Source organism: Pseudomonas sp. GNP013 (assembly GCF_054343995.1).
Genome location: NZ_JBTGUT010000001.1, coordinates 5,032,084 through 5,087,299, shown reverse-complemented (window position 1 = coordinate 5,087,299; position 55,216 = coordinate 5,032,084). Strand labels below are relative to the sequence as shown.

The following is a 55,216-nucleotide window of genomic DNA, read 5'->3' as shown; positions in this document are numbered from 1 at the left end:
TGGACAAGGGCCTGATTCTGGTGGCGGACACGATTCGCCAGTTCGACTTTCTGTTCGAAGACTTCCCGCAGGATTGGATCGACCGCATGGCCAGCACCTGGCCAGGGCCGAACACCTGGCTGGTGCCTCATCAGGATTTATTGCCGGAATGGGTGACCGGTGTGCACGACACGGTGGCGCTGCGGGTCACCGATCACCCGCTGGTGCGGGACCTGTGCTCGCTGGTGGGCCCGTTGATTTCCACCTCGGCCAACCCCCAGGGCCGCCCGGCCGCCCGCTCGCGGATTCGCGTGGAGCAGTATTTTCGTGGGCAGGTGGATCGGGTGTTGGGGGGCGCGTTGGGTGGGCGCAAGAACCCGAGCCTGATTCGCAACCTGGTCACGGGTGAGGTGGTGCGGCCTTCCTGAGACCGCGTCGCGCCTATCGTGGGCAAGCCCGCTCCCACACTTGATCGCATTCCAACTCGGTCAACAGGTGGGAGCGGGCTGGCCCGCGATGAGGCCCTCAAGGCAACAAAATAGTCGACCCTGTAGTCCGCCGCCCCGACAGCTCTGTCTGCGCCTTCGCCGCCTCCGCCAGCGAATAGCGCTGGTTGATATCAATGCGCACCTTGCCGCTCTTGATCATCGAAAACAGGTCATCGGCCATCACCTGCAAGTCCTTCGCGTTGCCGGCATAAGTCGCCAGCGTCGGCCGGGTGACATACAGCGAGCCCTTCGCCGACAGAATCCCCAGGTTCACCCCGTCCACGGCACCCGACGCATTGCCGAAGCTCACCACCAGACCCCGTGGCGCCACGCTGTCCAGAGACGTCAGCCAGGTGTCCTTGCCCACGCCGTCGTACACCACCGGCACCTTTTTGCCGTCGGTCAATTCCAGCACACGCTGTGCGACGTTTTCCTTGCTGTAATCGATGGTTGCCCAGGCGCCGAGGGATTTGGCCAGCGCGGCCTTTTCCGGCGAGCTGACCGTGCCGATCAGCTTCGCGCCCAGCGCCTTGGCCCACTGACAGGCCAGGGAGCCCACGCCACCGGCGGCTGCGTGGAACAGAATGGTGTCGCCTGCCTGCACCTCATAGGTCTGGCGCAACAGGTATTGCACGGTGAGGCCCTTGAGCATCGCGCCGGCCGCCTGTTCGAAGCTGATGTCGTCCGGCAGGTGCACCAGGTTGGCGGCCGGCAGCACATGCAGTTCGCTGTAGGCGCCGAGCGGCCCGCTGCCGTAGGCCACGCGGTCGCCCACCTTGAATTGGCTGACTTCGCTGCCCACCGCGTCGACCACGCCCGCACCTTCTGCACCCAGGCCCGATGGCAAGGCCGGCGGTGCGTAGAGGCCGCTGCGGAAATAGGTGTCGATGAAGTTCAGGCCGATGGCCTCATTGCGCACCCGTACCTGTTGTGGGCCGGGCTCTGCGGGCGTGTAGTCCACGTACTCGAGCACGTCGGGGCCGCCATGGGCGCTGAACTGGATACGTTTGGCCATCTGCACATCTCCTCAGGTTCGAATTCGCGTAGCCTCCTATCGGACTCCTAAGCTTGACCTTCGTCAACTGCGGCGGCGGCAGGTGCAGTGTTATCCTGTGCGCCCATTTGCCGCCGACGCCCCATGGCTTCGCGCTGCTTTGCCCGATTCAAGGTGACCTCATGACTACCCGCACCGAGGCTGTCAAAGCCTACCTGCTCGATCTGCAAGACCGCATCTGCAGCGCTCTGGAAGCTTTCGAGACGGACACTCGCTTTATCGAAGACGCCTGGACCCGGCCTGCCGGCGGCGGCGGGCGCACCCGTGTGATCGAGAACGGTACGGTGATCGAAAAAGGCGGCGTCAACTTTTCCCACGTATTCGGCAGCGGTTTGCCGCCCTCCGCCAGTGCCCACCGCCCGGAGCTTGCCGGGCGCGGCTTCGAGGCGCTGGGGGTGTCGCTGGTGATCCACCCGCACAACCCGCATGTGCCGACGTCCCACGCCAACGTGCGCTTTTTCATTGCTGAAAAAGAAGGCGAAGAGCCGGTGTGGTGGTTCGGTGGCGGCTTCGACCTCACGCCCTACTACGGCGTTGAGGAAGACTGCATCCACTGGCACCGCGTGGCCGAAGAAGCCTGCGCGCGGTTCGGCCCGGACGTGTACCCGCGCTACAAGGCCTGGTGCGACACCTACTTCCACATCAAGCATCGCAACGAGCCGCGCGGCATCGGCGGGCTGTTCTTCGATGACTTGAACGAGTGGGATTTCGACACCTGCTTTGCGTTCATGCAGGCCATCGGCAATGCCTACATCGACGCCTACCTGCCGATTCTGCAGCGCCGCAAGGCCATGGCGTACACCGAGCAGCAGCGCCAATTCCAGGAATTCCGCCGGGGCCGTTATGTCGAGTTCAACCTGGTCTACGACCGTGGCACCCTGTTCGGCCTGCAATCGGGCGGGCGTACGGAGTCGATCCTGATGTCGCTGCCGCCGCAAGTGCGCTGGAGCTACGACTGGAAGGCCGAGGCCGGCAGTGAAGAAGCGCGCCTCACCGACTACTTCCTGCAGGACCGCGACTGGCTGGGTATTGCGCCGCCCAAGGCAGCACAGTGATGGACCGTTATGTGGTGTTCGGCAATCCCATCGGCCACAGCAAGTCGCCGTTGATTCACCGTATGTTCGCCGAGCAGACCGGCGAGCAGTTGGACTACAGCACCCTGCTTGCGCCACTGGAGGATTTCGCCGGCTGTGCCCGTGAGTTTTTCCTGCAGGGGCGGGGCGCCAATGTCACCGTGCCGTTCAAGGAAGAGGCGTTCCGCCTGGCCAGCAGCCTGACCGAGCGGGCGCGGCGCGCCGGTGCGGTCAACACCCTGAGCCAACTGGGCGATGGCACCTTGCTGGGCGACAACACCGATGGCGCCGGCCTGGTGCGCGACCTCGTGGTCAACGCCGGGCTGACGCTGGAAGGCAAACGCATCCTGTTGCTGGGCGCCGGTGGCGCGGTGCGTGGTGCGCTGGAGCCATTGCTGGCCGAGCGACCCGCGTCGCTGATCATCGCCAACCGCACCGTGGAGAAAGCCGAATCACTGGCCGAGTTGTTCGACGACTTGGGCCCGGTGTCGGCCAGCGGTTTCGATTGGCTGCGTGAGCCGGTGGACGTGATCATCAACGCCACCTCGGCCAGCCTGTCAGGCGATGTACCGCCGATTGCGGGCAGCCTGATCGACCCGGGCAGGACATTCTGCTACGACATGATGTATGCCCAGCAGCCTACTGCGTTCTGTCGCTGGGCCAGCGAACACGACGCGGCGATCGCGATGGATGGCCTGGGCATGCTGGTTGAGCAAGCGGCCGAAGCATTCTTCCTGTGGCGCGGTGTGCGCCCGGATTCGGCGCCGGTGCTGGCTGAACTGCGCCGACAGTTGGCCTGACACCCATCCTATTATGGGAGGGGCTCAGTCTTCGAAATGGATGGGGCAACGGTCGGCGCCTTCCAGCTTTCTCAGCTCCTCTACCACCTGGGGCCGAGCCCGGCGCAAGGTCAGGCTGCGTCCCAACCCCTGCAACCGCCGTGCTTCCTGGTGCAGCATCTCCACCCCCGAATAGTCGATGAAATTGATCTGTTGCGCCTCGATCACCACCCGTTTCCCCGCGAGTCGTTGCAGGCGCACCTGCAGGTAATGGCTGGCGCCAAAAAAGATCGAGCCGCCCACCCGCAGCACATCATCTTCACCGTCGCGCCAGTGCTGGACGCTGGGTTGTGACGTGCGCTTGAGGTAGAAAAACAGCGAGGCCAGCACCCCCGCATAAATTGCCGTCTGCAACTCCAGCAGCAAAGTCGCCAACAGCGTCAGGCTCATCACCACGAATTCCGCGCGACTGACCCGGAACAACGCGCCAATAGCGCGACGGTCCACCAGGCCCCAGCAAATCAGCAGAATGCTCGCCGCCATGCTCGGGATCGGGATCCGGGCGATCAACGCCGCGCCAAACAACGCGAACAACGCCACCCACAGCGCCGAAAATACCCCGGCCAGTGGTGAGCAGGCGCCCGCCTCAAGGTTGAGGCCCGAGCGCGTGAAGGAACCGGCCGACAAATAGCCGGAAAAAAATCCGCCGACCATATTGGATAAACCCTGCGCACGAACTTCCTGGTTGGCATCGAGCAATTGCTGCGAGCGCGCCGACAAGGCGCGCGCAATCGACAGGCTGGTCACCAGCCCCAGCATGCCCACCGCCACGGCGCCGGGCAGCAGGCGCAGAATCACGTCCAGGTCCATCGGCAACGGGCTGAACGGCGGCAGCTTGCCGACAAACCCACTCACCCGCGCTACGTGCCCGAACATCGCCGGCCACAGCCACGCGGCCAGGCTGCTCAGGGTCAGGGCGATCAACAGCGTCGGCCAGCGCGGCACCCGGTACTTGAGCAACGCGCCCAGCAGCAAGGTGCCGAGGCCCAGGATGAGCGAGGCGTGGTCCCACTCGCCGCGATGTTCGATCAGTGCCAGCAGGCTGTTGAGGGCGGTGGTCTGGCTCGGCAGTTCAAGCCCCAGCAGGTTGGGCAACTGCCCCAATGCGATGACCACGGCGGCGCCGAGGGTGAAGCCGAGTACCACGGAGTGCGAGACGAAATTCACCAGCGCACCGAAGCGCAGCAGGCCGAGCAGCCACTGGAACACGCCAGCCAGGAACGTCAGCAGCAGGATCAGGCTGATGTAGTCCCGCGAGCCCGGCACGGCCAATGGGCTGACGCTGGCGTAGAGGACGATGGAAATCGCCGCCGTAGGCCCGCAGATCAGGTGCCAGGACGAACCCCACAGGCAGGCGATCAGCACCGGGATGATGGCTGCGTACAGGCCGTATTCGGGGGGCAGGCCGGCGATCAGCGCGTAGGCAATCGACTGTGGCAGGGCAAGTACGGCGCCGCTGAGACCGACCAGTGCGTCCCGTCCGACGCTCGCGCGGGTTTGATTCGCCAGCCAGGCGAGGAAGGGAAAGAGTGTGTAGCGAGTGGGCCGGGGCATCTGTAACTCGGCTTGAAAGATTTGACTCAAGATTATCAGCACCCACACGCCCCTGTGGGAGCTGGCTTGTGTGGGAGCTGGCCCATTCCCACAAAGGGCAGCGGTGGGGCTTTAGAGCTGGGCTTTGACTGCCGCCAATGCGTCCTTGCCATCCACGGTCTTCACCCCATCAAGCCACTTGTCGAGCACCGCAGGGTTGGCCTTGATCCACGTCTTCGCGGCCTCGGCGTTGCTGACCTTGTCGTTGGCCACCTGCGCCATGATGCTGTTCTCCATGTCCTGGGTAAAACTCAGGTTGGTCAGCAGTTTCCCCACGTTCGGGCAGGCCTGCGCATAACCCTTGCGGGTCAGGGTGTAGACGCTGCCGGTATCGCCAAAGTACTGCTCGCCGCCCTTGAGGTAATGCATCTTCAACTGCACGTTCATCGGGTGCGGCGTCCAGCCAAGGAAGGTGACGAAGCGCTGCTTCTTCACCGCCCGCGACACTTCGGCGAGCATCGCCTGTTCGCTCGACTCGATCAGTTTCCACTGGCCCAGGTTGAAGTCGTTCTTCTTGATGATCTCCTGCAGCGAGATATTGGCCGGCGCGCCGGAGCCGATGCCGTAAATCTTCTTGTCGAACTTGTCGGCGAATGTGTTCAGGTCGGCAAAATCATGCACCCCCGCATCCCACACATAATCCGGCACGGCCAGTGTGAACTCGGTGCCGTCGAGGTTCTTCGCCAGTTGCACCACATCGCCATTGGCCACGAACTTGTCGTAAAAGCCTTGCTGCGCCGGCATCCAGTTGCCGAGGAACACATCCACTTTGCCGTCCTTGAGCCCGCCAAAAGTAATCGGCACCGCCAGGGTGTCGACCTTGGGTGTGTAGCCCATGCCCGTCAGCAAGAAACCGGTAATGGCGTTGGTTGCGGCAATGTCGCTCCAGCCCGGGTCAGCCATTTTTACCGTTTCGCAACGTGTGTCTGCGTACGCATTGGCGCTGGCCAGCGCCAGAATGCTCAGTATCACCGTCAACTTTTGCATGACCTTCCCTCTGTCTGTTTATTGGTTCTGGCAGGGTTGTGGATAACGTGCCTTGCGCTCCAGATCGTCGAGGTCGATGTGGTTGCGCATGTATTGCTGGCTGGCGTCCACCAGCGGCTGGTGGTCCCAGCTCTTGAGCGTGCCCTGGGTCAGTGCCTCGAACACCAGGCGACGACGGCGTTGGCTGGCGAGCACCTGCTGGTGGATCGCCGGGATGTCCCATTTGGCCCGCGCCTCTGTCAAAAACGCCTCGAACAGCGGCCGGTGTTCCGGTGACTGGCTGAGGTCTTCCCGCTCGTGCGGGTCGTTGTGCACATCGAACAGCAGACACGGATCGTCTTCGCTGTAGATGAATTTCCAGGCGCCCCGGCGAATCATCATCAAGGGGCTGATGGTGCCTTCGGCCATGTATTCGCCAAACACTTCGTCGTGCCCGCCCTGCCCTTGCAAGTGCGACACCAGCGAGCGGCCGTCCAGCGGCAGGCGCGGGTCGAGTGCGCCGCCGGCCAGTTCCACCAGGGTGGGCAGCAGGTCGGCGGTGGACACGGCCGACGTGACGCGGCCGGCGGCGAACTGCCCTGGCGCACTCACCAGCAACGGCACGCGGGCAGCCATTTCAAACCAGTGCATTTTGTACCAGAGGCCGCGCTCGCCGAGCATGTCGCCGTGATCGCCCGAAAAGATGATGATCGTGTCGTCGGCCAGGCCGGTGTCTTCCAGGGTTTGCAGGAGCTTGCCGACGTTGCTGTCAATGTAGCTGCAGGCGCCGAAGTAGGCGCGGCGCGCATCGCGGATCTTGTCGACCGGCAGCGGCTTGTCCCACAGGTCATACACCTTGAGCAGCCGTTGGGAATGCGGGTCGAGGTCGCTCTGCGCAGGCGTCACGGGCAACGGGATGTCGCTGTCGTCGTAGAGGTCCCAGAACGGTTTGGGAATGGTGTACGGGTCGTGAGGGTGGGTCATCGACACGGTGAGGCAGAACGGCCGGTCGCCGTCCTCGCGAATGTGGTCGAACAGGTACTGCTGGGCCTTGAACACCACCTCCTCGTCGAAATCCAGCTGGTTGGTGCGCACGCACGGGCCGGCCTGCAGCACCGATGACATGTTGTGAAACCAGCTGGGGCGCACATCCGGTTCGTCCCAGTTCACTGCCCAGCCGTAATCGGCGGGGTAGATATCGCTGGTCAGGCGTTCTTCAAAACCGTGTAACTGGTCGGGGCCGCAAAAGTGCATCTTGCCCGACAGCGCGGTGCGGTAGCCCAGGCGGCGCAGGTAGTGGGCGTAGGTCGGCACATCGGCGGGAAAGTCCGCCGCGTTGTCGTAGGCGCCGATCTTGCTCGGCAGCTGGCCGCTGACCAGCGTGAAGCGCGACGGTGCGCACAGCGGGCTGTTGCAATAGGCGGCGTCGAACACCACGCCCTGGGCGGCAAGACGGCTCAGGTTGGGCAGCTTGATTGGGGAAGGTCCGTAGAACGGCAGCATCGGCGCGGCCATTTGATCGGCCATGATGAAAAGAATGTTCTTGCGCTTCATGATCTATCGGCATTCCATAGGCGGTGTTTATGCCAGTGAGCATGCAGCCCAGGAAAAGTGGGGTAAAGCCCATGAAAAGCAATGTCTAGGATAAGCACAGCTTATGTATGAAGCCCTCGGCGACCTGTCCCTCGACCTGCTGCGCGCCTTCGAAGCCGCTGCGCGCCACCGCAGCTTTACGGCGGCGGCGATGGAGCTGGGCGCCACCCAACCGGCGATCAGCCAGCAGATCAAACGCCTCGAAGAACAGCTGGCGATCCGCCTGTTTGATCGCATCTACCGCGGCATTGAACTGACTGACGCCGGCGCGCTGTTGTTCGAGCATGTGCAGGGCGGCTTGCAGGGCATCAATCAGGGCCTCAGCGCGATCACCCAGCAGGACCAGCACGAAGTGCTGCAGGTGGCCACCGACTTTGCCTTCGCCGCCTACTGGCTGATGCCGCGCCTGCACCGTTTTCATGAGGCCTACCCGCAGGTGGACGTGAGCCTGGTGACCAGCGAACGCAACCACGCCAGCCTGCGCAGCGACATCGACGTGGCGGTGCTGTTTGGCGACGGCCGCTTCAAGCAGGGCGACAGCCTGTGGCTATTCAACGAGGAAGTATTCCCGGTGTGCAGCCCCCAGTGGCTCAAGGATCAGGCCCGGCCACTGAGCGTGCAGACCTTGCCCGAGTACCCGCTGCTGCACCTGCGTCAGGAGACCAACAGCCAATGGTTCAATTGGGCTGGCGTGTTCCGCGAGCTGGGGATCGCCGTAGCGCCCACGCCCGGCCAGTTGCGTTTCGACAACTACACCCTGCTGATCCAGGCGGCGATTGCCGGCCAGGGCGTGGCCATCGGCTGGCGGCACCTGGTGGATAACCTGCTCGAGCAGAACTGGCTGTGCCGGCCGATCAGCGACACGGTGATCTCGCGCTTCGGCTACTACGTGGTGCAGCCACAACGTAAACGACGCGGGCAACTGGTCGAGCGATTTGTCGACTGGTTGCTGGCGGAGCAGGCCAGCAGCGCGCAATCGCTGACCGGACTGGCCCTGCCCTCGATTGCCGTCTAGCATTTGGCGCACATCCGCTGCGGAGGCCGCCATGCAACGCATCAAGGGCTATCACGCCCATATCTACTTCGACGCCGACACCCTCGATCAGGCCCGCACGTTGTGTGAAGACGCCGCCGCACTGTTCCCGCTGCGCATGGGGCGCATGCACCAACGGCCGGTGGGCCCGCACCCGGACTGGAGCTGTCAGCTGGCGTTCGACGTCGAATACATCGGTGTGGTGCTGCCCTGGCTGGTGATCCATCGCAATGGCCTGGTGGTGTTCCTGCATCCGGACACCGGTGACGACCTCAAGGACCACACCGACTACGCGATCTGGATGGGGGCGATGCGGGAGCTGAACCTGAGCGCATTTAAATAAATAGCCGTTGATTCCCTATATATGGGACAGATATTTATATATTGAGATTCGCGCCGCCTTGGGTTTATATTCGCCCATCCGCTCAGAACACTCAGGTGAAGCGATGCAGGCGCAATTGATCGCGCTCGATTGGGGGACCAGCTCCCTTCGTGCTTACAAACTCGGCCCCGCAGGCGTGGTGCTGGAACAGCGCGCGCTGGCGTCGGGCATCATGCATTTGCCCACCGAGGCCCGCGCTATCGCCGGTGTGCGCTGCACCGATGGCTTCGAGCTGGCCTTTGACGCGGCCTGTGGCGACTGGCTCGACGCTGCGCCCCATCTGCCGGTGATCGCCTGCGGCATGGTCGGCAGCGCCCAGGGCTGGAGCGAAGCGGCCTATCGCGCTACACCCGTCGACGTCTCCAGCCTGGGCCAGGCCTTGCACCGGGTGCGCAGCCTGCGCGGTGTGGAGGTGCACATCGTGCCCGGTGTGATCGAGCCGGACGGCTTGCCCAATGTGATGCGCGGCGAAGAAACCCAGGTGCTGGGCGTGCTGCAAAGCCTGCCGGCGGGCGCTGACGTATTGATCGGCCTGCCCGGCAGCCATTGCAAATGGGTCAAGGTGGTCGATGGCCGCATCACCCATTTCGACACTTTCATGACCGGTGAGCTGTTCGCGATATTGAGCAAACACAGCATTCTGGGGCGTACCCAACAGCCCTGTGAGCAGTTCCAGGCCCAAGCCTTTGACCGAGGCGTACACGTGGCGCTGTCGGCCGATGGCCAGCGCGGTTTGCTGTCCACCCTGTTCAGCGCCCGTACCCTGGGCCTCACCGCCGAACTCTCGGCCGAGCAACAAGCGGATTATCTTTCCGGCCTGATGATCGGCCATGAACTCGCCGGCCTGCCAGGCAGCGCAAAACACCAGCCGATCATCCTGGTCGGCGCCGCTGCTCTTTGCACCCGCTATCAACGCGCCCTCGCCCTTTGCGGCTTCGCCCATGTCAGCCTGGCGCAGGAAGCCACCGAGCGCGGCCTGTGGCAATTGGCCGTGGCGGCCGGGCTCACTCAACCAGCAACGGAGGCCTGACATGCTCAAGCACGCACTGGCACAAAACGGTTTGATCGCGATCCTGCGCGGCGTACGCCCGGACGAAGCCCTGGCCATCGGACTGGTGTTGTACGACGCCGGTTTTCGCGTGATCGAAGTGCCGCTCAATTCGCCCGACCCCTACACCAGCATCCGCACCCTGCGCGACACCTTGCCCGCCGATTGCCTGATCGGTGCCGGCACGGTGTTGACGCCGGAACAGGTCGAGCAGGTCAAGGCGGCCGGCGGCCAGGTGATCGTCATGCCCCACAGCGATGCCAAGGTACTGCGTGCGGCAAAAGCGGCCGGCCTGTACCTGTCGCCGGGTGTGGCGACGCCCACCGAAGCGTTCGCGGCATTGGCCGAAGGCGCCGATGTGCTGAAGCTGTTTCCGTCCGAGCAAATGGGCCCGGCGGTGATCAAGGCGTGGCTCGCGGTATTGCCGGCGGGCACCCTGCTGCTGCCGGTGGGCGGCATCACCCCGGACAACATGCAGGTGTTCAGCGACGCCGGCGCCAAGGGTTTCGGGTTGGGTTCCGGGTTGTTCAAACCGGGTATGACAGTGGATCAGGTCGCGAGCCGCGCCCAGGCGTATGTCGCCGCCTGGAAAGCCCTGAGCTGATATCAAGTTCCGCGCCCGCAGGCGCCGCATCGATAAGAGAGATAACAGATGAAAATCACCAAACTGACGACCTTTATCGTCCCGCCGCGCTGGTGCTTCCTCAAGGTCGAGACCGACCAGGGTGTGACCGGCTGGGGTGAGCCGGTGGTCGAGGGCCGCGCCCACACGGTGGCGGCTGCCGTTGAAGAACTGTCCGACTACCTGATCGGCAAAGACCCACGCAATATCGAAGACATCTGGACCGTGCTCTATCGCGGCGGCTTCTACCGTGGCGGTGCCGTGCACATGAGTGCCCTGGCCGGTATCGACCAGGCGCTGTGGGACATCAAGGGCAAGGCCCTCGGCGTGTCTGTGAGCGACCTGCTCGGCGGGCAGGTGCGCGACAAGATTCGCGTGTATTCGTGGATCGGCGGCGACCGTCCGGCTGACACCGCGCGTGCCGCCAAAGAGGCCGTGGCCCGTGGCTTTACCGCCGTGAAAATGAACGGCACCGAAGAACTGCAGTTCGTCGACAGCTTCGACAAAGTCGACCTGGCCCTGGCCAACGTGGCGGCCGTGCGTGATGCAGTCGGCCCCAACGTGGGCATCGGCGTCGACTTCCATGGCCGCGTGCACAAGCCGATGGCCAAGGTGCTGATGAAGGAGCTGGACCCGTACAAGCTGATGTTTATCGAAGAGCCGGTGCTCAGCGAAAACTATGAAGCGCTGAAAGAGCTGGCGCCGCTGACCAGCACGCCGATTGCCCTGGGCGAGCGCCTGTTCTCGCGCTGGGACTTCAAGCGCGTGCTCAGCGAGGGCTACGTCGACATCATCCAGCCGGATGCCTCCCACGCGGGCGGCATCACCGAGACGCGCAAGATCGCCAACATGGCCGAAGCCTACGACGTGGCGCTGGCTCTGCACTGTCCGCTGGGCCCGATTGCCCTGGCGGCCTGCCTGCAACTGGACGCGGTCTGCTACAACGCGTTTATCCAGGAACAAAGCCTGGGCATTCACTACAACGAGAGCAACGACCTGCTCGACTACGTGCGCGACCCGGGCGTGTTCGACTATGACCAGGGCTTTGTGAAGATCCCCAACGGCCCGGGCCTGGGCATCGAGATCAACGAGGAATACGTGATCGAACGCGCGGCCATCGGCCATCGCTGGCGCAACCCGATCTGGCGCCATGCCGACGGCAGCTTTGCCGAGTGGTAAGCACGCTCTGACTGAAAGAATGCGGTTAAACAGGTGGGAGGGGGCCTGCTCCCGATAGCTGGGTGTCAGTCGACATTTTCAGTGGCTGATTCACCGCTATCGGGAGCCAGCCCCCTCCCACCCAGTCCTCAATAAACATAAAAAGAGGCACTCCCCATGCAACCTGAATCCCACACCGGACAGGCTTCTCTCGTCACGCCTAGCCGAAAGCGCTACTTCATCGGCCTGCTGCTGTTCATCACCGTGGTGATCAACTACCTGGACCGCAGCAACCTGTCGATTGCCGCGCCAGCTTTGACCAGCGACCTGGGGATCGACCCGGTGCATGTCGGGCTGATCTTCTCCGCGTTCGGCTGGACCTACGCGGCCATGCAGATTCCCGGCGGCTGGCTGGTCGACCGGGTGCCACCGCGCATCCTCTACACCGCCGCCTTGCTGTTGTGGTCGATTGCCACGGTGATGCTGGGCTTTGCCGCCAGCTTTATCGCGCTGTTTGTGTTGCGCATGGCGGTCGGCGCACTGGAGGCCCCGGCCTATCCGATCAACAGCCGTGTGGTGACCACCTGGTTTCCCGAGCGCGAACGTGCCACGGCGATTGGCTTTTATACCTCGGGGCAGTTCGTCGGGCTGGCGTTTCTGACGCCGGTGCTGGCCTGGCTGCAACACCGGTTCGGCTGGCACATGGTGTTTGTCGCCACGGGCGGCGTGGGCATCCTGTGGGCGCTGATCTGGTACGCGGTGTACCGCGAGCCGAAGGATTTCAAAGGCGCCAATGCGGCGGAAATTCAACTGATCCGCGACGGCGGCGGCCTGGTGGACATGCAGGCGCAGACCAAAAAGGCGCCGTTCAGTTGGGTCGACCTGGGCATTGTGCTGAGCAAGCGCAAACTCTGGGGCATCTACCTGGGCCAGTTCTGCCTGAACTCCACGCTGTGGTTTTTCCTGACGTGGTTCCCCACTTACCTGGTGAAATACCGTGGCATGGATTTCATCAAGTCCGGCCTGCTGGCCTCGCTGCCCTTTCTCGCGGCGTTTGTCGGTGTGCTGTGTTCCGGGATCTTTTCCGACTGGCTGATCCGCCGGGGAGCGTCGGTGGGCTTTGCACGCAAGTTGCCGATCATCAGCGGGCTACTGATTTCCACTGCGATAATCGGCGCCAACTACGTGGACTCGACGGCGTGGGTGATTGCCTTCCTGGCGCTGGCGTTCTTCGGCAATGGCCTGGCATCGATCACCTGGTCGCTGGTGTCGACCCTGGCCCCCGCGCGTTTGCTGGGATTGACGGGCGGGGTGTTCAACTTCATCGGTAACCTGTCGGCGATTGCCACGCCAATCGTGATCGGCTTTCTGGCCAGCGGCGACTCGTTTGCGCCGGCAATAACCTACATCGCCGTGCTGGCGCTGCTTGGCGCGTTGTCCTACGTGCTGCTGGTGGGCAAGGTCGAGCGGATCGAGTTGTAAACCCTGACCCGCCTGTGGTGGCGGGCGGGCTTCTGTGGCTAGCAGGCTTTTTGTGTTGTGGCGAGCGGGCTTGCTTGTGGCGAGCGGGCTTGCCCCGCGTTGGGGTGCGAAGCGCCCCCAATCAGGCAAAACGCGGTGTACCTGATACGACTCAGCGTCTGGTTTTGGGGCTGCTGCGCAGCCCAACGCAGGACAAGCCTGCTCGCCACAAGCAAGCCCGCTCGCCACAAAAAACCTGCTTAGTTAAGTACGTTGGCAAGGATCTCGTAGACGATGCCGGTGCCCACTGCAATCAACACCACGTCCGGGCCGGAGCGGCGCCATTCGTAACCGTCGTAGCGCGGCAGGCGCTCCAGTTCGCGGGGGCCGAGGCGCTCGCCGTAGTAGCCGGGGGGCAATGGTCGGCCGCGTTCCAGGCGCACGTCCGGTGGCGGTGGCGCGCCGCGTGCGAACTGGTCGTGGTGGTCGTGGATGATCTGGCGCACCGGGCCGAAATCCCGGGGTGGGCCGCCTCGGCGGTCGTCCTGCGGGCCACGTTGCTCATGGGGCCCCGGCGGGCCGTCACGACCCGGGCCTTCGCCGCGCGGGTCGGGCGGCGCGGCGTGCACCAAGGCGCTGGCGCCGAGTACCAGCACGCCGAGACCTGCAATCACGGATTTGGGCATTTTCATCGGGGATTCCTCAGGGCACACACAAAAAAGGGATTTCGAACGAGGTTCGAAATCCCTGGGTCTTGCTGTTTAGGCCGTGCCCGCGCCGGTTGATTCCTCTGTATCAGGAACTTTACCTAGCGCTGACGGGACGCTTACTTACGCGCGTTACGCACGCCTTCGGCCAGCGCCGCGCAATGGCTCAATACCCCATCGATAGCGTGCTCGTGGCTGCTGGCGTTGGCGATGTGGTCGATCAATGCCGAGCCCACCACGACACCGTCCGCCAGGCGAGCGATGGCAGCGGCCTGTTCCGGCGTGCGGATACCAAAACCGATGCTGATCGGCAGGTCGGTATGGCGGCGCAGGCGCGTCACGGCTTCTTCGACGTGTTCCAGGGTGGCGGCGCCGGCACCGGTCACACCGGCCACCGACACGTAGTACACAAAGCCGGAACTGCCGTTGAGCACGGTAGGCAGACGCACATCGTCGGTGGTCGGCGTGGTCAGGCGGATAAAGTCGATGCCGGCGGCCTGGGCCGGGTCGCACAGCTCAGCGTTATGCTCGGGCGGCATGTCGACCACGATCAGGCCATCGACTCCGGCGTCCTTGGCGTCGCTGATGAACGTCGGCACGCCGTATTTGTGGATCGGGTTGAAGTAACCCATCAACACCAGCGGCGTGTCGTTATTGTCCTTGCGGAACTCGCGCACCATCTGCAGGGTTTTCGCCAGGTTCTGTTTGGCTTCCAGCGCGCGGATGTTCGCCAGCTGGATCGCCGGGCCGTCGGCCATCGGGTCGGTGAAGGGCATGCCCAGCTCGATCACATCGGCGCCGGCCGCAGGCAGGCCTTTGAGGATCGCCAGCGAAGCGTCATACCCCGGGTCGCCGGCGGTGACGAAGGTCACCAGGGCGGCGCGGTTTTGTTCTTTCAACTGCGCAAAGCGGGTTTGCAGGCGGCTCATCAGTGTGTCTCCTGCTTGGCATGCTCTGGTTGAGCATGTCCCATGTGGTGCATCACGGTCTGCATGTCCTTGTCGCCACGGCCCGACAGGTTGATGACCATCAGGTGATCCTTGGGCAGGTTCGGTGCGCGCTTGAACACTTCGGCCAGGGCATGGGCGCTTTCCAGCGCAGGAATAATCCCTTCCAGGCGGCAGCATTTGTGGAACGCCTCGAGGGCTTCGTCGTCGGTCACCGAGGTGTACTGGACGCGGCCGATGTCATGCAACCACGCGTGTTCCGGGCCGATGCCGGGGTAGTCCAGGCCTGCGGAAATCGAGTGGGCGTCGATGATCTGACCATCGTCGTCCTGCAGCAGGAAGGTGCGGTTACCGTGCAGTACGCCTGGTACGCCGCCGTTGAGGCTGGCGGCGTGTTTGCCGGTCTCGATGCCGTGGCCGGCCGCTTCGACGCCGATGATGTCCACGCTCTTGTCATCCAGGAACGGGTGGAACAGGCCCATCGCGTTCGAACCGCCGCCGATGCACGCCACCAGGCTGTCCGGCAGGCGGCCTTCCTGGGCTTGCATCTGGTCGCGGGTTTCCTTGCCGATCACGGCCTGGAAGTCACGCACCATGGCAGGGTAAGGGTGCGGGCCGGCCACGGTGCCGATCAGGTAAAAGGTGTCGTCGACATTGGTCACCCAGTCGCGCAGCGCTTCGTTCATCGCGTCCTTCAGCGTGCCGGTGCCGGCCACCACGGGGATGACTTCAGCGCCCAGCAATTTCATGCGGAACACGTTGGCCTGTTGGCGCTCGATGTCGGTGGTGCCCATATAGATCACGCATTGCAGGCCGAAGCGCGCCGCCACGGTGGCGGTGGCCACGCCGTGCATGCCGGCGCCGGTCTCGGCGATGATGCGTTTTTTGCCCATGCGCCGCGCCAGCAGAATCTGGCCGATGCAGTTGTTGATCTTGTGCGCGCCGGTGTGGTTGAGCTCTTCGCGCTTGAGGTAGATCTTGGCGCCGCCGCAGAATTCGGTCAGGCGTTCGGCGAAGTACAGCGGGCTCGGGCGTCCGACGTAGTCGCGCTGGAAGTAGGCCAGTTCCTTATTGAAAGCCGGATCGATCTTGGCCGCTTCGTATTCGCGGGCCAGGTCGAGGATCAACGGCATCAGGGTTTCTGCAACGTAGCGGCCGCCAAAGCCGCCAAACAGGCCGTTAAGGTCCGGGCCGTTGCGCAGGTCGGTCTGGGACTCAATCATGGGACGCTCCAGGGAATAGGGGGTGAGAGATGCAATGAGGTCCACTCTACCCCTCACGCTCCAGGCTGAAAACCGATAAGATCGCCGCAACCTGTCAGGAAAACTCACAGATGAGCCGAGACCTCCCACCGCTCAATGCCTTGCGCGCGTTTGAAGCCGCAGCGCGGCTAAACAGCGTCAGCCAGGCAGCCGAGCAGCTGCATGTGACCCACGGTGCGGTGAGTCGCCAGCTCAAAGTGCTCGAAGAACACCTGGGCGTCAGCCTGTTCGTCAAGGAAGGTCGTGGCCTTAAACTCACAGATGCAGGCGTACGGCTGCGTGATGTGAGTGCCGAGGCCTTCGAACGGCTCAGGGATGTGTGCAACGAATTGACCCGCCACAGCGCCGACGCACCCTTCGTGCTGGGTTGTTCGGGCAGCTTGCTCGCGCGCTGGCTGATCCCGCGCCTGGGCCGCTTGAATGCCGATCTGCCAGACCTGCGTCTGCACCTCTCGGCGGGTGATGGCGATCTCGATCCGCGTCGACCGGGTCTCGACGCCCTGCTGGTGTTTGCCGAACCACCATGGCCGGCCGACATGCAGGTGTTCGAGCTGGCCAGCGAACGCATCGGGCCGGTCATGAGCCCGCGTTTCGCCGGTTACGAAAGACTGCGCCAGGCCCCGGCTTCTGCCTTGTGTGGCGAACCGCTGTTGCACACCACCTCGCGCCCGCAAGCCTGGCCCAGTTGGGCGCAGCCACACGGCATCGAGCCCGGCACGTTGAAACTCGGCCAGGGGTTTGAGCATTTGTATTATTTGCTGGAAGCAGCAGTGGCGGGACTTGGGGTGGCGATTGCACCGCAGCCGCTGGTGGCAGAGGACCTGCGTGCGGGTCGGCTGGTGGCGCCATGGGGTTTCAGTGAAACCCCGGCGCACCTGGCGTTGTGGCTGCCCAAGCGCGCCGCAGACGGGCGCGCAGGGCAATTGGCGCAGTGGCTCAAGGCTGAGCTGGCGCGCCAGACCACGTATTAGTCACCGCGTTTGCACAGCAGGTAGGCTGCCAGCAGGCCCAGTGCACCGACGGCAACACCGGCAGTAGTCCATGGGTGCTCTTGTGCGTAGTCACGGGTAGCAACGCCGGTTTCGCGCAGTTTGACCTTGCTTTCTTCGTAGGCATCGGTGATCAGGTGGCGAGAGTGCTTGAGGGCGTTCTCGGCATTGCTTTTCAAGGCCTTCAGTGTTTTGCGCGACTCATCGGACGCGTCATCCTTGAGGCTCTCAAGGGATTTGAGCAGGCTCGAAATCTCGGCTTCCATGCTTTCCAGCGACGCTTTGCGTAAAGAAGTGTTGGCCATGTGAACTCTCCTGAAAGTGATTGAGTGGCGTGTGTAGATACCGACTGCGCCCGTTTCAGAAAGTGCAGTAATTCTGAACTTTCTCCTGCGAATGGTCGCCTGAAGCAGTAAGAACATTCACTGCTAGTCTTGATTGACGACCTTTAGGAGAAACGCCATGAGTAATCACACCTACAAGAAAGTCGAACTGGTGGGTTCGTCCACCACCAGCATTGAAGATGCGATCAACAACGCATTGGCTGAAGCCAGCAAAAGCCTGACGCACTTGGAGTGGTTCGAGGTGACTGAAACCCGTGGTCATATCGAGAACGGCAAGGTTGCCCATTATCAGGTCACCCTCAAGGTGGGATTCCGTATTGCCAGTAGTTAATCGGGTGAGTTGAACTTTGCTCGCTGGCCGATTGCCATAACCTGCGCTACACACATTGGGTGCCGACGCCATAGGCGTCGGCACGCTCAATTTGATCAGCGCAAGGAAGTAACGGATGAAAAAGTTTCTGTTGGCAGTAGGTTTGTTGAGCATTGCAGGCACAGCTCTGGCGGCGGGCAAGCCTTGTGATGAGCTGAAAAGCGAACTCGCAGCGAAGCTTGACGCTAAAGGCGTTCAGCATTACTCGCTGGATGTCGTCGAGAAAGGCGCAGCGGCCGATGCCAAAGTGATTGGCAGCTGTGAAGGCGGCACCAAGGAAATCGTCTACAAGCGCGGTTAATCCCGTGCTCCAGACATAAAAAACCGACGCAGGTGCGTCGGTTTTTTTATGCCTGAGGTTCAGCCCTTCATCACTTGCGCCAGCAGCTCGAAGGAATGAATCCGATCGGCATGCTCGTACAGGTCGCTGGTGAAGATCAGCTCGTCGGCGCCGGTCTGCTCGATCAGCACCTCCAGCCTGGCGCGGATTTTCGCCGGGCCGCCGACCATGGCCAGGCCGAGGAAGCTGCCGACCGCGTCTTTTTCGTGGGGCAGCCACAGGCCATCCATGGTGTTTACCGGTGCGCGCTGCACCAGGCTCTGCCCGCGCATCAACGCGAGGATGCGTTGATACATCGAGGTGGCCAGGTACTCGGCCTGTTCGTCGGTGTCAGCAGCCACCAGCGGAATGCCGAGCATCACGTAGGGCTTGTCCAGCACGGCTGAAGGCTGGAAGTGATTGCGGTAGACGCGCACCGCCTCGTGCATCAGGCGCGGTGCGAAATGGGAGGCGAAGGCGTAGGGCAAACCGCGCTCACCGGCCAGTTGTGCGCTGAACAGGCTTGAACCAAGCAGCCATACCGGCACATGGGTGCCGGTGCCGGGCACGGCGATCACGCGCTGATCGGGGGTGCGTGGGCCGAGGTAGGCCATCAGTTCGGCCACGTCCTGCGGGAAGTCATCCGCACTGCCGGAGCGCTCACGGCGCAGGGCGCGGGCGGTCATCTGGTCGGAGCCGGGCGCGCGGCCCAGGCCCAGATCGATGCGGCCAGGGTAGAGGCTTTCGAGGGTGCCGAACTGTTCGGCGATCACCAGCGGTGCGTGGTTGGGCAGCATCACGCCGCCGGAGCCGACGCGGATGGTCGAGGTGCCCCCGGCCAGGTAGCCGAGCAATACCGAGGTGGCCGAGCTGGCGATGCCGTCCATGTTGTGGTGCTCGGCCACCCAGAAACGGTTGTAGCCGAATTTTTCCACGTGCTGGGCCAAGTCCAGCGAATTGCGCAGCGACTGCGCCGGGCTGCCATCGGCGCGCACGGGTACCAGGTCGAGGGTCGAAAACTTTACGTCGGACAGCGATTTCATAAGCCTGCTTCTCCAATAGGGGCGCAGGCTTTCAAGACGAACCAAACCTGCCGCTTCATGTGCATGCTCTGTGAAATGAGGGCATATACCCGAGATTCAATAGCAGGCTAGGAAATTTCCTACTAATTCGCTAGGTTTTTCCGACAAGATGAACTTTGCCGCGCCGTCTAACCTCAGAATCCTTGACGACGTAAAACCACCGTTCGAGGAGACCGCTATGAGTATCGTTAAAAAAGCATCCGCGCATTGGGAAGGTGATCTGAAGACTGGCCTGGGTTCCATCTCCACGGAAACCGGCGTACTTCGCGAAGCGCCCTACGGCTTCAAGGCCCGTTTCGAAGGCGGCAAGGGCACCAACCCTGAAGAACTGATCGGTGCCGCCCACGCCGGCTGTTTCTCCATGGCGTTTTCCATGATTCTTGGCGACGCCGGCCTCAAGGCTGACAGCATCGACACCCAGGCAGAAGTGACCCTGGATCAGGTTGAAGGCGGCTTCGCCATTACTGCGGTGCACTTGGTGCTGAAGGCCAAAATCCCCGGCGCCAGCCAGGCGCAGTTTGATGAGCTGAGCAAGAAGGCCAAGGAAGGGTGCCCGGTGTCGAAGCTGTTGAACGCCACCATTACCCTGGACGGCACGCTCGTTAACTGATGCAGCCGCTTCAATGTGGGAGGGGCAAGCCCTCCCTCATTTTTTCCACACGTTCAGTTGTGCGTTAAATCAGAACTCCCGTTTCGCAAATGTGGTCCTATAGCCATATGCAGCCTAGGCGCACACCCGTGCGCATGCATTCAGGGAGCTACACACATGAAACGTTTTGCCTTGGCAATCATCTGCGGTGCGTTGGCCACGTCGGCTGTGGCCGCACCAAAAGATTGTGAAGAGCTTAGAAAAGAGATCGAAGTGAATATCCAGGCCAAGGCGATTCCGTCCTACACCCTGGAAATCATCACTGCCGAAGAAGCCAGGAATCACGACAGCGCCATGATTGTCGGTTCGTGCGAAAACGGCACCAAGCGCATCCTCTATCAGAAAAACAACGACTGATCAGAGGCAGTTCACGCTGCGCTCTTCGGCCAGCAACTGACGTGCCGGGTCATACAGGCGGATGTTTGGCGTGAACGCCAGCGAGCGCCCTTCCAGCACGTAGCGCTGGCCGGCCTGGAAGTGGTCGTACTGCAGCGTTATGAAACACGTGCGGTACATCATCTGGCTGAGGCCGCCCAATCCGCCACCGGCGGGCACTTCAAAATCAAAGCGCACCATCAGCTCGTGAGGGCCGGGGGGCATTTGGAAAAAGCGACCGTCATTGAGTTTCTCCCCGTCCAGACGCTCCGCCATCACCAGTTTGGCGCCGGGCGTGGGCGTGGTGAAATCGACCCAGGCCTGCTGCGGGTCGACGGCCGGCAAGGGCGTCAACGCGCAGGCGCTGAGCAACAGGGCGGCGGCGGGAATCAGAAGCTGGCGCATGGCAGGAACTCAACGCGGGACGAAGTTTGAGTATAAACACGTCATCGCGTGGAAAAATCACCTTCAAGCGCGATAGTCTGGCGGCCCCACTTCCAGGAGCAGCCACCGCATGGTCAGGCGTTTATTTCCCGCAGTGCTGCTCGTATTGCTCGGTGGTTGCTCCAGCGTTGGTTATTACAGCCAATTGGCCGACGGCCAGTGGCAATTGCTGCGCGCACGGGAGCCGGTGGCCGCCGTGATTGCCGACCCGTCCCGACCCCAGGTCTTGCGTGACCACCTCGCTCAATCCCAGAAAGCGCGCACATTTGCCAGCGAGCACCTGCACCTGCCGGACAATCAGAGTTACCGGCTGTACGCCGACATCCACCGACCGTATGTGGTGTGGAATGTCTTCGCCACGCAGGAATTTTCCCTGTCACCGCAGAACCATTGCTTCCCTATCGCCGGGTGCGTGGCCTATCGCGGCTACTACAACCAGGGCGCGGCGCGCGGCGAGGCGGCGTTGTTGCGGCAACAGGGCCTGGATGTCGCCATCGGTGGCGTCGAGGCCTATTCCACCCTGGGCTGGTTCAATGACCCGATCATGAGTTCGATGATGAGCTGGGGCGACGAGCGCCTGGCCACGTTGATCTTCCATGAACTGGCGCACCAGCGTTTCTATGTGAAGGACGACACCGAATTCAACGAGTCATTTGCCACCTTCGTCGAGCAGGAAGGCACCCGCCAATGGCGTGCCGCCAGAGGGCTGGCGCCGCTCAGCCAGGCGGCGTCGCAGCAGCGTGACCAGTTTATCCGGTTGGTTCTCGACACCCGCACGCGCCTGGAAACGCTCTACACACAGCCCCTGGCCGTCGATGCGATGCGCCGGGCCAAGGCGGCGGAGTTCGAGCGTTTGCGCAGCCAGTATCGGCAGATGCGCGACAGCCAATGGGCAGGCGACAAGCGTTATGACGCGTGGATCGACCAGCCGCTGAACAACGCGCGGTTGCTGCCCTTCGGCCTGTATGACCAGTGGGTGCCGGCGTTTGCCGGGTTGTTCAGGCAGCAAGGTGGGGACTGGGTGAAGTTTTATGCGGCGGTCGAGAGGCTGGGTGGGTTGCCGGTGGCGCAGCGCAAGGCGGCGTTCAGGCAGTTGGAGGGTGTTGCCAGTGCTGGCCTCATCGGGAGCAAGCCCCCTGCCACATTTTGACCTGTGAGCGCCGGGCTAATGTGAGAGGGGGCTTGCTCCCGATAGCGGCTCAAAAGCGCTGCAAAAACCCCTGATGCATCTCATCCAGCGTCTCGAAATGCCAGGTCGGCGCCTCGGCATTCAGCTCTTCAAAACTGCCGAACCCATACCCCACCGCTGCCGAATCCAGCCCGTTGCGGCGCGCGCCAATCAGGTCATGTTTGCGATCACCGATCATCAGGGTTGCCGCCGGGTCCAGGCTTTCTTCGCGCATCAGGTGCGCAATCAGCTCGACCTTGTCGGTGCGCGTGCCGTCCAGCTCGCTGCCGTAGATCACCTTGAAGTGCCTGGCAAAGTCGAAGTGTCGCGCAATTTCCCGGGCAAATTCCCACGGTTTGGAGGTGGCCACGTAAAGCTGGCGTCCCTGCTGGTTCAGCGCTTCCAGCAACGGCATCACGCCGTCAAATACGCGATTTTCATACAGCCCGGTGACCTTGAAGCGCTCGCGGTAGAAATTCACCGCCTGCCAGGCCTTGGCTTCGTCGAAGCCGTAGAACTGCATGAACGCCTGCAGCAACGGCGGGCCGATGAAGTGTTCAAGCCGGGTCAGGTCCGGCTCATCAATCCCCAGTTTGCCAAGGGCATATTGAATCGAGCGCGTGATGCCTTCGCGCGGGTCGGTGAGGGTGCCGTCGAGATCGAACAGTACGGTGGAGTAACGCAGGCTCACTGGTCGAACCCCTCTGCCAGGTGCAGGTCCTTGAGCTTCACGTAGTTGGCGGCGCTGTAGGTGAAAAACGCGCGCTCCTTGTCCGTCAACACGCGGACCTGTTTGACCGGGCTGCCCACGTACAAAAAGCCACTGTCGAGGGTCTTGCCCGGCGGCACCAGGCTGCCGGCGCCGATGATCACGTCGTCCTCCACCACGGCGCCATCCATCACGATGCTGCCCATGCCGATCAACACCCGGTTGCCGACGCGGCAGCCATGCAGCATGACTTTGTGGGCGACGGTCACATCGTCGCCGATCAGCAACGGGAAGCCGTCCGGGTTGAACGGCCCGGCGTGGGTGATGTGCAGCACACAGCCGTCCTGCACGCTGGTGCGCGCGCCGATGCGGATGCGGTGCATGTCGCCGCGAATCACGGTCAGCGGCCAGACCGAGCTGTCGGTGCCGATTTCGACATCGCCGATCACCACCGCCGAAATATCGACAAAAGCCCCGGCGCCGAGGGTTGGCGTGTGGTTCTGATAGGTGCGAAGGGTCACGATAGCCTCTCTCTTGTGTGCTGATAGCTGCGGTGGGTGTTGATTGTAATTAAGATGGCCCCATCTTTGTCTTATCCGTTTTCTTCAGCCAAGGTGCCCACCGTGAGCGCGAACAACCCGCTTCTGCAGTCCTACGACCTGCCGCCGTTCTCAGCGATCCGTGCCGAGCACGTGCAACCGGCCATCGAACAGATCCTCGCCGACAACCGCGTTGCCATCGAAGGCATCCTGCAAAGCCAGGGTAAAAACCCTACCTGGGCAGGCCTGGTCCTGGCGATGGACGAACTGAATGACCGCCTGGGCGCCGCCTGGAGCCCGGTCAGCCACCTGAACGCCGTGTGCAACAGCGCCGAGCTGCGCGAAGCATACGAAAGCTGCCTGCCGGCGTTGAGCGCTTATTCCACCGAGATGGGCCAGAACCGCGCGCTGTTCCAGGCGTTTGAAGCCCTGGCCAACAGCCCGGAAGCCGCCGGTTTCGACGTGGCACAAAAAACCATTCTGGAGCATTCCCTGCGCGATTTCCGCCTGTCGGGTATCGACCTGCCGCCAGAACAGCAGAAGCGCTACGCCGAGGTGCAAAGCAAGCTCTCGGAGCTGGGCAGCAAGTTTTCCAACCAACTGTTGGACGCCACCCAGGCCTGGACCAAGCACGTTACCGATGAAGCCACCCTCGCCGGCCTGACCGACTCGGCCAAGGCGCAAATGGCCGCCGCTGCCCAGGCCAAAGGCCTCGACGGCTGGTTGATCACCCTGGAATTTCCCAGTTATTACGCGGTAATGACTTACGCCCACGACCGCGCCCTGCGCGAAGAAGTCTACGCCGCGTACTGCACGCGGGCGTCGGACCAGGGCCCGAATGCCGGTCAGAACGATAACGGCCCGGTGATGGAACAGATCCTCGATCTGCGTCAGGAACTGGCCCAGCTGTTGGGTTTTGCGTCGTTCGCCGAGCTGAGCCTGGCCACCAAGATGGCCGAGTCCAGCGACCAGGTGCTGAGCTTCCTGCGGGACCTGGCCAAGCGCAGTAAACCGTTTGCCGCCCTGGATCTGCAACAGCTCAAGGCTTACGCCGCCGAACAGGGCTGCGCCGACCTGCAAAGCTGGGACAGCGGTTTCTACGGCGAAAAACTGCGCGAGCAACGCTACAGCGTGTCCCAGGAAGCCCTGCGCGCCTACTTCCCGATCGACAAGGTGCTGAGCGGCCTGTTTGCCATTGTGCAGCGCCTGTATGGCATCGAGATCGCCGAGCAGAAAGGCTTCGACACCTGGCACCCGGACGTGCGCCTGTTCGAAATCAAGGAAAACGGCCAGCACGTCGGGCGTTTCTTCTTCGACCTGTACGCCCGCGCCAACAAGCGTGGCGGCGCCTGGATGGACGGCGCGCGCGACCGTCGCCGCACCCTCGACGGCGTGCTGCAAAGCCCGGTGGCCAACCTGGTGTGCAATTTCACCCCGGCCGACAGCGGCAAGCCTGCGCTGCTGACCCACGATGAAGTCACCACCCTGTTCCACGAATTCGGCCATGGCCTGCACCACTTGCTGACCCGTGTCGAGCATGCTGGCGTGTCCGGCATCAACGGCGTGGCCTGGGATGCGGTGGAGTTGCCGAGCCAATTCATGGAGAACTGGTGCTGGGAGCCCGAAGGCCTGGCGCTGATCTCCGGTCATTACGAGACCGGCGAGCCGCTGCCTCAGGACCTGCTGGAAAAAATGCTGGCGGCGAAGAACTTCCAATCCGGCCTGATGATGGTGCGTCAGCTGGAGTTCTCGCTGTTCGACTTCGAAATGCACGCTACCCACGGCGATGGCCGCAGTGTCGCGCAGGTGCTCGAAGGTGTGCGTGACGAGGTCTCGGTGATGCGTCCGCCGGCCTACAACCGTTTCCCCAATAGCTTTGCGCACATCTTCGCCGGCGGTTACGCGGCGGGGTACTACAGCTACAAGTGGGCTGAAGTGCTGTCGGCGGATGCGTTCTCCAAATTCGAAGAAGACGGCGTGCTCAACGCCGACACCGGACGCGCCTTCCGCGAGGCGATCCTGGCGCGCGGTGGTTCCCAGGCACCGATGGTGCTGTTCGTCGACTTCCGTGGGCGCGCGCCGACCATCGATGCGCTCCTGCGCCACAGCGGCCTGAGTGAGGACGCGGCAGCATGACGGTGATCACCAAGAAGCAGTTTATCGCCGGGGCGGTCTGCCCGGCGTGCAGCGAGCCGGACAAGCTGAAAATGTGGACCGAAGACGACGTGCCGCACCGCGAATGCGTGGCCTGCGGGTATACCGACACGTTGAATGACCAGGGCTTGTCGGTGCCCAGGGAATTGGGCACGCGGGTCAATACCTCGGCGCTCAAAGCGCCGGCCGACCCCAAGGTGCAGGCGGTGCAGTTCTTTCCCAACCCCAAGTTGAAGAAAGACTAAAACCCTCGTACCCGACTCAACCTGTGGGAGGCGGCTTGCCCCCGATGGCGGTGGATCAGCTGAAAGACAGGCTGACTGACACGACGCTATCGGGAGCAAGCCCCCTCCCACATTTTTTTGTTCGGCGCTTAACGAGGTCTACGGATGCTTAGCCTGCTATCATTTGTAACCAATGATTGCCCGAGCCGCTCTCCAGAAGCGGTGGCCAAACCCGTGACCACATGATGAGGTGCACCCATGTCTGATCAAGATCAAGACAACCCCCGGCGTGATTTTTTGCGCAAATCCTTGACCTTGATCCCGGTGGTCACGGTTGCCAGTACCGGCCTTGGCGGCTCGATGCTGATGGCCACGCCCGAGCCCGTGCAGGCCGCGTCTGCCAAGTCTGTAGCCAGCGATAAAGCCTACGAGCCGAGTTATTTCACGGCCGAAGAGTGGGCGTTTATCAACGCCGCCGTCGAGCGCCTGATTCCCGCCGATGCGCAGGGTCCAGGTGCTTTGGAAGCCGGTGCGCCGGAATACATCGACCGCCAGATGAACACGCCTTACGCCAGCGGAGCCCTGTGGTTCATGCAAGGCCCATTCAATGCCGACGCCGCGCCGGAGATGGGCTGGCAGAGCAAGTTGGTGCCCCGGGAGATCTATCGCCTGGGCATTGCCGCCACGGATGCCTGGTCGAAGGCGTTCAACGGTAAAGCTTTTGCTGCGCAAGACAGCGCTACCCGAGACGATATGCTTCGGCGCCTCGAAGCAGGCGGCGGTGAAGTGTCTGCGCATTTTGAGGCGGTGCCGCCAAAGATGTTCTTCAACCTGCTGCTGCAAAACACCAAGGAAGGGTTTTTCTGCGACCCGATCCACGGCGGCAATAAAGGCATGGTCGGCTGGACCATGATCGGCTTCCCCGGCGCCCGCGCCGACTTCATGGATTGGGTGGAACGCAACGAGCAATACCCCTTCCCGGCTGTTTCCATCCGTGGCGAGAGGGCATAAACGTGGCGACCATCATGAAGAAAGTCGATGCAGTGATCGTCGGCTTCGGCTGGACCGGTGCAATCATGGCCAAGGAACTGACGGAAGCGGGCCTGAACGTGGTAGCGCTGGAGCGCGGCCCGATGCAGGACACTTACCCGGACGGCAACTATCCCCAGGTCATCGACGAACTGACCTACAGCGTGCGTAAAAAACTCTTCCAGGACATTTCCAAGGAGACGGTGACCATTCGCCACAGCGTGAATGACGTCGCCCTGCCCAACCGCCAGCTTGGCGCCTTCCTGCCAGGCAACGGCGTCGGCGGTGCGGGCCTGCACTGGTCGGGCGTGCATTTTCGCGTCGACCCCATCGAGTTGCGCATGCGCAGCCATTACGAGGAGCGCTACGGCAAACACTTCATTCCCAAGGACATGACCATCCAGGATTTCGGCGTCAGCTACGAAGAGCTGGAGCCGTTTTTCGATTATGCGGAGAAAGTCTTCGGCACCTCCGGCCAGGCCTGGACCGTCAACGGTCAGTTGGTGGGCGAAGGGCGTGGCGGCAACCCGTATGCGCCGGACCGCTCCAATCCGTTCCCGTTGCAATCGCAGAAAAACACCGTCTCCGCACAGCTGTTTCAGAAAGCGGCTGCCGAGGTCGGTTACAAGCCCTACAACCTGCCGTCGGCCAATACCTCGGGGCCTTACACCAACCCCTACGGCGCGCAGATGGGGCCGTGCAACTTCTGCGGATTCTGTAGCGGCTACGTCTGCTACATGTATTCCAAGGCATCGCCAAACGTGAACATCCTGCCGGCGTTGCGCCAGGTGCCCAACTTCGAGCTGCGGCCCAATTCCCACGTGCTCAAGGTCAATCTCGACAGCACCAAAAGCAAAGCCACCGGCGTGACCTACATCGACGCCCAGGGCCGCGAATGCGAGCAGCCGGCGGACCTGGTGATCCTCGGCGCCTTCCAGTTCCACAACGTGCGGCTGATGCTGCTGTCGGGCATCGGCAAGCCCTACGACCCGATCACCAACGAGGGCGTGGTGGGCCGCAACTTCGCCTACCAGAACATGGCCACCATCAAGGCGTTTTTCGACAAGGACACCCACACCAATAACTTTATCGGTGCGGGTGGCAATGGCGTGGCCATTGATGATTTCAACGCGGACAACTTCGACCATGGCCCCCATGGTTTTGTCGGCGGCTCGCCGATGTGGGTCAACCAGGCGGGCAGCCGGCCGATTGCCGGCACGTCCAACCCCCCGGGCACTCCGGCCTGGGGCAGTGCGTGGAAGCGCGCTACCGCCGATTACTATACCCATCAGGTGTCGATGGATGCTCACGGCGCCCATCAATCCTACCGAGGCAACTACCTCGATCTGGACCCGGTGTACCGCGATGCCTACGGCCTGCCCTTGCTGCGGATGACGTTCGACTGGCAGGAAAACGACATCAAGATGAACCGCTTCATGGTCGAGAAAATGAGCAAGGTCGCCGAAGCGATGAACCCCAAGTCGATTGCCCTGCTCGGCAAGAAAGTCGGCGAGCATTTCAATACGGCGGCCTACCAGACCACCCACCTCAACGGCGGCGCGATCATGGGCACCGACCCGAAGACCAGCGCGTTGAACCGCTATTTGCAGAGCTGGGATGTACACAATGTGTTTGTCCCCGGTGCGTCCGCTTTCCCACAAGGTCTGGGCTACAACCCTACCGGCCTGGTGGCCGCGTTGACCTACTGGTCGGCCCGGGCGATCCGCGAGCAGTACCTGAAAAACCCCGGCCCGTTGGTTCAGGCATAAGGAGCGATGACCATGAAAGCATTTGTTATCGCGACCCTGGCGCTGTTCAGCAGTTGCTCGGTGAGCGCTGCCGAAACCGATCTGATCAAGCAGGGCGAATACCTGGCCCGTGCCGGTGACTGCGTGGCCTGCCACACCGCCAGGGACGGCAAGCCGTTCGCCGGCGGGCTGCCGATGGAAACGCCCATCGGCATGATCTATTCCACCAACATCACCCCGGATAAAACAGGCCTGGGCGACTACAGCTTCGAAGACTTCGACAAGGCCGTACGCCATGGCGTCGCCAAGAGCGGTAGTACGCTGTACCCGGCGATGCCCTACCCGTCTTACGCGCGTGTCAGCGAAAGCGACATGCAGGCGTTGTACGCGTATTTCATGAAAGGCGTGGAGCCGGTGGCCCAGGAAAACCGCGACAGCGACATTCCCTGGCCCCTGAGCATGCGCTGGCCATTGGCGGCGTGGCGCTGGATGTTTGCGCCTGAGGTGGCGGATTACCAGGCGCCGGCGGGTGCCGATCCGGTGATCAGCCGTGGCGCCTATCTGGTGGAAGGCCTCGGCCACTGCGGCGCGTGCCATACGCCGCGTGCGCTGACCATGCAGGAAAAAGCCCTGAGCGCTGCCGATGGCAACGCGTTCCTGTCCGGCAGCGCGCCGCTGGAAGGCTGGATCGCCAAGAGCCTGCGCGGCGATCACAAGGACGGCCTCGGCAGCTGGAGCGAAGAGCAACTGGTGCAGTTTCTCAAGACCGGTCGCAGTGACCGCAGCGCGGTGTTTGGCGGCATGAGTGACGTTGTCGTCCACAGCATGCAGTACATGTCTGAAGACGACCTGACCGCTATCGCCCGTTACCTCAAGAGCCTGCCTGCGGTCGATCCCAAGGACCAGCCGCATCAGTACGATAAACAGGTGGCCGAGGCGCTGTGGAAGGGCGATGACAGTAAGCCGGGCGCGTCGGTGTACATCGACAATTGCGCGGCTTGCCACCGTACCGATGGCCATGGCTACACGCGGGTGTTCCCTGCGCTGGCAGGCAATCCGGTGCTGCAGACGGCGGATGCCACGTCGTTGATCAACATCGTGTTGAACGGCGGTACGTTGCCAGCCACCCACGCGGCGCCATCGACCTTCACCATGCCGGCGTTTGCCTGGCGTTTGTCGGATCAGGAAGTGGCGGACGTTGTCAGTTTCATTCGTGGCAGCTGGGGCAATAAAGGCACGCCGATCAGCGCCAGCGAGGTGGCCGACCTGCGCAAGAGCGATATGCGCAGCACCTCGGGCGATGACCTGGGGCAGGTCACGCAAAAGCACTGACCGCCGGACGGCACTGGTCATAACGCTTGTGTCTCGATACTGTACATAAAAACAGTATCGAGGCATTTTCATGACGACTGCGCTGCCACCCCGTGGCCGGGGCACGGCCACCAATCTGCACAACCGCTTTGCGCCCACCGTCAGCGTGGCTGAAGACGACGGCTGGCATCAGGAAGTGCCGCAGACCCAGGGCACCGAAGTGCGCATCGAAACGGCCAAAACCATCATCACGCGCAACAACTCGCCGGATCTGCCGTTTGATCGTTCGATCAACCCGTATCGCGGCTGCGAGCATGGCTGCATCTACTGCTATGCGCGGCCCAGCCATGCCTATTGGGACATGTCGCCGGGGCTGGATTTCGAAACCCGCCTGATCGCCAAGAGCAATGCCGCCGAGGTACTCGAGCAGCAACTGTCCAGGCCCGGCTATATGTGTGCGCCGATCAACCTGGGTTCCAATACCGACCCGTACCAACCCATCGAGCGCGAGTACAAAATCACCCGGCAAACCCTGGAAGTGCTGCTGCGCTATCGGCACCCGGTGACCATCATCACCAAAGGCTCACTGATACTGCGCGACCTCGACCTGCTCACCGAACTGGCCCGGCAACGGCTGGTGGCGGTGATGATCAGCCTCACCAGTCTGGACGACGAACTCAAGCGCATCCTCGAACCGCGCGCGGCGGCGCCCAAGGCGCGTTTGCGGGCCATTCGCGTGATGCGTGAGGCAGGCATTCCGGTGGGTGTGCTGTGCTCGCCGATGATTCCGATGATCAACGACAGCGAGCTGGAAAACCTGCTCACCGAAGCCCACGCTGCCGGGGCGCAAAGTGCGGCCTACATGATGCTGCGCCTGCCGCTGGAGGTGGCGCCGCTGTTCGAGGAGTGGCTGGCGGCACATTACCCGCAGCGCGCGGCCCACGTGATGAGCCTGGTGCGCCAGGTGCGCGGGGGTGAGGTGTACGACAGTCGGTTCGGCGTGCGCATGCGTGGCGAGGGGCCCTTTGCAGACCTGTTGGCACAGCGGTTCAGCAAGGCGCTCAAGCGCCTGGGCCTGGATCGTCGGGAGGGGTATAACCTCGATTGCACGGCGTTCTGTCCACCGGGTAGACAGATGGCACTGTTATAGACTGATCCGGTGAGGTACATCGTTACTGTAGGAATAGTCGCGTTTTGATATCAATGAAACCCTTGATCTAGAGCGGTTCATTCAGCTTGAGTTAAGTTTCGATGGTTACCTTGTTCAGCGAGTGACCAATGAGTCGGTGACCTGGTTTGTGGCAATTGCACAACTATTTCACGGCTCTGGCGTCGAACTGAGCTGAACCCTGCCCCTGCATAAAGTATGAGGATGAATCATGAGTGATAACGATAAACAGCCGTTGGCTGCGTCGGCTTCAGCCCCTCAAGTGGCGGAGTCCGCCGATGCAGCGCTGCAGCACATCGTTGATGGTTTTTTGCATTTCCATCACGACGTCTTCCCCCAGCAGGAAGAATTGTTCAAGAAACTCGCCACGGCCCAGAGCCCACGTGCGATGTTCATTACCTGTGCCGATTCGCGCATCGTGCCCGAGCTGATTACCCAAAGCTCCCCTGGCGACCTGTTCGTGACCCGTAACGTCGGCAACGTGGTTCCGCCCTATGGCCAGATGAACGGCGGCGTATCCACCGCCATCGAGTACGCGGTACTCGCCCTGGGCGTGCAGCACATCATCGTGTGCGGCCACTCCGACTGCGGCGCCATGCGCGCAGTGCTCAACCCCCAGAGCCTGGAGAAGATGCCGACGGTCAAGGCCTGGCTGCGGCATGCCGAGGTCGCCAAGACCATGGTCCATGACAACTGCGACTGCGCCAATGAAGGCGAAAGCATGCAGGTGCTGACCGAAGAAAACGTCATCGCCCAGTTGCAGCATTTGCGCACCCACCCGTCCGTGGCTTCGCGCATGGCCAATGGCCAATTGTTTATCCACGGCTGGATCTACAACATCGAGACCAGCGAGATCCGCGCCTACGACGCGGATCAGTCGGCATTCCGACCGTTGGGCGGTGAAGGTCCGATTCCGTCCGCGACGCCTAAAGCGCGCTTCTAACACACTTCCCTGCCGGGTAAAGCGGTGGCTGCCATGGATGCAGCCAGGCTTTACCGCGCCCGGCGAATGCCTCGGGAGAGTCATCATGCGTGCTGCTCAATTGAAAGCTGTATTGCCACGGGAGCTGCTCGCTTCCGTGGTTGTGTTTCTGGTCGCCCTGCCCCTGTGCATGGGGATCGCGATCGCGTCCGGCATGCCGCCGGCCAAGGGCCTGATCACCGGGATCATCGGCGGGTTGGTGGTGGGCTGGCTGGCGGGGTCGCCGCTGCAGGTCAGCGGCCCGGCGGCGGGCCTTGCGGTGTTGGTGTTCGAGTTGGTGCGTCAGCACGGCATGCTGATGCTCGGGCCGATTCTGCTGCTGGCGGGCTTCCTGCAATTGGTGGCCGGGCGTTTACGCCTGGGCTGCTGGTTCCGCGTGACGGCGCCTGCAGTGGTGTACGGCATGCTCGCGGGTATCGGCGTATTGATTGTGCTGTCGCAGGTGCATGTGATGCTCGACGGTGCGCCCAAGCCTTCCGGGCTGGACAACCTCACGGGCTTCCCGGCGGCGCTGGTCGAAGCGATCCCGACGCTGGGCGGCGGCCTTGGCTGGCAGGCCGGTCTGCTGGGGCTGTCGACCATGCTGGTGATGTACCTGTGGGACAAATTGCGCCCGCAGAAACTGCGCTTTGTGCCCGGCGCTCTGCTCGGTGTGGGCCTGGCGACCGTGACCAGCCTGGTGCTGGCGTTGCAGGTCAAGCGCGTGGAAGTACCGGAAAACCTGGCGGACGCCATCGATTGGCTACGTCCCAGCGACCTGCTCAACCTGGCCGATCCGCAGCTGTTGATCGCGGCGTTCGCCGTGGCGTTCATCGCCAGCGCTGAGACCCTGCTGTCCGCCGCCGCGGTTGACCGTATGCACAGTGGGCAGCGCTCGGACTTCGACAAGGAATTGTCTGCTCAAGGTGTAGGCAACATGCTCTGCGGTCTGGTCGGCGCCCTGCCGATGACCGGCGTGATCGTGCGCAGCTCGGCCAACGTCCAGGCCGGCGCCACCACGCGGCTGTCGGCGATGTTCCATGGCCTGTGGCTACTGGGCTTCGTGCTGCTGCTGTCGAGCGTGCTGCAAAGTATTCCCGTGGCGAGCTTGGCCGGCGTGCTGGTATACACCGGGATCAAGCTGGTGGACATCAAGGCGTTCAAGGCGTTGGGGCGCTATGGGCGGATGCCGATGTTCACCTACGCGGCCACGGCCCTGGCGATCATTTTCACCGACTTGCTGACGGGCGTGCTGGTGGGCTTCGGTCTGACATTGCTCAAGCTCGCGTTCAAGGCCTCACGCTTGAAAGTCAGCCTGATCGACCTGCCGCAGGACGCCGAGATGGAGCTGCGCCTGACCGGTGCGGCGACCTTCCTGAAGGTACCGGCGCTGACCCAGGTGCTGTCGACGGTACCGGCGGGGACCACCGTGCATGTGCCGCTCAATAACCTGAGCTACATCGACCATTCATGCCTGGAGTTGCTGGAGGAATGGGGCCGCGCAAATGCGGCGAAGGGCTCGAAGCTGGTGATTGAGGCGCGAGGGCTGAAGCGTCGTCTGGAAGGGCGGATAAGGACCACAACCGGGATTGGATCCGCCCCGGCTTGAACACCTGGGTGGCTCCGCCAAGGTGAGAGGGCTTGTTGTGGCAAGCCCTAATCCCGTTCAGTTAAGGAAAATGTGTGGGCTTATTGTGGCGAGCGGGCTTGCCCCGCGTTGGGGTGCGAAGCGCCCCCAATCGAGCAAAACGCGGTGTACCTGATACGGCTCAGCGCCTGGCTTTGGGGCTGCTGCGCAGCCCAACGCAGGACAAGCCTGCTCGCCACAAGGGTGTGGTTGACTGCTCATGGGCAGTGTGAAATTTCAGGCTTTAACATCAACACGTTATTTTTGTTTGCTTAGAAGGCGTTTGCGCCCTCCCGCATTTGATCTTTTGGCTGTGCAGATCAGGCAGGCTGATCCAAGGCCAGTTCAACGCCCAACTGCCGTGAAAGGCACGGCCAGCGCTTCCACGCAGCTTCGGTGTTCGGGCTTCTCAGCTTTTCCCGGTAGCGCTCTACCGACTCCAGCGCAAAACTCTCTTCGTTGAGCATTTCATCCACCGCCAGGTGTACCGCCTCGTCCAACTGGTTGGCGAAGGCTTCGCCGATCAATTGGTGGGCAATCAGGTTGGCCACGGTGGTATCCGCCGGTATCAACGGCTGACCGAAATGCTTGATATACAGATCGTTTACTTCTTCCACCAGGCGATGCGCCAGGTAGGCCTCATCGAGCAAACTTTCCAGGCCCTCGTGCCCGGCGAGGATTGACGGTGGCTGCAGGAAAAAATGCTCGGCGATCTTCAGTACCGGTTTGATCTGGCTTTCGATACCGGCTGCGCGGGCCACGTCATTGGCGGCGTCCAGCAGGTCCGGGACGAGGTCGATGTAGGCCGTGACGAAGCGTGTCATGACCCCGTTGCGATCACGTTCAGCCAGGGAAATGGCCGAGTGCAGGTGCGGCAATTGTTTTTCCAGTTGCAGGGCCAGTTGGCCCGTGCTGGCTTCGTGGTGATGGGCACGGGAAATCTGCTCGCGCAATGCGGCGGTGTTCATGGTGGCTCCAGTCAAGCAGGTGTAGGAAAGAGGAGAAGTTAGCCCGTTTATCCGAGCGCCTAAGATGCATTTGTCATAATTACTTCATGGTTATGCGCGTGCGCTATATCCCAGCGCAAATTTTAGTCGCAAAAACGTTTCCGCTCCTGACTTTATCGGGTGGGACTGATCGTTTTTCACTGATTTTCCCGGCTACATCACGAGTTTACGAACGCTGCCTATACTCGACGGTGTCCTGGACTGTGTGGCCCTTGCGGATACTGGGTGGGTGTTATGGCTGAATCTGTTCCGCTCAAACGGTTTATTGCGCGCGTGCTAATCCTCGCGGTGGCGATGTTCGCTTTCAGCTTTGCTCTGGTGCCCATCTACGATGCGCTGTCCAGCGCGTTCGGCCTCAACGACGGGACCACCGGGCAATACAGGGGATCGCAGGTGGTGGACTCGATGCGCCAGGTGCGGGTGCAGTTTCAGTCCACCAATGCCGCCAATATGGCGTGGGATTTTCATGCCAAGGCCAGTGAGGTCGTGGTCCATCCAGGCGCCGTCAGCGAGATGCTGTTCGTGGCCTACAACCCCACCGACAAACCCATGACCGCCCAGGCGGTGCCGAGCATTTCCCCGGCGCAAGCCGCGCCGTACTTCCACAAGACCGAGTGCTTCTGTTTCACCCAGCAAGTGCTGCAACCCGGCGAGCGCATAGAAATGCCGGTACGTTTCATCGTCGACCGCGACATGCCCCGGGATGTGACGCATATAACGCTGGCTTACACGTTGTTCGATATCACTGCTCACTCATCGCCTGTAGCCCTGCGTGGCGAGGGCTAGCTACTGTTTGCCCCCTCCATAACGGAGGCCAATACATGCTCAATCATGATACGTACTACATAACCTGAAGCAGCATTACACCCAGCTGCTTCTCCTGCTTTACACTCCGGCACCTGTTGCTGTCGTTTATCGCCCTGCTCATAAACCACTCCTACTGTTGACCCTATGACTCGAACTCAAAAAACTGTCTTCATGCTGATTGCCCTGGTGGCGTTGATCCTGGGCCTGATCGTTAACAAGGCGATCTCGGGAAGGGGTCAGGTTGACTCTGTGGCGTTGATCGACGCAGGCATCATCCTGCTGCCGCAAAGCCGCCCACTGCCGCCAGTGACCCTGCAAGATCAGAACGGCCAGCCAGTGGTGATCAACGAGTTGAAAGGCAAGTGGAGCCTGCTGTTCTTCGGCTACACCTTCTGCCCGGATATCTGCCCCACTACCCTCGCCCAGTTACGCCAAATCAAGAGTGAGTTGCCCAGGGAGGCTGTGGATAAGTTGCAGGTGATTCTGGTCAGTGTCGACCCGCATCGCGACATTCCGGCGCAGCTCAAGCAGTATTTGGGTTACTTCGATCCGCAGTTCCGCGGCCTGACCGGTGCGACTGTGGATGATGTTCAGAAGGTGTCGAATGCCGTGAGCATCCCCTTCATACCAGCTGACACCAGCAAGCCCAACTACACCGTCGACCACAGTGGCAACCTCGCGATTATCGGGCCGGACGGCACCCAGCGCGGGTTTATCCGCGCGCCGTTGAACAACCAGAAGCTGGTGGCACAGTTGCCGGGATTATTGCTGCGCAAGTAAGGCCGGCACAAAAAAAGTGGGAGGGGGCTTGCTGCCGATAGCGGTGAGTCAGTCGACCTATCAGTTGACTGAAGCGCTGCTATCGGGAGCAAGCCCCCTCCCACTTTTTTGACCTCCATCAGGTTGGAGGTCGCAGATTTACGGACGAATCAGAACGCTGGCTTGATCGCACCCTTGTATTTCTCTTCGATGAATTGCTTCACTTCAGGGGTGTGCAACGCGGCTACCAGCTTTTTCACGGCGTCCGAGTCCTTGTTGTCTTCGCGGGTCACCAGGATGTTCACGTAAGGCGAGTCGCTGCCTTCGATCACCAGCGCGTCCTTGGAAGGGTCCAGCTTGGCTTCCAGGGCGTAGTTGGTGTTGATCAGCGCCAGGTCAACCTGGGTCAGCACGCGCGGCAGGGTGGCGGCTTCGAGTTCGCGGAATTTCAGGTTTTTCGGGTTGCCGGTGATGTCCTTGATGGTCGACAGGATGTTGGTCGGGTCCTTCAGGGTAATCAGGCCGTTTTTGGCCAGCAGCAACAGGGCGCGGCCGCCGTTGGTGGCGTCGTTGGGGATGACCACGTTGGCGCCGTCCGGCAGCTCGTCGAGCTTCTTGTACTTGCTGGAGTATGCGCCCAGAGGTTCCAGGTGCACGCCGCCAACGCTCACCAGGTGAGTGCCCTTGGCCTTGTTGAACTCATCCAGGTACGGCTGGTGCTGGAAGAAGTTGGCGTCCAGGCGTTTTTCTGCCACCTGCACGTTGGGCTGCACGTAGTCGGTGAAGACCTTGACCTGCAGGTCCACGCCTTCTTTGGCCAGGGCAGGCTTCACGAACTCGAGGATTTCCGCGTGTGGCACCGGCGAGGCTGCAACGGTGAGGGTTTCGGCGTGGGCGGAAAACGCCGCAACGGCGGCAAAAGCGACCAGTAGTTTTTTCATGCAGCAAGCTCCTTGTTCGGTTAATTGCCGGCTTCTGGCCGGCAATGGCCGTTATTTTCGAGAAAAATGCACCACCAGTCGATCGCCGACGGTTTGCAGGATTTGCACCAGAATCAACAGCATTACCACGGTGACCACCATCACGTCGGTCTGGAAGCGCTGGTAACCAAAACGGATCGCCAGGTCACCCAGGCCACCGGCCCCGACCACACCGGCCATGGCCGTGTAGGACACCAGTGTAATCGCCGTCACCGTAATCGCTGCAAAGATGCCGGGCCGTGCCTCGGGCAGCAATGCGTTGGTGATGATCTGGCGAGTGCTGGCGCCCATGGACTGGGTGGCTTCGATGATGCCGCGGTCCACTTCACGCAGGGCGGTTTCCACCAGCCGCGCGAAGAACGGCGTGGCACCGACCACCAGCGGCGGGATCGCACCCGCCACGCCCAGGGACGTGCCCGTGATCAACACGGTGAACGGAATCATCACGATCAACAAAATGATAAAGGGCAGCGAGCGCAGCATGTTCACGATCAACGACAGCAGCGCGTACAGGCCTTTCTGCTCGAACAGCTGACGCGGGCTGGTCAGGAACAGCAGCACGCCCAGCGGCAGGCCCAGCAGCACGGTAAAGAACAGCGAACCGAACAGCATGGTCATGGTGTCGCCCGTGGCGAGCCAGATCTCGGACCAGTCGATATTGGCGAAGAAACTCAGGAAAACGTCCATCAGCGCAGCACCTCCATATGGACATCGGCAGCGGTAAATCGCGCAAATGCCGCGTCCATGTCACCGCCGGTGACGGCCAGGGTCAGTTGCCCGTAAGGGATATCTTTGATGCGGTCGATCCGACCGGCGAGGATGCTGTAGTCCACCCCCGTTTCGCGGGCGACGGTGCCCAGCAATGGCGCGTAGGTCGCTTCGCCCTGGAATGTCAGGCGCACGATGCGGCCTGGCACGTGGGCGAAATCATCGCGCTGCTCGCTTTCGTCGATCTGGTCGGCTTCCTGCACGAAACGCTTGGTGGTCGGGTGCTTGGGGTGCAGGAACACCTCGGCCACCGAGCCTTGTTCGACGATGACGCCGGCGTCCATTACGGCCACCTGGTCGCACACGCGCCGGATCACGTCCATTTCATGGGTGATCAGCACGATGGTCAGCTTCAGCTCGCGGTTGATCTCGGCCAGCAGTTGCAACACCGACGCCGTGGTTTGCGGGTCGAGGGCGCTGGTGGCTTCGTCGCACAGCAGAATTTTTGGCTTGGTCGCCAGGGCGCGGGCGATGCCGACGCGCTGTTTCTGGCCGCCGGACAGCTGCGCCGGGTATTTTTTGGCGTGGTCCGACAGGCCCACGCGGGCAAGCAACTCGGCCACGCGCAGGTCGATGGCCTTGCGCGACAACTCGCCGGCCAGGGTCAGCGGCAGTGCCACGTTGTCGGCGACGGTCTTGGACGCCAGCAGGTTGAAGTGCTGGAAAATCATCCCGACCTGCTGACGGAAGCGGCGCAGGCCGTTGGCATCCAGTGCGGTGACTTCTTCGCCGTCGACCGTGATCTGCCCGCCACTCGGTTCTTCGAGGCGGTTGATCAGGCGCAGCAGCGTACTTTTACCCGCACCCGAATGGCCGATGAGGCCGAACACCTGGCCGTTTTCGACGCGCAGGCTGGTGGGGTGCAGGGCGGGGATATCCCTACCGGCGACGCGGTAGGTTTTATGGACGTTTTGAAACTCGATCACGTAGCGAACCTTGTGGGGCGCATGGAAAAGGGATCAGCGGTTAGCCGGGCGCGCATTTTAGCCTGTCCGTATAGTCTTTCTTAGCATTTATTTCGCATTCAACCAGCGATTTGGCAATAACGCGATCAAAGGTCATAAAAAAGGAACGGCCCAAAACCTCATCAGTCACTACTTAAGCAACTCGATTTCCCAGGTGCCGTGCCTGGGGTTTTGCTCAAAAGAGCCGGGGAACGCTCTGGCCACTTTGAATAAGGAGTTTTGACTGATGAGTAACAAGAAGCCAGCCACCCCGCCGAAGAGTGAACTCGCGGGCACCGATACCCTTGACCGTGGCAACACCAACGCCAAATTGCAGGCCCTGGAAGAATTCCGTTCCGACGCGACCGGCCAGGCGCTGCGCACCAACCAGGGCGTGAAAATTTCCGACAACCAGAACAGCTTGAAGGTGGGCGCTCGCGGCCCCTCGCTGCTCGAAGATTTCATCATGCGTGAAAAGATCACGCACTTTGACCATGAGCGCATTCCAGAGCGCATCGTGCATGCCCGTGGTACCGGCGCCCATGGTTACTTCCAGACTTACGAAGACCACTCTGCGCTTAGCAAGGCTGGTTTCCTGCGTATGCCGGAGCATAAAACGCCGGTATTCGCGCGCTTCTCCACCGTGCAGGGCCCGCGCGGCTCCGGCGATACGGTGCGTGACGTGCGTGGTTTTGCCGTGAAGTTCTTCACCGAGGAAGGCAACTTCGATTTGGTGGGCAACAACATGCCGGTGTTTTTCATTCAGGACGCGATCAAATTTCCTGACTTTGTGCATGCCGTAAAACCTGAGCCGCACAACGAGATTCCTACTGGCGGTTCGGCCCACGATACCTTTTGGGACTTCGTGTCGCTGCAACCGGAATCGGCGCACATGGTGATCTGGGCCATGTCCGACCGTGCGATTCCAAAAAGCCTGCGTGCCATGCAGGGTTTTGGCGTGCACACCTTCCGTTTGATCAACACCGAAGGCAAGTCGAGCTTCGTCAAGTTTCACTGGCGGCCAAAGGTTGGCACCTGCTCCCTGGTGTGGGACGAAGCGCAGAAGTTGGCCGGTAAAGACACCGACTACCACCGTCGCGACCTGTGGGAAGCGATTGAGAGCGGCGACTACCCTGAGTGGGAGCTGGGCGTTCAGATCGTTGCAGAAGAAGACGAGCATAACTTCGACTTCGACCTGCTTGACCCGACCAAGATCATCCCCGAAGAGCTGGTGCCGATCACCCCGCTCGGCAAGATGGTGCTTAACCGCAACCCGGACAACTTCTTCGCCGAGGTCGAGCAGGTTGCGTTCTGCCCAGGCCACATCGTGCCGGGTATCGATTTCACCAACGACCCGCTGCTGCAAGGCCGTCTGTTTTCCTACACGGATACGCAGATCAGCCGACTGGGCGGACCGAACTTTCACGAGATCCCGATCAACCGTCCGGTTGCGCCGTTCCATAATGGCCAGCGCGACGCGCAGCACCGCACCGTGATCGACAAGGGCCGCGCCGCCTACGAGCCGAACTCCATCGACGGCGGCTGGCCGAAAGAAACACCGGCAGGCCCGACTGACGGTGGTTTCGAAACCTATTACGAGCGTGTCGACGCCAACAAGGTGCGTGAGCGCAGTGAGTCGTTCGGCGATCACTTCTCCCAGGCCACCCTGTTTTTCAACAGCATGAGCCACCACGAGAAAGAGCACATCATCGCGGCCTACAGCTTCGAGTTGGGCAAGGTCGAGCGCGAGTACATCCGTGCCCGTCAGGTCAACGAGATCCTCGCCAACATCGACCTGGAACTGGCCAAGCGCGTTGCGCAGAACCTGGGCCTGCCGGCGCCGGCCAAAGGCACCGTGCCTGTGCGTGAGACCTCGGTGAAAAAATCGCCGGCCTTGAGCCAGGTGAACCTGCTGTCGGGTGATATCAAGACGCGCAAAGTGGCGATTCTGGCGGCCAATGGTGTGGACGGCGCAGCGATTGATGCGATGAAAAAAGCGCTGGAGGCAGAAGGTGCCCACGCCAAGTTGCTGGGGCCGACTTCGGCGCCGGTGACGACGGCAGATGGCAAGGCGCTGCCGGTGGATGCGTCGATGGAAGGCATGCCGTCGATTGCCTTTGACGCGGTGTTTATCCCGGGCGGTAAAGCTTCGGTGGACGCGCTGAGCGGTGACGGTGTGGCGCTGCACTATGTGTTGGAGGCGTACAAGCACCTGAAGGCGATTGCGGTCGCCAATGACGTGAAGCCGCTGTTGGATCTGCTGAAGCTGGAGGCGGACGAGGGGCTGATCGTGGGCGCGGATGCGAAGGCGTTCAAGGCGTTCTTTGCGGCGATTGCCGAGCATCGGGTCTGGGATCGTGAGGCCAAGGCCAAGGCAATTCCGGCTTAACTTATTGGTTGTTTCTTAAACCGCAATCGGGAGCAAGCCCCCTCCCACCCCTGGAATGCGTTCCAGGGGTGGGAGGGGGCTTGCTCCCGATTTGCGTTAGTCCGCCTTGCGCGGAATCAGCACAACCTGCGCCGGAATGTGTTTCAGGATCTGGCGGTGGATCTTCAGCTCATACCCCGAATCAATCCGCTTCACCCGTTTGGTCAGTAATGTGGCCAGCCACGGGTAATCCTCGGTGCGCGGCGCCTGGATGCTCACGTCGCACTGGTAATTCACCACATCGGTGGCAATCGCATCCAGTTGATGGCGCAGGGCTTCGATATCGGTGAGGTTCAACGCCACCGTGGTGCTGGGCGCCGCCGGGTCGATGACCTTGGCGGGCGGCTTGGCTTCGGCGGCTTTCAAGGCGGCCTCGGCTTTGTCCAGCTCGGCTTTGCGCGCATGGCTGATCGCACTGTTGACGCCGCCGGTGAGGGCCGGCGCCTTGGGCATCAGCGCACGGGCACGGCTCAGGGCGGTGGCGGCAGCGTTGACGTCGCCCTTTTGCAGGACGATCTGGCTGCGCTGCAGGTAGGCTTCGGCCAACTGGCGTTGGTAAGCCTCCAGCGCCGGGTCATTGGGTGTTTGTGCCTGCAAGGCCGCCAGTTGGTCCTCGGCGGTTGCCAGCTCGCTGCTGGCCAGGTTTTGCTCCAGCTGCGCGATGGCCGCAGCGCGAGCGTCCGGCGTCGCGAGGGCGGCGGGCGGTGTGCTTTGACAGGCGCCCAGCAGCAGGGAAAATGCGGCAAGGAGCAGATAACGGGAGGTGAACGGCTTCATTCCTGCGACTCTCTAATTGCGCAAAAAGCGAGCAAGTCTACACCCCTCGACGGGGCAGGACAAAACTCAGCAGAAACAGGGCCGCGGCCGCGACCACAATCGATGGCCCGGCCGGCGTGTCCTTGAACCAGGACAACGCCAGGCCCCCACAGACGGCAAGCATCCCCAACAGGCTGGCGCCGATTGCCATCTGCTCCGGAGAGCGGGCGTGGCGCTGGGCGGCGGCGGCGGGAATGATCAGCAGCGAGGTGATCAACAATACGCCGACAATCTTCATCGCGACAGCAATCACCACCGCGATCAACAACATCAGGGCCATGCGCAGGGCCGGCACCGGCAAGCCTTCGACCTTGGCCAGCTCCTCGTGCACGGTAATCGCCAGCAGCGGGCGCCACAGCGTCACCAGGAGCATCAGCACGGCAGCGCTGCCGCCGAGGATCCACGCAAGGTCGGTCGGGCTGATCGCCAGCAGGTCGCCGAACAGGTAGGCCATCAGGTCGATGCGCACTTCATGCATGAAGCTCAGCACCACCAGGCCCAGGGACAAGGTGCTCGGCGCCAGGATGCCCAGCAGGGTGTCGGAGGCCAGCGGCTGGCGCTGTTGCAGGGTTACCAGCAGCACCGCCAGCAGCAGGCAGCCCACGGTGACGGCGATGGTCGGGCTCACATCCAGCAAAAAGCCCATGGCCACGCCGAGTAGGGCGGCGTGGGACAAGGTGTCGCCAAAATACGCCATGCGCCGCCACACCACGAACGAGCCCAGCGGGCCCGCCACCAATGCCAGAGCCAAGCCTGCCAGCAGGGCGTAGAGCAGAAAATCAGCCATGCTTGCAGCTATCTCCGTGAACATGCACGTGGGGTGCAGAAGGGTCGTCGACCACGGCGCCATGCAGGTCGTGGGCGTGGTCGTGATGGTGGTGATAGATCGCCAGGCTCTGCGCGTTCTTGCCGAACAGCTCGACAAAGGCCGGGTCGCCGCTGACCTGTTCCGGGTGGCCGGAGCAGCACACGTGGCGGTTGAGGCACACCACCTGGTCGGTGGTGCTCATCACCAGATGCAGGTCGTGGGACACCATCAGCACGCCGCAGCCATGGCGGTCGCGCAGGCGGGTGATCAGGCTGTACAGCTCGGCCTGGCCGGCCACGTCGACGCCTTGCACGGGCTCATCGAGCACCAGCAGTTCGGGCTCGCGCAGCAGGGCGCGGGCCAGCAGCACGCGCTGCATTTCGCCGCCGGAGATGCTTTGCACCGGGCTGTCGATCACCTGCTCGGCGCCGACTTCCTTGAGCGCCGCCTGGGCGCGGGCGCGGTCAACGCCGGGCACCAGGCGCAAAAAGCGCAGCACGGATAACGGCAAGGTCGGATCGACGTGCAATTTTTGCGGCATGTAGCCCACGCGCAGCTTGGGCTTGCGCCACACGCTACCGGTGTCGGGCTTGAGCAGGCCGAGCACGGCGCGCACCAGGGTGGTCTTGCCGGCGCCGTTGGGGCCGATCAGGGTGACGATCTGCCGTGGCTGGACACTCAGGGCGATGTTATCCAGCACGGTTTGCCCGGCGAACGTGACCCCGACCTGCTCCAGGCGGATTAACGCGTTGCTCATCAAGCCCCCTGGCAGCCCGAGCACAGGCCGACCACTTCGACCGTTTGCCCTTCGACCTGAAAGCCCACCTCGGCAGAACTCTTGATGATCGCGTCGCTGATGCTTTTTTGTTCAAGCTCGATGGCGGCGTGGCACTCGCGGCAGATCAGGAACTGGCCCTGGTGCGCGTGTTCGGGGTGGTTGCAGCCGACGAAGGCGTTGAGCGAGGCGATGCGGTGCACCAGGCCGTTTTCCAGCAGGAAATCCAGCGCGCGATACACGGTAGGCGGCGCGGCGCGACGGCCGTCCTGTTCGCTAAGCACGCCGAGAATGTCGTAGGCGCCCAGCGGCTTGTGGCTTTGCCACACCAGTTCCAGCACGCGGCGACGCAGGGCAGTCAGGCGCAAACCCTTTTGCGCGCACAGGGTGTCGGCTTCCGCCAGTGCGGTGTGCACGCAGTGAGAATGGTCGTGGGGACGGCTGGCAAGCGGTGTTTTAGGCATGAGCGGCGACAGACATTTGATAGAGACGTTATTATGTTACCCGTTCCTACGCCATTGAGTGGTCATCGTGTCCCGACTTTTTCCAGTTTTTGTCATATTTATCGCCAGTTTTTTCGTTGCGGGGGCCGCTCAGGCCGAGGTCAAGGTGCTGACCAGCATCAAGCCGTTGCAGCTGATTGCCGCCGCTGTGCAGGACGGCGTGGCGGTCCCCGAGGTGTTGTTGCCGCCGGGTGCGTCGCCGCATAACTTCGCGTTGCGCCCATCCGACGTACGGCGCGTGCAGTCGGTGGACCTGCTGTATTGGATCGGTCCGGACATGGAAAGCTTCCTGCCGCGCGTGCTCAAGGGCCGCAGCGCGCCAACGGTGGCGGTGCAGGACCTGCCTGGCATGAAACTGCGTCGCTTCGCCGAAGATAGCCACTCTCACGCCGACGATGCCGACGAGCATGACCACGATCACCGTCCGGGCAGCCTGGATGCGCACGTGTGGCTGTCCACGGTCAATGCGCGAGTGATCGCAGCGCGCATGGCGGCGGACCTGAGTGCCGCCGACCCGCAGAACGCTGGCCGTTATGAGAGCAACATGAAGGCTTTCGACGAGCGTCTGGACGCACTGGATGCGCGCCTGAAAAAGCGCGTGGCAGGGATCGCCGGCAAACCTTATTTCGTGTTCCACGAAGCCTTCGATTACTTCGAAGAGGCTTACGGGCTCAAGCATGCCGGCGTGTTCAGCGTTGCCGCCGAAGTGCAACCGGGCGCCCAGCATGTCGCGGCAATGCGCACGCGTCTGCAGGAAGTGGGCAAGACCTGTGTGTTCAGCGAGCCGCCGCTGCGCCCGCGTCTGGCTGAAACCCTGGTGGCGGGTCTGCCGGTAAAACTGGCGGAGCTGGATGCGCTGGGCGGTTATACACCGGCCACCGCTAATGGCTACGAGCAAGTGCTGGACAAGCTGGGTAACGACCTGGCGGGCTGCCTGGAGTCGCTCTAAGACCAAGCGAAGATCAAGTGTGAGAGGGGGCTTGCTCCCGATGACAGTGTGCCAGGCATGCATAAGTTGCCTGATACGCCGCTATCGGGAGCAAGCCCCCTCCCACATTTTTTGATCCGGTAAGGCTTCAGAGGGCGAACGGCAGGTGGACGCTGACCCGCTGGCGTTGCGCCAGGCGGTGTTCGAACTCCGCTGGATCGTGAATCAGCACATCCTGCCCGGCAAACGACTCAGCAGCAATCAGGCGCGACAGCCAGAACCGTACGCACGCCACCCGCAGCATCGTCGGCCACAGTTCGGCTTCCTTCGCGGTAAACGGTCGTAGCCCCGCGTAGGCGCCCAGCAACGCACGGGCCCGCGGCCCATCGATTGCGCCTTCTGCGTTCGAGCACCAGTCATTCAGCGCAATCGCGACGTCATACAGCATCGGCCCGGAGCAGGCGTTGTAGAAGTCGATCAGGCCGGTCAGGTGGGTGCCTTCGAACATCGCGTTGTCGCGGAACAGGTCGCCATGGAGGTTGGCGCGCGGCAGGGCCAGGATGTCGGCCTTGTGCGCCTGGATCTCGGCCAGCGCGTCCTGCAGCAGGCTTTGCTGCGCGGCGTTCAAGTGCGAAACAATCTGTGCACCTTCACCGAGCATCCAGTCCAGCCCGCGGTCGGTCTTGCGTTCCAGCACCTTGTCGCCCTGGGTGGCCTGGTGCAGATGGCCGAGCAGTTCGCCGACCTGGGCGCAATGCTGCGCATTGGCGTGCGTGATGTGCTTGCCGGCCAGGCGCGGTTGCAGCAGCGCCGGTTTGCCGGCCAGCTCGCGCAAGGCGACGCCGTCGGTGGTGCGCAGCGCGTAGGGCACCGGCAGGTCGGCGTCGTGCAGTACGTCGAGCAGCTCGATGAAAAACGGCATTTCTGCCACAGGGCCGCGCTCAACCAGGGTCAGGACGAACTCGCCCTGTTCCAGGCTGATGAAGAAATTGGTGTTTTCGCTACCAGCGGCAATCCCCTGGAAGTCGAGCAGGCGGCCGAGCCCGTAGGGCGCGAGAAAGGTTTCCAGCTCGGGCCGAGCCAGGGGGGTAAACACAGACATGGGTAAACTGCCGTTACGGACGCTGCGAATTGCAGCGTCGATTAAAGTGGGGAAATCATTTCCATTCGAAGATCTTCCATGACGGAATCAGCATATCCGGCTGGTCAGAGCGGATGAAGTTCGCGTCGGTTCCGTCCGCGCGCACCAGAAAATACGGCGGTGCACCTTTGGGCGTGACCTTGATCGCATACAGAAAGCCATTCTGGCGGTACTCCTGGATGGTCTTGTCGCCTTCCGTGCGAATGGTCACTTCCGGGTCGGCCGACGGCGCATCGTCTGCCGCCATGGCAGCCATCGGAGCGAGTGCAATCAGGCCAGTCAACAGCAGGCGATTGAATGTACGCATGATAACCTTGTCCCTTTGTTTTCATTGGTCCGGCTATTCTAGCGCCTGACCCGCCGAAAAGGTTGATCCTGCTCATGAGCCAAGCGCCCCTCGTCCTGGTGGACGGTTCTTCTTATCTGTACCGCGCCTTCCATGCACTGCCACCGCTGACCACCTCCAAAGGCCTGCCGACCGGCGCGGTCAAGGGCGTGCTGAACATGCTCAAGAGTCTGCGCCGGCAGTACCCGGACAGCCCGTTCGCGGTGGTTTTCGACGCCAAGGGTGGGACTTTTCGCGATGACATGTATGCCGATTACAAGGCCAATCGTCCGAGCATGCCCGATGACATGCGTCTGCAGATCGAGCCGCTGCACCAGAGTGTGATCGCTCTGGGCTTTCCGTTGCTGTGCGTCGAAGGCGTCGAAGCCGATGACGTGATCGGCACCCTCGCCCGCAGCAGCGCGGCCGCCAGCCGGCCGGTGGTGATTTCCACCGGTGACAAGGACATGGCGCAGTTGGTCGACGGGCACATTACCCTGGTCAACACCATGACCGGTAGCGCGATGGACGTAGAGGGCGTGAAGGAGAAATTTGGCGTCGCTCCGGAGCAGATCATCGACTATCTGGCATTGATGGGCGATTCGTCCGACAACATTCCCGGCGTGCCGGGTATTGGTCCCAAGACTGCCTCCGGCTTGTTGGTGGGCGTCAATGGCGGCCTCAAAGAGCTTTATGAGCAGTTGGACATTGTGCCGAGCCTGCCGATTCGCGGCGCCAAGACCCTGCGCGCCAAGCTGGAAGAGCACCGCGAGATGGCGTTCCTGTCGTACCGGTTGGCCACGATCAAGATCGATGTGCCGCTGGATATCGGCCTGGACGACCTGCACCTGATCGAACCGGACCGTGAAAAGCTGCTTGAGCTGTACACCCTGCTCGAGTTCAAGAGCTGGTACGACGAGATTCAGCGCGATGCCAAGCGCGTCGAGCTGAGCGCGGCGCCCGTGGCGGTCGAGGTGGTCGAGGCTGCACCCACGGCTCCCCTGGAAACGGCCTACACCACTATCCTCGACCAGCCGACCTTCGAGCTATGGTTGAAGAAGCTCCAGGATGCACCGTTGTTCGCGTTCGACACCGAAACCACCGGCATCGACGCGCAAAAAGCGCAATTGGTCGGGGTGTCCTTCGCCGTGCAGTCCCATGAAGCGGCCTACATCCCGCTGACCCACTCCTACATCGGCGTGCCGGACCAACTGGACCGTGACACCGTGCTGCTTGCCTTGAAACCGCTGCTGGAAGACCCGGCCAAACTCAAGGTCGGCCAGCACGCCAAGTTCGACATGAACATCCTCGCCAACTGCGCCATCGGCGGCGACCCGGCGCAAGGCATCACCGTGCGCGGCATTGCTTTCGACACCATGCTTGAGTCCTATGTGCTCAATGCCACCGTCACCCGGCACGACATGGACAGCCTGGCGAAGAAGTACCTGGACTACGACACCGTCAGTTTCCAGGACATCGCCGGTAAGGGCGCCAAGCAACTGACCTTTGACCAGATCGCACTGGAACAGGCCGGCCCGTACGCAGCCGAAGATGCCGACGTGACCTTGCGTCTGCACCAGGCGCTGCACGCGCAATTGGCCGCGATCCCGAGCCTGGCCAGCGTGCTGTCGGATATCGAAATTCCGTTGGTACCGGTGCTGGCGCGCATCGAGCGTCAGGGCGCGCTGGTGGACAAGGAGTTGCTGGGTATCCAGAGCATCGAATTGGGCCACAAGATGGTCGAACTGGAGCGCCAGGCATTCGAGATCGCCGGTGAGGAATTCAACCTGGGTTCTCCCAAACAGCTCGGCTCGATTCTCTACGACAAGCTCGGCATGCCGGTGCTGAAAAAGACCGGCAAGGGGCAGGCCTCGACGGCGGAAGAAGTGCTGGCCAAACTGGCCGAGGATGACTATCCGCTGCCCAAGGTGCTGATGCAGTACCGCAGCATGAGCAAGCTCAAAAGCACCTATACCGACCGCCTGCCGGAACAGATCAACCCGCGCACCGGGCGTATCCACACGTCTTATCACCAGGCGGTGACCGCGACCGGGCGCCTGTCTTCCAGCGACCCGAACCTGCAGAACATCCCGGTGCGCACCGCTGAGGGGCGGCGCATCCGCCAGGCGTTTGTCGCGCCCAAAGGTTACAAGCTGCTGGCAGCGGACTATTCGCAGATCGAGCTGCGCATCATGGCGCACCTGTCCAGGGACGAAGGCTTGATGAATGCCTTCCGTCACAATCTGGATGTGCACACCGCCACCGCGGCCGAGGTGTTCAAGGTGGAGTTGGGCGAGGTCACCTCCGACCAGCGCCGCAGTGCCAAGGCGATCAACTTCGGCCTGATCTATGGCATGGGCGCGCAGAAGCTGGGCAAGGACATTGGCGTCGATACCAAGACCGCCAAGGCCTATATCGACGTGTATTTCGCCCGCTATCCCGGGGTCCGCGAGTACATGGAGCGCACCCGCGCCCAGGCTGCCGACCAGGGCTACGTGGAAACTTTCTTCGGCCGCCGCCTGTATGTGCCGGATATCAATTCCAACAGACCCCAGGAACGCGCCGCCGCCGAGCGCACGGCGATCAACGCGCCGATGCAGGGCACCGCCGCCGATATCATCAAGAAAGCCATGGTGCGCGTGGATAACTGGCTGACCGACTCGGGTCTGGATGCCAAGGTGATTCTGCAGGTACACGATGAATTGGTGCTGGAGGTGCGTGAGGATCTGGTCGCCGAAGTCAGCGAGAGGATTCGTGAGCACATGAGCGCTGCCGCGCAACTGGACGTGCCCCTGCTGGTGGAAGTGGGTGTGGGCAACAACTGGGACGAAGCGCACTGACGGCGGGCGTTCGCCACCGGCAACGGGCGGTGGCACAGCGTTTGACGTGGGAAATAGCCTTCAGGTGTTTCACAGTTTTTCGAGCGGGCCGGAACTTAACCTGTGAATTGCTACTCAGAGTCTCTGAATGGGTGGTGAAGCCCTTCAAAGCTCCTATGTTGTGTTAAGTGTTGGCAGATATCCGGACTCCGCCCTAGCGGTCCGGAACTTGAACCCCGAACTTCCCCTCCCCATACGAAGTCCGGGGTTTTTTTTGCCTGCAGAAAAGCTATTCGGCGATTTCTGCGCCCTTGTCTGCCAATTCCATCCAGCCGGCCAGCACGGTGTAGGCGTCTTCCAGGCCCATGCGCTTTGGCGCCGAGAACAGCTGGATGGTGATGGTGTCACCCCAGCCCTTGCGGATTTCGGCCTGCACCTTGAGCAAGGTGTTCTTGGCCGCGCCGTAGGTGAGCTTGTCGGCCTTCGTCAGCAGGATATGCATCGGCATGCCGCTGGCGACAGCCCAGTCGAGCATCAGCAGGTCGAAGTCGGTCATTGGATGACGGATGTCCATCATCAGGATCAACCCTTTCAAACTCTCGCGGCCACCCAGATAGGCCTCCAGGTGACGCTGCCAGTGCAGCTTCAGCGGGATGGGTACTTTCGCGTAACCGTAGCCTGGCAGGTCGACCAGACGACGCTCGTCGTCCAGCTTGAAGAAGTTGAGCAGTTGCGTGCGGCCCGGGGTCTTCGAGGTGCGCGCCAGGCTGGCGTGGGTCAGGGTGTTCAGTGCGCTGGACTTGCCAGCGTTGGAGCGGCCGGCAAAGGCGACTTCAAAGCCTTCGTCATCGGGGCATTGGTCCACTTTGGCGGCGCTGAGCATGAAGGTGGACTGTTGGCACAGACCGAGGATGGGATTCTTGAGTTGCATGAGATTTCCGATGTGAGCGGTGCCGAAAAAGGGGGCGGCAAGCGGTGTCGTTTCCGTTTAAGTAGCGCGAGTATATGATGCCGCAGATTTTGTGTGTGCTTTCATGGCGCTCAGGCTACACAGGAACCCCAGGCGCTGTACAACCGAGTTTGTGTTCAAAGGCAATACCGCGCGTGGTTTTATGCAGGGCCGCAAGGCTGGAGATCACCAGGTCGTCGATCCGTTGATGATGAGTAAACCCGGTAGATAACGTTTAAAACTTCTGGCCGCAGTTGGATGAGTAGTTGGATTAGCTGATGAATAAACTGATCGTGAGTCTGCTGTTGGCCCTGGGCATCACCGGTGTTGCCCAGGCTGCGGGTGACGCCAAGGCGGGCCAGACCAAAATTGCCGTATGTGGGGCCTGCCACGGGCCCGATGGCAACAGCCCGGTGCCGAATTTTCCCAAGTTGGCAGGTCAGGGCGAGCGCTACCTGGCCAAGCAGATGCACGATATCAAGGACGGCAAGCGTACGGTGCTGGAAATGACCGGCTTGCTGGCCAACTCCAGCGACCAGGACATCGCCGACCTCGCGGCATACTTTGCCGCCCAGAAAGGCAGCGTGGGCGCCGCTGACCCCAAGCTGGTCGCCCGTGGCGAAAAGCTGTTCCGCGGCGGTGACCTGAGCAAGGGCCTGCCGGCCTGCACCGGTTGCCACGCGCCCGATGGCACGGGCAATGCTGCTGCGGGCTTTCCGCAGTTGAGCGGTCAGTACGCGCAGTACACCGCCAAACAACTGACTGATTTTCGCAAGGAAGACGCAGGCCGGGCCAACGATGGCGAGGCGATGACCATGCGCACCATCGCCCGCAAGCTCAGCGATGAGGACATTGCGGCCCTCTCCAGTTACATCGAGGGTCTGCACTGATGGGCCGCGACGTTAACACTCGATTAATCCCGCGATGCAAGCATAAAAAGGGTGGCCCGGGCCGCCCTTTTTTGTGGCCGCTGCCGTTACACTAACGAACTCATGTCCGCGTAGACCTGTCACAACTAAAGGTCGCGTGAGGCGACTTTATTTGTCCAGGAGTAAAGCATGCGTAATCTGATCCTCAGCGCCGCTCTCGTCACTGCCAGTCTTTTCGGCATGACCGCACAGGCCGCCGATGTGCCGCTTGAAGCGGGTAAAACCTACGTCGAGCTGGCTAACCCGGTGCCGGTTTCGGTACCAGGCAAGATCGAGGTGGTGGAGCTGTTCTGGTATGGCTGCCCGCATTGCTACGCATTTGAACCGACCATCAATCCCTGGGTCGAGAAACTGCCCAAAGACGTGAACTTCAAACGCATCCCGGCCATGTTCGGCGGCCCTTGGGATGCCCACGGCCAATTGTTCCTGACCCTGGAAGCCATGGGTGTCGAGCACAAGGTGCATAACGCCGTATTCAACGCCATCCAGAAGGAAGGCAAGCGTCTGACCAAGCCGGACGAAATGGCTGACTTCGTGGCCACCCAGGGTGTCGACAAAGAAAAATTCCTCGCTACCTTCAACTCCTTCGCCATCAAGGGCCAGATCAAGCAGGCCAAGGAACTCGCGCAGAAGTACGGGGTGCAAGGCGTGCCTACCATGATCGTCAACGGCAAATACCGTTTCGACCTGGGCTCCACTGGTGGTCCTGAAGCGACCCTCAATGTCGCTGACCAACTGATCGCCAAAGAGCGTGCAGCCAAGTAAGGGGCTCGTCATGCGCCGCTGGGGAACCGAACGTGGCATTGGCCTGCACGAACCGCAGGTCAATGAACATCACCTGGAGTCAACGGGCCTGCCGGCGGACAGCCGTCTGCGCTTGCTCAGCTTCAATATCCAGGTGGGCAACAGTACCGAGAAGTATCGGCACTACCTGACCCGTGGCTGGCAGCACCTGCTGCCCCACAAAGGGCGCACCGGTAACCTGCAGAAGATCGGCACCCTGCTCAATGACTTTGATCTGGTCGCGTTGCAGGAAGCTGACGGCGGCAGTCTGCGCTCGGGCTATATCAACCAGGTGGAACACCTGGCCCAGCTCGGCGGCTTCCCCTACTGGTACCAGCAACTCAATCGAAACCTCGGGCGTCTGGCGCAGCACAGCAATGGTGTGCTCAGCCGCCTGAAGCCGACGGCCATCGAGGATCACCCGCTTCCAGGCCCGAAGGGGCGCGGCGCAATCCTCGTGCGATTCGGCGAAGGCCCGGAAGCGCTGGTAGTGGTGATGATGCACCTTGCCCTCGGCGGGCGGACGCGCAACCTGCAACTGGCCTACGTGCGCGAGCTGATCGGCAACTACAAGCACCAGGTGTTGATGGGGGACATGAACACCCACGCCAACGACCTGCTTCTGAATTCACCGTTGCGTGACCTCGGGCTACTGGCGCCGCAGGTCGAAGCGACGTTTCCCAGCTGGCGCCCGCAGCGCTGCCTGGACCATATCCTGCTCAGCCCGACCCTCACGCTGGAAAGTGTGCAGGTCCTGGCGCAGCCCATTTCCGATCACCTGCCCGTCGCGGTAGAGATTCGTCTGCCGGGTTCGCTCACGGTTGATGCATTGCCCGCGTTGAGCACCAGCCCTCGCGGGCCCCTTGCATGAGCGACGACGCCGAGCGCTGGAAAGAAAAATACCTGTTAAGCATCGAGCAGCAGGACAAGCTCGAACGCCGTTGGGCCGCCCGCCTCGACCTGCTGCGCCGGGGCCTGGTGCGCAGTACGCTGGCCGCTGAGGGCACCGACCGCGCCGTCGACCAATGCATGAAGGAAATGCGCGATGTGGTGCGCACCGACGACATGGACGCCGCCCTCGCCGCCTTGCTGCCGCGCCTGGAAAAAGCCGTGCTCGATTCAGAGCAGCGCCGCGAGACCCGTGTCGACCAGATCAGCACCGCGCTCACCGCCCTGGTCGCCCAGCTGCAGCAATTGCCACTGCCGCGCGAGGTGGCGCGCCCGCTCAAAGCCTTCGCCAAGCAACTGGACAGTCGCGTGGGCCAGGCTCGTGAGATTCCGCTGCTGCTCAGCGAATTGAGCAGCCTGCAGGGGCAGGCGTTGAATAATCTGGAGGCTGACGGCGAAACTCCACGGCCTGGTCCAGGTTTGCTGCAACGCTTGTTCGGGAGCGCCAAGGAGGTCGCTCCCGAAACGGTGGCTGATGAGCCTCCGGTAAAGCCGACGTCAAAACCGGTTGCTCCAGAGCCTGTGACTGAAGAGCAGGCCGCTGCACCTGCCGAACCGCCACCCCAAGTCTTGCCGACCCCTGCGCCATTGCCGCAGTCGCTGACAGCAGCGCCTGCGGTTGAAGTCGCCGCGCAACCCAGGGTCGAAGCGGCACTTGCAGAAACCGCCGTCGCCGAACCTGCCGCTGATCCTGAACCCGAACCCGAACCTGAAGCCGAAGAGCCGCCCAACGAAAGCGCGCTCGCGGCCTTTATTGAAACCCCCGAAGTGCTGGTTGATACACCGGAGGAGACCAGCATCGGCAGCTTGTCGCTGCCGCCCGTTCTTGAGCACGAAGAAACCGACGAGCAGCCCGGGGAAAGCGGCTATGCCCTGCCCGACTCGCCGGAGCCTTCCTACAGCTCCGTGGCCCGGCATATCGAAAGCACCTTGCTCGGCCTGCTGGAAGACCTGAGCCTCCCAGAGCGCCACCGGCCCCAGGCCGAAGCCATGCGCGAGCGCCTGGCCAATGGCTTGAACTGGTACGAGTTGCTGCCGATTCTCGATGACCTGGCGGTGCTGATGCTGGCGGTCACCGACAGCGGCCAGCATGAGTTCGAGGCTTATCTCAAGCACCTCAACGAGCGTCTTGAAGCGTTCCAGGGCCATCTGCAGGTGGCCAGCGATGACCACCTCGACAGCCGCTCCGCCGCCCGCCAGCTTGACACGCAGATACGCGAACAGGTCGACGGCTTGCAAAGCAGCGTGCAGGAAGCGGCCGACCTGGACAGCCTCAAGCAGGTATTGGAAAGCCATATCGAAGGCTTGCTCGGCACCATGGACGAGCACCGCCAGCAACGGGACCAGCGCGAAGAGGAAGTGGCAGCGCGGCTCCAGGGGCTGGCCGAACGCGTCGCCCACATGGAGCAGGAAGCGCTGGGCTATCGCGAACATATGGAGGTGCAGCGTCAGAAGGCGTTGATTGACCCGCTGACCCGCCTGCCCAACCGCGCGGCGTGGAGCGAGCGTCTGGACCACGAGGTCAACGCCTGGCATCAGCGCGGCAACAGCCTGTCGCTGGCGATGCTGGACCTGGATCACTTCAAGCGCGTCAACGACGGCTACGGCCATCTGGCCGGCGACAAGGTGTTGAAGATCATCGCCAACGTGCTGCGCAAGCACCTGCATGGCCGCGACTTTATTGCGCGCTTTGGCGGCGAAGAGTTTGTGTTGCTGATGCCCGACACTTCACTCACTCAGGCGCTGGCTGTGGGCGAAGTGCTGCGGTCGGCCATCGAGGCCTGCCCCTTCCACTTCAAGGGCGAGCCGGTGACGATCACGCTGTCCATGGGCGTGGCGCAGTTCCAGCCGGGGGAGCGCAGCGACGTGGCGCTCAAACGCGCCGACGAGGCGTTGTATCGCGCCAAGGCCGCTGGGCGCAATCAGGTGCAGGCGGCGTAAAAATGTTCCATTTCATGATTTGAGCGCTGTGTCACACACCTTACGTTACACTGTTGCATTACCGTCTTCAGCGTGACGTCACTCCCTATGAAAACCCTGTACTTCGCCTTCCTGTTCATTCTGCTCGCCGGCTGCGCCAGTGGTCCGCGCATTGACACCAACCATCCCTCGGTCAACCACGACAATCGCGTGCAGTTCGTGATCGTCCACTACACCTCCACCAACCTTGAGCGCTCGCTGGCCTTGCTCACCCACGGCCAGGTCAGCAGCCACTACCTGATCGGCGACGACGCCAGCGCCACCATCTACAAGCTGGTGGATGAGAGCCAGCGCGCCTGGCATGCCGGGGAAAGCCAGTGGGCGGGCCGCACGTGGCTCAACTCCAGCTCCATCGGTATTGAAATCGTCAACCCCGGGTACACGGACACGCCGACCGGTCGCCT

General features: G+C 62.1%; 56 protein-coding genes (2 of these 56 running past the window's edge). 33 read left to right on the top strand and 23 right to left on the bottom strand.

Going from position 1 to position 55,216, the window contains the following annotated elements; translation table 11 throughout:
- Nucleotides 1–407: the 3' portion of an L-threonylcarbamoyladenylate synthase type 1 TsaC gene (gene tsaC / locus ACXX81_RS22395; RefSeq protein WP_057006224.1), read on the top strand. 151 nt of this gene lie to the left of the window's left edge; only the last 407 of its 558 coding nucleotides appear in the window; its start codon lies beyond the left edge, outside the window; it ends in the stop codon at nucleotides 405–407.
- Nucleotides 408–504: 97 nt separating this feature from the next.
- On the opposite strand, the gene ACXX81_RS22390 is transcribed toward tsaC, so the two are convergent.
- Entirely contained in the window at nucleotides 505–1,482 is a 978-nt protein-coding gene (locus tag ACXX81_RS22390) for an NADPH:quinone reductase (protein ID WP_209986754.1), read from the bottom strand.
- A gap of 161 nt (nucleotides 1,483–1,643) precedes the next feature.
- Here ACXX81_RS22390 and hemF point away from each other — a divergent pair, with 161 nt between their 5' ends.
- Together hemF and aroE are read left to right on the top strand one after the other, a co-directional pair.
- The gene (hemF, locus tag ACXX81_RS22385; protein ID WP_458572421.1) at nucleotides 1,644–2,576 is read left to right on the top strand and encodes an oxygen-dependent coproporphyrinogen oxidase; all 933 of its coding nucleotides are present in this window, start codon (nucleotides 1,644–1,646) and stop codon (nucleotides 2,574–2,576) included.
- On the top strand, nucleotides 2,576–3,394 hold the full coding sequence (gene aroE / locus ACXX81_RS22380; protein WP_458572420.1) for a shikimate dehydrogenase: 819 nt from the start codon (nucleotides 2,576–2,578) through the stop codon (nucleotides 3,392–3,394). The genes hemF and aroE overlap by 1 nt, the downstream gene beginning before the upstream one ends.
- 24 nt (nucleotides 3,395–3,418) lie before the next feature.
- Here the strand turns inward: aroE and ACXX81_RS22375 are convergent, their stop codons facing one another.
- The 3 genes from ACXX81_RS22375 to betC form a co-directional block, all read right to left on the bottom strand.
- The gene (locus tag ACXX81_RS22375) at nucleotides 3,419–4,987 is read right to left on the bottom strand and encodes a SulP family inorganic anion transporter (protein ID WP_458572419.1); all 1,569 of its coding nucleotides are present in this window, start codon (nucleotides 4,985–4,987) and stop codon (nucleotides 3,419–3,421) included.
- Between the two features lie 111 nt (nucleotides 4,988–5,098).
- Entirely contained in the window at nucleotides 5,099–6,013 is a 915-nt protein-coding gene (choX, locus tag ACXX81_RS22370; RefSeq protein WP_231422207.1) for a choline ABC transporter substrate-binding protein, read from the bottom strand.
- 18 nt (nucleotides 6,014–6,031) lie between these two features.
- Entirely contained in the window at nucleotides 6,032–7,546 is a 1,515-nt protein-coding gene (gene betC, locus ACXX81_RS22365; RefSeq protein ID WP_209986764.1) for a choline-sulfatase, read from the bottom strand.
- 103 nt (nucleotides 7,547–7,649) lie between these two features.
- On the opposite strand from betC, the gene ACXX81_RS22360 reads away from it, so the two are divergent.
- The 6 genes from ACXX81_RS22360 to ACXX81_RS22335 all read left to right on the top strand — a co-directional run bounded on the left by ACXX81_RS22360 (nucleotide 7,650) and on the right by ACXX81_RS22335 (nucleotide 13,310).
- Nucleotides 7,650–8,600: a choline sulfate utilization transcriptional regulator gene (locus ACXX81_RS22360; protein WP_231422203.1), complete on the top strand. Its 951-nt coding sequence runs from the start codon at nucleotides 7,650–7,652 to the stop codon at nucleotides 8,598–8,600.
- A 31-nt stretch (nucleotides 8,601–8,631) separates the two neighbouring features.
- Complete coding sequence (locus ACXX81_RS22355) at nucleotides 8,632–8,961, top strand: DOPA 4,5-dioxygenase family protein (RefSeq protein WP_322212231.1); 330 nt, start codon at nucleotides 8,632–8,634, stop codon at nucleotides 8,959–8,961.
- Between the two features lie 103 nt (nucleotides 8,962–9,064).
- Nucleotides 9,065–10,030, top strand: a complete 966-nt coding sequence (locus ACXX81_RS22350) for a 2-dehydro-3-deoxygalactonokinase (RefSeq protein ID WP_458572418.1) — start codon at nucleotides 9,065–9,067, stop codon at nucleotides 10,028–10,030.
- A 1-nt stretch (nucleotide 10,031) separates the two neighbouring features.
- On the top strand, nucleotides 10,032–10,652 hold the full coding sequence (locus ACXX81_RS22345; RefSeq protein ID WP_458572417.1) for a 2-dehydro-3-deoxy-6-phosphogalactonate aldolase: 621 nt from the start codon (nucleotides 10,032–10,034) through the stop codon (nucleotides 10,650–10,652).
- A gap of 48 nt (nucleotides 10,653–10,700) precedes the next feature.
- The gene (gene dgoD, locus ACXX81_RS22340; RefSeq protein ID WP_003233648.1) at nucleotides 10,701–11,849 is read left to right on the top strand and encodes a galactonate dehydratase; all 1,149 of its coding nucleotides are present in this window, start codon (nucleotides 10,701–10,703) and stop codon (nucleotides 11,847–11,849) included.
- A 156-nt stretch (nucleotides 11,850–12,005) separates the two neighbouring features.
- Entirely contained in the window at nucleotides 12,006–13,310 is a 1,305-nt protein-coding gene (locus ACXX81_RS22335; protein ID WP_458572416.1) for an MFS transporter, read from the top strand.
- Nucleotides 13,311–13,549: 239 nt separating this feature from the next.
- On the opposite strand, the gene ACXX81_RS22330 is transcribed toward ACXX81_RS22335, so the two are convergent.
- From ACXX81_RS22330 to trpB, 3 genes are all read right to left on the bottom strand, one after another.
- A complete protein-coding gene (locus ACXX81_RS22330) occupies nucleotides 13,550–13,981 on the bottom strand; it encodes an anti-virulence regulator CigR family protein (protein ID WP_209986775.1) in 432 nt (143 codons plus the stop codon).
- Between the two features lie 134 nt (nucleotides 13,982–14,115).
- A complete protein-coding gene (trpA, locus tag ACXX81_RS22325; protein ID WP_057006211.1) occupies nucleotides 14,116–14,925 on the bottom strand; it encodes a tryptophan synthase subunit alpha in 810 nt (269 codons plus the stop codon).
- Nucleotides 14,925–16,166, bottom strand: coding sequence for a tryptophan synthase subunit beta (gene trpB / locus ACXX81_RS22320; protein WP_322212235.1), 1,242 nt, complete (start codon nucleotides 16,164–16,166; stop codon nucleotides 14,925–14,927). Before trpB ends, trpA begins: the two co-directional genes overlap by 1 nt.
- Before the next feature lie 110 nt (nucleotides 16,167–16,276).
- On the opposite strand from trpB, the gene ACXX81_RS22315 reads away from it, so the two are divergent.
- A complete protein-coding gene (locus ACXX81_RS22315; protein ID WP_231422196.1) occupies nucleotides 16,277–17,176 on the top strand; it encodes a LysR family transcriptional regulator in 900 nt (299 codons plus the stop codon).
- Here ACXX81_RS22315 and ACXX81_RS22310 read toward each other — a convergent pair.
- Complete coding sequence (locus tag ACXX81_RS22310; protein WP_034101663.1) at nucleotides 17,173–17,499, bottom strand: ElaB/YgaM/YqjD family protein; 327 nt, start codon at nucleotides 17,497–17,499, stop codon at nucleotides 17,173–17,175. The genes ACXX81_RS22315 and ACXX81_RS22310 overlap by 4 nt on opposite strands.
- A gap of 157 nt (nucleotides 17,500–17,656) precedes the next feature.
- On the opposite strand from ACXX81_RS22310, the gene ACXX81_RS22305 reads away from it, so the two are divergent.
- Together ACXX81_RS22305 and ACXX81_RS22300 are read left to right on the top strand one after the other, a co-directional pair.
- Nucleotides 17,657–17,869, top strand: coding sequence for a dodecin (locus ACXX81_RS22305; protein ID WP_003233668.1), 213 nt, complete (start codon nucleotides 17,657–17,659; stop codon nucleotides 17,867–17,869).
- Between the two features lie 115 nt (nucleotides 17,870–17,984).
- On the top strand, nucleotides 17,985–18,209 hold the full coding sequence (locus tag ACXX81_RS22300; RefSeq protein WP_231422194.1) for a DUF1161 domain-containing protein: 225 nt from the start codon (nucleotides 17,985–17,987) through the stop codon (nucleotides 18,207–18,209).
- A 59-nt stretch (nucleotides 18,210–18,268) separates the two neighbouring features.
- Here the strand turns inward: ACXX81_RS22300 and ACXX81_RS22295 are convergent, their stop codons facing one another.
- Nucleotides 18,269–19,270, bottom strand: coding sequence for an LLM class flavin-dependent oxidoreductase (locus ACXX81_RS22295; protein WP_458572415.1), 1,002 nt, complete (start codon nucleotides 19,268–19,270; stop codon nucleotides 18,269–18,271).
- Nucleotides 19,271–19,487: 217 nt separating this feature from the next.
- Here ACXX81_RS22295 and ACXX81_RS22290 point away from each other — a divergent pair, with 217 nt between their 5' ends.
- Nucleotides 19,488–19,919 (top strand): OsmC family protein, encoded by a 432-nt coding sequence (locus tag ACXX81_RS22290; protein WP_057006206.1) that lies wholly within the window; start codon nucleotides 19,488–19,490, stop codon nucleotides 19,917–19,919.
- A gap of 156 nt (nucleotides 19,920–20,075) precedes the next feature.
- Nucleotides 20,076–20,315 (top strand): DUF1161 domain-containing protein, encoded by a 240-nt coding sequence (locus tag ACXX81_RS22285; RefSeq protein ID WP_209986793.1) that lies wholly within the window; start codon nucleotides 20,076–20,078, stop codon nucleotides 20,313–20,315.
- Here the strand turns inward: ACXX81_RS22285 and ACXX81_RS22280 are convergent, their stop codons facing one another.
- Nucleotides 20,316–20,738, bottom strand: coding sequence for a PA0061/PA0062 family lipoprotein (locus ACXX81_RS22280; protein ID WP_458572414.1), 423 nt, complete (start codon nucleotides 20,736–20,738; stop codon nucleotides 20,316–20,318). It abuts the gene before it with no gap.
- A 109-nt stretch (nucleotides 20,739–20,847) separates the two neighbouring features.
- On the opposite strand from ACXX81_RS22280, the gene ACXX81_RS22275 reads away from it, so the two are divergent.
- Nucleotides 20,848–21,927, top strand: a complete 1,080-nt coding sequence (locus ACXX81_RS22275; RefSeq protein ID WP_458572413.1) for an aminopeptidase — start codon at nucleotides 20,848–20,850, stop codon at nucleotides 21,925–21,927.
- A 49-nt stretch (nucleotides 21,928–21,976) separates the two neighbouring features.
- On the opposite strand, the gene ACXX81_RS22270 is transcribed toward ACXX81_RS22275, so the two are convergent.
- A complete protein-coding gene (locus ACXX81_RS22270; RefSeq protein WP_209986803.1) occupies nucleotides 21,977–22,636 on the bottom strand; it encodes an HAD family hydrolase in 660 nt (219 codons plus the stop codon).
- Nucleotides 22,633–23,175 carry a gamma carbonic anhydrase family protein gene (locus tag ACXX81_RS22265; RefSeq protein ID WP_458572412.1) on the bottom strand — a complete coding sequence of 181 codons (543 nt, stop codon included), beginning with the start codon at nucleotides 23,173–23,175 and terminating at the stop codon, nucleotides 22,633–22,635. The genes ACXX81_RS22270 and ACXX81_RS22265 overlap by 4 nt, the downstream gene beginning before the upstream one ends.
- A 102-nt stretch (nucleotides 23,176–23,277) precedes the next feature.
- Here ACXX81_RS22265 and prlC point away from each other — a divergent pair, with 102 nt between their 5' ends.
- The 8 genes from prlC (at nucleotide 23,278) to ACXX81_RS22225 (ending at nucleotide 33,397) form a co-directional block, all read left to right on the top strand.
- Nucleotides 23,278–25,329: an oligopeptidase A gene (gene prlC, locus ACXX81_RS22260; RefSeq protein WP_458572411.1), complete on the top strand. Its 2,052-nt coding sequence runs from the start codon at nucleotides 23,278–23,280 to the stop codon at nucleotides 25,327–25,329.
- Nucleotides 25,326–25,592, top strand: coding sequence for a YheV family putative zinc ribbon protein (locus ACXX81_RS22255; RefSeq protein ID WP_231422187.1), 267 nt, complete (start codon nucleotides 25,326–25,328; stop codon nucleotides 25,590–25,592). The genes prlC and ACXX81_RS22255 overlap by 4 nt, the downstream gene beginning before the upstream one ends.
- A gap of 237 nt (nucleotides 25,593–25,829) precedes the next feature.
- Entirely contained in the window at nucleotides 25,830–26,582 is a 753-nt protein-coding gene (locus ACXX81_RS22250) for a gluconate 2-dehydrogenase subunit 3 family protein (protein WP_209986817.1), read from the top strand.
- A gap of 2 nt (nucleotides 26,583–26,584) precedes the next feature.
- Nucleotides 26,585–28,369 (top strand): GMC family oxidoreductase, encoded by a 1,785-nt coding sequence (locus ACXX81_RS22245; protein WP_209986820.1) that lies wholly within the window; start codon nucleotides 26,585–26,587, stop codon nucleotides 28,367–28,369.
- Nucleotides 28,370–28,381: 12 nt separating this feature from the next.
- On the top strand, nucleotides 28,382–29,680 hold the full coding sequence (locus tag ACXX81_RS22240; RefSeq protein WP_458572410.1) for a c-type cytochrome: 1,299 nt from the start codon (nucleotides 28,382–28,384) through the stop codon (nucleotides 29,678–29,680).
- Nucleotides 29,681–29,750: 70 nt separating this feature from the next.
- On the top strand, nucleotides 29,751–30,809 hold the full coding sequence (locus ACXX81_RS22235; RefSeq protein ID WP_458572409.1) for a PA0069 family radical SAM protein: 1,059 nt from the start codon (nucleotides 29,751–29,753) through the stop codon (nucleotides 30,807–30,809).
- 229 nt (nucleotides 30,810–31,038) lie between these two features.
- On the top strand, nucleotides 31,039–31,770 hold the full coding sequence (locus tag ACXX81_RS22230; protein WP_003233703.1) for a carbonic anhydrase: 732 nt from the start codon (nucleotides 31,039–31,041) through the stop codon (nucleotides 31,768–31,770).
- A gap of 85 nt (nucleotides 31,771–31,855) precedes the next feature.
- Complete coding sequence (locus tag ACXX81_RS22225; protein ID WP_209986831.1) at nucleotides 31,856–33,397, top strand: SulP family inorganic anion transporter; 1,542 nt, start codon at nucleotides 31,856–31,858, stop codon at nucleotides 33,395–33,397.
- 338 nt (nucleotides 33,398–33,735) lie between these two features.
- Here the strand turns inward: ACXX81_RS22225 and ACXX81_RS22220 are convergent, their stop codons facing one another.
- Nucleotides 33,736–34,383: a hypothetical protein gene (locus ACXX81_RS22220; RefSeq protein WP_209986834.1), complete on the bottom strand. Its 648-nt coding sequence runs from the start codon at nucleotides 34,381–34,383 to the stop codon at nucleotides 33,736–33,738.
- A 273-nt stretch (nucleotides 34,384–34,656) separates the two neighbouring features.
- On the opposite strand from ACXX81_RS22220, the gene ACXX81_RS22215 reads away from it, so the two are divergent.
- Both ACXX81_RS22215 and ACXX81_RS22210 read left to right on the top strand, forming a co-directional pair.
- Nucleotides 34,657–35,208 carry a cytochrome c oxidase assembly protein gene (locus tag ACXX81_RS22215; protein ID WP_322212241.1) on the top strand — a complete coding sequence of 184 codons (552 nt, stop codon included), beginning with the start codon at nucleotides 34,657–34,659 and terminating at the stop codon, nucleotides 35,206–35,208.
- A gap of 165 nt (nucleotides 35,209–35,373) precedes the next feature.
- Nucleotides 35,374–36,009 (top strand): SCO family protein, encoded by a 636-nt coding sequence (locus tag ACXX81_RS22210; protein ID WP_458572408.1) that lies wholly within the window; start codon nucleotides 35,374–35,376, stop codon nucleotides 36,007–36,009.
- Between the two features lie 149 nt (nucleotides 36,010–36,158).
- Here the strand turns inward: ACXX81_RS22210 and ACXX81_RS22205 are convergent, their stop codons facing one another.
- The 3 genes from ACXX81_RS22205 to ACXX81_RS22195 are packed head-to-tail and all read right to left on the bottom strand — an operon-like array spanning nucleotide 36,159 to nucleotide 38,662.
- A complete protein-coding gene (locus ACXX81_RS22205; protein ID WP_057006190.1) occupies nucleotides 36,159–36,929 on the bottom strand; it encodes a MetQ/NlpA family ABC transporter substrate-binding protein in 771 nt (256 codons plus the stop codon).
- Between the two features lie 51 nt (nucleotides 36,930–36,980).
- Nucleotides 36,981–37,655: a methionine ABC transporter permease gene (locus ACXX81_RS22200; protein ID WP_209986847.1), complete on the bottom strand. Its 675-nt coding sequence runs from the start codon at nucleotides 37,653–37,655 to the stop codon at nucleotides 36,981–36,983.
- Nucleotides 37,655–38,662, bottom strand: a complete 1,008-nt coding sequence (locus tag ACXX81_RS22195; protein ID WP_057006188.1) for a methionine ABC transporter ATP-binding protein — start codon at nucleotides 38,660–38,662, stop codon at nucleotides 37,655–37,657. The genes ACXX81_RS22200 and ACXX81_RS22195 overlap by 1 nt, the downstream gene beginning before the upstream one ends.
- Nucleotides 38,663–38,927: 265 nt before the next feature.
- On the opposite strand from ACXX81_RS22195, the gene katE reads away from it, so the two are divergent.
- Entirely contained in the window at nucleotides 38,928–41,069 is a 2,142-nt protein-coding gene (katE, locus tag ACXX81_RS22190) for a catalase HPII (protein WP_458572407.1), read from the top strand.
- Nucleotides 41,070–41,165: 96 nt separating this feature from the next.
- Here katE and ACXX81_RS22185 read toward each other — a convergent pair whose 3' ends face one another.
- From ACXX81_RS22185 to zur, 4 genes are read right to left on the bottom strand one after another with little or no spacing between them, the layout of a single operon-like run.
- Entirely contained in the window at nucleotides 41,166–41,885 is a 720-nt protein-coding gene (locus tag ACXX81_RS22185) for a PA5502 family lipoprotein (protein WP_209986852.1), read from the bottom strand.
- Between the two features lie 37 nt (nucleotides 41,886–41,922).
- On the bottom strand, nucleotides 41,923–42,711 hold the full coding sequence (gene znuB / locus ACXX81_RS22180; protein ID WP_209986854.1) for a zinc ABC transporter permease subunit ZnuB: 789 nt from the start codon (nucleotides 42,709–42,711) through the stop codon (nucleotides 41,923–41,925).
- Complete coding sequence (znuC, locus tag ACXX81_RS22175) at nucleotides 42,704–43,489, bottom strand: zinc ABC transporter ATP-binding protein ZnuC (RefSeq protein WP_003233726.1); 786 nt, start codon at nucleotides 43,487–43,489, stop codon at nucleotides 42,704–42,706. Before znuC ends, znuB begins: the two co-directional genes overlap by 8 nt.
- Nucleotides 43,489–43,971: a zinc uptake transcriptional repressor Zur gene (zur, locus tag ACXX81_RS22170; RefSeq protein ID WP_003233728.1), complete on the bottom strand. Its 483-nt coding sequence runs from the start codon at nucleotides 43,969–43,971 to the stop codon at nucleotides 43,489–43,491. The genes znuC and zur overlap by 1 nt, the downstream gene beginning before the upstream one ends.
- Before the next feature lie 58 nt (nucleotides 43,972–44,029).
- Between zur and ACXX81_RS22165 the strand changes: the two genes are divergently transcribed.
- Complete coding sequence (locus ACXX81_RS22165) at nucleotides 44,030–44,959, top strand: zinc ABC transporter substrate-binding protein (RefSeq protein ID WP_458572406.1); 930 nt, start codon at nucleotides 44,030–44,032, stop codon at nucleotides 44,957–44,959.
- 127 nt (nucleotides 44,960–45,086) lie between these two features.
- Here ACXX81_RS22165 and ACXX81_RS22160 read toward each other — a convergent pair whose 3' ends face one another.
- Together ACXX81_RS22160 and ACXX81_RS22155 are read right to left on the bottom strand one after the other, a co-directional pair.
- A complete protein-coding gene (locus tag ACXX81_RS22160; RefSeq protein WP_458572405.1) occupies nucleotides 45,087–46,040 on the bottom strand; it encodes a homoserine kinase in 954 nt (317 codons plus the stop codon).
- Nucleotides 46,041–46,095: 55 nt separating this feature from the next.
- Entirely contained in the window at nucleotides 46,096–46,386 is a 291-nt protein-coding gene (locus ACXX81_RS22155) for a DUF2782 domain-containing protein (protein WP_003187366.1), read from the bottom strand.
- A 74-nt stretch (nucleotides 46,387–46,460) separates the two neighbouring features.
- Between ACXX81_RS22155 and polA the strand changes: the two genes are divergently transcribed.
- The gene (gene polA / locus ACXX81_RS22150) at nucleotides 46,461–49,244 is read left to right on the top strand and encodes a DNA polymerase I (RefSeq protein WP_209986865.1); all 2,784 of its coding nucleotides are present in this window, start codon (nucleotides 46,461–46,463) and stop codon (nucleotides 49,242–49,244) included.
- A gap of 268 nt (nucleotides 49,245–49,512) precedes the next feature.
- Here polA and yihA read toward each other — a convergent pair whose 3' ends face one another.
- Nucleotides 49,513–50,154, bottom strand: a complete 642-nt coding sequence (gene yihA, locus ACXX81_RS22145) for a ribosome biogenesis GTP-binding protein YihA/YsxC (RefSeq protein WP_015373414.1) — start codon at nucleotides 50,152–50,154, stop codon at nucleotides 49,513–49,515.
- 296 nt (nucleotides 50,155–50,450) lie between these two features.
- On the opposite strand from yihA, the gene ACXX81_RS22140 reads away from it, so the two are divergent.
- The 5 genes from ACXX81_RS22140 to ACXX81_RS22120 form a co-directional block, all read left to right on the top strand.
- On the top strand, nucleotides 50,451–51,062 hold the full coding sequence (locus ACXX81_RS22140) for a c-type cytochrome (RefSeq protein WP_209986867.1): 612 nt from the start codon (nucleotides 50,451–50,453) through the stop codon (nucleotides 51,060–51,062).
- A 168-nt stretch (nucleotides 51,063–51,230) separates the two neighbouring features.
- Nucleotides 51,231–51,866, top strand: coding sequence for a thiol:disulfide interchange protein DsbA (gene dsbA, locus ACXX81_RS22135; RefSeq protein ID WP_231422163.1), 636 nt, complete (start codon nucleotides 51,231–51,233; stop codon nucleotides 51,864–51,866).
- Between the two features lie 10 nt (nucleotides 51,867–51,876).
- Nucleotides 51,877–52,755, top strand: coding sequence for an endonuclease/exonuclease/phosphatase family protein (locus tag ACXX81_RS22130; RefSeq protein ID WP_209986876.1), 879 nt, complete (start codon nucleotides 51,877–51,879; stop codon nucleotides 52,753–52,755).
- Nucleotides 52,752–54,773, top strand: a complete 2,022-nt coding sequence (locus ACXX81_RS22125) for a GGDEF domain-containing protein (RefSeq protein ID WP_458572404.1) — start codon at nucleotides 52,752–52,754, stop codon at nucleotides 54,771–54,773. The genes ACXX81_RS22130 and ACXX81_RS22125 overlap by 4 nt, the downstream gene beginning before the upstream one ends.
- A gap of 87 nt (nucleotides 54,774–54,860) precedes the next feature.
- Nucleotides 54,861–55,216, top strand: the 5' portion of a protein-coding gene (locus tag ACXX81_RS22120; protein ID WP_209986884.1) for an N-acetylmuramoyl-L-alanine amidase. The gene runs 421 nt beyond the window's last position; the window shows 356 of its 777 coding nt (coding positions 1–356); it begins with the start codon at nucleotides 54,861–54,863; the stop codon falls past the right edge of the window.

Coding starts and splice junctions, on each gene's coding strand:
- ACXX81_RS22390 (WP_209986754.1), bottom strand. CDS start 1,482: ATGGCCAAACGTATCCAGTTCAGCGCCCATGGCGGCCCCGACGTGCTC.
- hemF (WP_458572421.1), top strand. CDS start 1,644: ATGACTACCCGCACCGAGGCTGTCAAAGCCTACCTGCTCGATCTGCAA.
- aroE (WP_458572420.1), top strand. CDS start 2,576: ATGGACCGTTATGTGGTGTTCGGCAATCCCATCGGCCACAGCAAGTCG.
- ACXX81_RS22375 (WP_458572419.1), bottom strand. CDS start 4,987: ATGCCCCGGCCCACTCGCTACACACTCTTTCCCTTCCTCGCCTGGCTG.
- choX (WP_231422207.1), bottom strand. CDS start 6,013: ATGCAAAAGTTGACGGTGATACTGAGCATTCTGGCGCTGGCCAGCGCC.
- betC (WP_209986764.1), bottom strand. CDS start 7,546: ATGAAGCGCAAGAACATTCTTTTCATCATGGCCGATCAAATGGCCGCG.
- ACXX81_RS22360 (WP_231422203.1), top strand. CDS start 7,650: ATGTATGAAGCCCTCGGCGACCTGTCCCTCGACCTGCTGCGCGCCTTC.
- ACXX81_RS22355 (WP_322212231.1), top strand. CDS start 8,632: ATGCAACGCATCAAGGGCTATCACGCCCATATCTACTTCGACGCCGAC.
- ACXX81_RS22350 (WP_458572418.1), top strand. CDS start 9,065: ATGCAGGCGCAATTGATCGCGCTCGATTGGGGGACCAGCTCCCTTCGT.
- ACXX81_RS22345 (WP_458572417.1), top strand. CDS start 10,032: ATGCTCAAGCACGCACTGGCACAAAACGGTTTGATCGCGATCCTGCGC.
- dgoD (WP_003233648.1), top strand. CDS start 10,701: ATGAAAATCACCAAACTGACGACCTTTATCGTCCCGCCGCGCTGGTGC.
- ACXX81_RS22335 (WP_458572416.1), top strand. CDS start 12,006: ATGCAACCTGAATCCCACACCGGACAGGCTTCTCTCGTCACGCCTAGC.
- ACXX81_RS22330 (WP_209986775.1), bottom strand. CDS start 13,981: ATGAAAATGCCCAAATCCGTGATTGCAGGTCTCGGCGTGCTGGTACTC.
- trpA (WP_057006211.1), bottom strand. CDS start 14,925: ATGAGCCGCCTGCAAACCCGCTTTGCGCAGTTGAAAGAACAAAACCGC.
- trpB (WP_322212235.1), bottom strand. CDS start 16,166: ATGATTGAGTCCCAGACCGACCTGCGCAACGGCCCGGACCTTAACGGC.
- ACXX81_RS22315 (WP_231422196.1), top strand. CDS start 16,277: ATGAGCCGAGACCTCCCACCGCTCAATGCCTTGCGCGCGTTTGAAGCC.
- ACXX81_RS22310 (WP_034101663.1), bottom strand. CDS start 17,499: ATGGCCAACACTTCTTTACGCAAAGCGTCGCTGGAAAGCATGGAAGCC.
- ACXX81_RS22305 (WP_003233668.1), top strand. CDS start 17,657: ATGAGTAATCACACCTACAAGAAAGTCGAACTGGTGGGTTCGTCCACC.
- ACXX81_RS22300 (WP_231422194.1), top strand. CDS start 17,985: ATGAAAAAGTTTCTGTTGGCAGTAGGTTTGTTGAGCATTGCAGGCACA.
- ACXX81_RS22295 (WP_458572415.1), bottom strand. CDS start 19,270: ATGAAATCGCTGTCCGACGTAAAGTTTTCGACCCTCGACCTGGTACCC.
- ACXX81_RS22290 (WP_057006206.1), top strand. CDS start 19,488: ATGAGTATCGTTAAAAAAGCATCCGCGCATTGGGAAGGTGATCTGAAG.
- ACXX81_RS22285 (WP_209986793.1), top strand. CDS start 20,076: ATGAAACGTTTTGCCTTGGCAATCATCTGCGGTGCGTTGGCCACGTCG.
- ACXX81_RS22280 (WP_458572414.1), bottom strand. CDS start 20,738: ATGCGCCAGCTTCTGATTCCCGCCGCCGCCCTGTTGCTCAGCGCCTGC.
- ACXX81_RS22275 (WP_458572413.1), top strand. CDS start 20,848: ATGGTCAGGCGTTTATTTCCCGCAGTGCTGCTCGTATTGCTCGGTGGT.
- ACXX81_RS22255 (WP_231422187.1), top strand. CDS start 25,326: ATGACGGTGATCACCAAGAAGCAGTTTATCGCCGGGGCGGTCTGCCCG.
- ACXX81_RS22250 (WP_209986817.1), top strand. CDS start 25,830: ATGTCTGATCAAGATCAAGACAACCCCCGGCGTGATTTTTTGCGCAAA.
- ACXX81_RS22240 (WP_458572410.1), top strand. CDS start 28,382: ATGAAAGCATTTGTTATCGCGACCCTGGCGCTGTTCAGCAGTTGCTCG.
- ACXX81_RS22235 (WP_458572409.1), top strand. CDS start 29,751: ATGACGACTGCGCTGCCACCCCGTGGCCGGGGCACGGCCACCAATCTG.
- ACXX81_RS22230 (WP_003233703.1), top strand. CDS start 31,039: ATGAGTGATAACGATAAACAGCCGTTGGCTGCGTCGGCTTCAGCCCCT.
- ACXX81_RS22225 (WP_209986831.1), top strand. CDS start 31,856: ATGCGTGCTGCTCAATTGAAAGCTGTATTGCCACGGGAGCTGCTCGCT.
- ACXX81_RS22220 (WP_209986834.1), bottom strand. CDS start 34,383: ATGAACACCGCCGCATTGCGCGAGCAGATTTCCCGTGCCCATCACCAC.
- ACXX81_RS22215 (WP_322212241.1), top strand. CDS start 34,657: ATGGCTGAATCTGTTCCGCTCAAACGGTTTATTGCGCGCGTGCTAATC.
- ACXX81_RS22210 (WP_458572408.1), top strand. CDS start 35,374: ATGACTCGAACTCAAAAAACTGTCTTCATGCTGATTGCCCTGGTGGCG.
- ACXX81_RS22205 (WP_057006190.1), bottom strand. CDS start 36,929: ATGAAAAAACTACTGGTCGCTTTTGCCGCCGTTGCGGCGTTTTCCGCC.
- ACXX81_RS22200 (WP_209986847.1), bottom strand. CDS start 37,655: ATGGACGTTTTCCTGAGTTTCTTCGCCAATATCGACTGGTCCGAGATC.
- katE (WP_458572407.1), top strand. CDS start 38,928: ATGAGTAACAAGAAGCCAGCCACCCCGCCGAAGAGTGAACTCGCGGGC.
- ACXX81_RS22185 (WP_209986852.1), bottom strand. CDS start 41,885: ATGAAGCCGTTCACCTCCCGTTATCTGCTCCTTGCCGCATTTTCCCTG.
- znuB (WP_209986854.1), bottom strand. CDS start 42,711: ATGGCTGATTTTCTGCTCTACGCCCTGCTGGCAGGCTTGGCTCTGGCA.
- znuC (WP_003233726.1), bottom strand. CDS start 43,489: ATGAGCAACGCGTTAATCCGCCTGGAGCAGGTCGGGGTCACGTTCGCC.
- zur (WP_003233728.1), bottom strand. CDS start 43,971: ATGCCTAAAACACCGCTTGCCAGCCGTCCCCACGACCATTCTCACTGC.
- ACXX81_RS22160 (WP_458572405.1), bottom strand. CDS start 46,040: ATGTCTGTGTTTACCCCCCTGGCTCGGCCCGAGCTGGAAACCTTTCTC.
- ACXX81_RS22155 (WP_003187366.1), bottom strand. CDS start 46,386: ATGCGTACATTCAATCGCCTGCTGTTGACTGGCCTGATTGCACTCGCT.
- polA (WP_209986865.1), top strand. CDS start 46,461: ATGAGCCAAGCGCCCCTCGTCCTGGTGGACGGTTCTTCTTATCTGTAC.
- yihA (WP_015373414.1), bottom strand. CDS start 50,154: ATGCAACTCAAGAATCCCATCCTCGGTCTGTGCCAACAGTCCACCTTC.
- ACXX81_RS22140 (WP_209986867.1), top strand. CDS start 50,451: ATGAATAAACTGATCGTGAGTCTGCTGTTGGCCCTGGGCATCACCGGT.
- dsbA (WP_231422163.1), top strand. CDS start 51,231: ATGCGTAATCTGATCCTCAGCGCCGCTCTCGTCACTGCCAGTCTTTTC.
- ACXX81_RS22130 (WP_209986876.1), top strand. CDS start 51,877: ATGCGCCGCTGGGGAACCGAACGTGGCATTGGCCTGCACGAACCGCAG.
- ACXX81_RS22125 (WP_458572404.1), top strand. CDS start 52,752: ATGAGCGACGACGCCGAGCGCTGGAAAGAAAAATACCTGTTAAGCATC.